This is a genomic window from Halobacillus hunanensis (assembly GCF_900166655.1).
Classification (GTDB): Bacteria; Bacillota; Bacilli; order Bacillales; family Halobacillaceae; genus Halobacillus_A; species Halobacillus_A hunanensis.
The window spans coordinates 891,716-940,014 of the sequence record NZ_FVZB01000005.1; the positions used below are offsets into that span (position 1 = coordinate 891,716).

The 48,299-nt window shown below is 42.1% G+C and carries 49 protein-coding genes, 1 rRNA gene, 1 pseudogene, 1 riboswitch and 1 other annotated feature (1 of these 53 cut by a window edge); of the genes and pseudogenes, 36 read left to right on the forward strand and 15 right to left on the reverse strand.

Going from position 1 to position 48,299, the window contains the following annotated elements; translation table 11 throughout:
* On the reverse strand, positions 1-425 hold the 5' portion of the coding sequence (locus tag B5354_RS05445; protein ID WP_079526625.1) for a peroxiredoxin. The gene continues 241 nt to the left of window position 1, outside the view; the window shows 425 of its 666 coding nt (coding positions 1-425); its start codon is at positions 423-425; its stop codon lies off the left edge, out of view.
* 606 nt (positions 426-1,031) lie between these two features.
* On the opposite strand from B5354_RS05445, the pseudogene B5354_RS05455 reads away from it, so the two are divergent.
* Positions 1,032-1,501: pseudogene (locus B5354_RS05455) on the forward strand (GNAT family N-acetyltransferase).
* Positions 1,502-1,569: 68 nt separating this feature from the next.
* Here the strand turns inward: B5354_RS05455 and B5354_RS05460 are convergent.
* Entirely contained in the window at positions 1,570-3,018 is a 1,449-nt protein-coding gene (locus B5354_RS05460) for a DHA2 family efflux MFS transporter permease subunit (protein WP_079526629.1), read from the reverse strand.
* Positions 3,019-3,274: 256 nt separating this feature from the next.
* Positions 3,275-3,503, forward strand: a binding site (T-box leader).
* A gap of 51 nt (positions 3,504-3,554) precedes the next feature.
* Here B5354_RS05460 and B5354_RS05465 point away from each other — a divergent pair.
* The 8 genes from B5354_RS05465 (at position 3,555) to B5354_RS05500 (ending at position 11,941) form a co-directional block, all read left to right on the forward strand.
* Positions 3,555-4,793 carry an argininosuccinate synthase gene (locus tag B5354_RS05465; RefSeq protein WP_079526630.1) on the forward strand — a complete coding sequence of 413 codons (1,239 nt, stop codon included), beginning with the start codon at positions 3,555-3,557 and terminating at the stop codon, positions 4,791-4,793.
* The gene (argH, locus tag B5354_RS05470) at positions 4,786-6,159 is read left to right on the forward strand and encodes an argininosuccinate lyase (RefSeq protein ID WP_079526632.1); all 1,374 of its coding nucleotides are present in this window, start codon (positions 4,786-4,788) and stop codon (positions 6,157-6,159) included. The genes B5354_RS05465 and argH overlap by 8 nt, the downstream gene beginning before the upstream one ends.
* Positions 6,160-6,247: 88 nt before the next feature.
* A riboswitch (SAM riboswitch) is annotated at positions 6,248-6,348 on the forward strand.
* A gap of 71 nt (positions 6,349-6,419) precedes the next feature.
* Positions 6,420-7,085: a sulfite oxidase-like oxidoreductase gene (locus tag B5354_RS05475; RefSeq protein WP_079526814.1), complete on the forward strand. Its 666-nt coding sequence runs from the start codon at positions 6,420-6,422 to the stop codon at positions 7,083-7,085.
* 12 nt (positions 7,086-7,097) lie between these two features.
* Complete coding sequence (locus B5354_RS05480; protein ID WP_079526634.1) at positions 7,098-8,267, forward strand: acetyl-CoA C-acyltransferase; 1,170 nt, start codon at positions 7,098-7,100, stop codon at positions 8,265-8,267.
* A 111-nt stretch (positions 8,268-8,378) separates the two neighbouring features.
* A complete protein-coding gene (locus B5354_RS05485; protein ID WP_079526636.1) occupies positions 8,379-9,878 on the forward strand; it encodes a sodium:solute symporter family transporter in 1,500 nt (499 codons plus the stop codon).
* 16 nt (positions 9,879-9,894) lie between these two features.
* The gene (locus B5354_RS05490) at positions 9,895-11,058 is read left to right on the forward strand and encodes an acyl-CoA dehydrogenase family protein (protein ID WP_079526816.1); all 1,164 of its coding nucleotides are present in this window, start codon (positions 9,895-9,897) and stop codon (positions 11,056-11,058) included.
* Positions 11,059-11,152: 94 nt separating this feature from the next.
* The gene (locus tag B5354_RS05495) at positions 11,153-11,440 is read left to right on the forward strand and encodes a hypothetical protein (RefSeq protein ID WP_079526638.1); all 288 of its coding nucleotides are present in this window, start codon (positions 11,153-11,155) and stop codon (positions 11,438-11,440) included.
* 15 nt (positions 11,441-11,455) lie between these two features.
* Positions 11,456-11,941: a DinB family protein gene (locus tag B5354_RS05500; RefSeq protein ID WP_079526640.1), complete on the forward strand. Its 486-nt coding sequence runs from the start codon at positions 11,456-11,458 to the stop codon at positions 11,939-11,941.
* Between the two features lie 14 nt (positions 11,942-11,955).
* On the opposite strand, the gene B5354_RS05505 is transcribed toward B5354_RS05500, so the two are convergent.
* A complete protein-coding gene (locus tag B5354_RS05505) occupies positions 11,956-13,143 on the reverse strand; it encodes a M14 family metallopeptidase (RefSeq protein WP_079526642.1) in 1,188 nt (395 codons plus the stop codon).
* Positions 13,144-13,275: 132 nt separating this feature from the next.
* Here B5354_RS05505 and B5354_RS05510 point away from each other — a divergent pair, with 132 nt between their 5' ends.
* The 6 genes from B5354_RS05510 (at position 13,276) to B5354_RS05535 (ending at position 18,738) form a co-directional block, all read left to right on the forward strand.
* Entirely contained in the window at positions 13,276-14,469 is a 1,194-nt protein-coding gene (locus tag B5354_RS05510; protein ID WP_079526644.1) for a DEAD/DEAH box helicase, read from the forward strand.
* A gap of 350 nt (positions 14,470-14,819) precedes the next feature.
* Positions 14,820-15,461, forward strand: coding sequence for a class I SAM-dependent DNA methyltransferase (locus B5354_RS05515; RefSeq protein WP_079526646.1), 642 nt, complete (start codon positions 14,820-14,822; stop codon positions 15,459-15,461).
* Between the two features lie 4 nt (positions 15,462-15,465).
* A complete protein-coding gene (locus B5354_RS05520) occupies positions 15,466-15,921 on the forward strand; it encodes an S-ribosylhomocysteine lyase (RefSeq protein ID WP_079526648.1) in 456 nt (151 codons plus the stop codon).
* 19 nt (positions 15,922-15,940) lie between these two features.
* On the forward strand, positions 15,941-16,858 hold the full coding sequence (locus B5354_RS05525; protein WP_079526650.1) for a PLP-dependent cysteine synthase family protein: 918 nt from the start codon (positions 15,941-15,943) through the stop codon (positions 16,856-16,858).
* 5 nt (positions 16,859-16,863) lie between these two features.
* Complete coding sequence (locus B5354_RS05530; protein ID WP_079526652.1) at positions 16,864-18,000, forward strand: bifunctional cystathionine gamma-lyase/homocysteine desulfhydrase; 1,137 nt, start codon at positions 16,864-16,866, stop codon at positions 17,998-18,000.
* Positions 18,001-18,099: 99 nt separating this feature from the next.
* Positions 18,100-18,738, forward strand: coding sequence for a TraR/DksA C4-type zinc finger protein (locus tag B5354_RS05535; protein WP_079526654.1), 639 nt, complete (start codon positions 18,100-18,102; stop codon positions 18,736-18,738).
* Between the two features lie 41 nt (positions 18,739-18,779).
* Here B5354_RS05535 and B5354_RS05540 read toward each other — a convergent pair whose 3' ends face one another.
* Positions 18,780-19,139 carry a Lin0512 family protein gene (locus B5354_RS05540; protein WP_079526656.1) on the reverse strand — a complete coding sequence of 120 codons (360 nt, stop codon included), beginning with the start codon at positions 19,137-19,139 and terminating at the stop codon, positions 18,780-18,782.
* 344 nt (positions 19,140-19,483) lie between these two features.
* Positions 19,484-20,302 (reverse strand): GNAT family N-acetyltransferase, encoded by an 819-nt coding sequence (locus B5354_RS05550; protein WP_079526660.1) that lies wholly within the window; start codon positions 20,300-20,302, stop codon positions 19,484-19,486.
* Between the two features lie 155 nt (positions 20,303-20,457).
* Between B5354_RS05550 and B5354_RS05555 the strand changes: the two genes are divergently transcribed.
* Positions 20,458-20,730: a hypothetical protein gene (locus B5354_RS05555; protein ID WP_079526661.1), complete on the forward strand. Its 273-nt coding sequence runs from the start codon at positions 20,458-20,460 to the stop codon at positions 20,728-20,730.
* A 66-nt stretch (positions 20,731-20,796) separates the two neighbouring features.
* The gene (locus B5354_RS05560; RefSeq protein WP_079526663.1) at positions 20,797-21,465 is read left to right on the forward strand and encodes a DUF3298 and DUF4163 domain-containing protein; all 669 of its coding nucleotides are present in this window, start codon (positions 20,797-20,799) and stop codon (positions 21,463-21,465) included.
* Positions 21,466-21,485: 20 nt separating this feature from the next.
* On the opposite strand, the gene B5354_RS05565 is transcribed toward B5354_RS05560, so the two are convergent.
* On the reverse strand, positions 21,486-22,043 hold the full coding sequence (locus B5354_RS05565) for a GNAT family N-acetyltransferase (RefSeq protein WP_079526665.1): 558 nt from the start codon (positions 22,041-22,043) through the stop codon (positions 21,486-21,488).
* 377 nt (positions 22,044-22,420) lie between these two features.
* Positions 22,421-23,326 carry a TIGR01777 family oxidoreductase gene (locus tag B5354_RS05570; protein WP_079526667.1) on the reverse strand — a complete coding sequence of 302 codons (906 nt, stop codon included), beginning with the start codon at positions 23,324-23,326 and terminating at the stop codon, positions 22,421-22,423.
* A 98-nt stretch (positions 23,327-23,424) separates the two neighbouring features.
* Between B5354_RS05570 and recX the strand changes: the two genes are divergently transcribed.
* On the forward strand, positions 23,425-24,249 hold the full coding sequence (gene recX, locus B5354_RS05575) for a recombination regulator RecX (protein WP_342742966.1): 825 nt from the start codon (positions 23,425-23,427) through the stop codon (positions 24,247-24,249).
* A gap of 99 nt (positions 24,250-24,348) precedes the next feature.
* On the opposite strand, the gene B5354_RS05580 is transcribed toward recX, so the two are convergent.
* Positions 24,349-25,140: a Cof-type HAD-IIB family hydrolase gene (locus B5354_RS05580; RefSeq protein ID WP_079526671.1), complete on the reverse strand. Its 792-nt coding sequence runs from the start codon at positions 25,138-25,140 to the stop codon at positions 24,349-24,351.
* Between the two features lie 247 nt (positions 25,141-25,387).
* On the opposite strand from B5354_RS05580, the gene glcT reads away from it, so the two are divergent.
* From glcT to B5354_RS05595, 3 genes are all read left to right on the forward strand, one after another.
* On the forward strand, positions 25,388-26,230 hold the full coding sequence (glcT, locus tag B5354_RS05585; protein WP_079526673.1) for a glucose PTS transporter transcription antiterminator GlcT: 843 nt from the start codon (positions 25,388-25,390) through the stop codon (positions 26,228-26,230).
* A 287-nt stretch (positions 26,231-26,517) separates the two neighbouring features.
* Positions 26,518-28,506, forward strand: a complete 1,989-nt coding sequence (ptsG, locus tag B5354_RS05590; protein WP_425432094.1) for a glucose-specific PTS transporter subunit IIBC — start codon at positions 26,518-26,520, stop codon at positions 28,504-28,506.
* Between the two features lie 16 nt (positions 28,507-28,522).
* Positions 28,523-28,789 carry a phosphocarrier protein HPr gene (locus B5354_RS05595; protein WP_079526677.1) on the forward strand — a complete coding sequence of 89 codons (267 nt, stop codon included), beginning with the start codon at positions 28,523-28,525 and terminating at the stop codon, positions 28,787-28,789.
* Between the two features lie 48 nt (positions 28,790-28,837).
* Here B5354_RS05595 and B5354_RS05600 read toward each other — a convergent pair whose 3' ends face one another.
* Complete coding sequence (locus tag B5354_RS05600; RefSeq protein WP_079526679.1) at positions 28,838-29,497, reverse strand: SDR family NAD(P)-dependent oxidoreductase; 660 nt, start codon at positions 29,495-29,497, stop codon at positions 28,838-28,840.
* Between the two features lie 139 nt (positions 29,498-29,636).
* On the opposite strand from B5354_RS05600, the gene B5354_RS05605 reads away from it, so the two are divergent.
* Entirely contained in the window at positions 29,637-29,972 is a 336-nt protein-coding gene (locus B5354_RS05605; protein WP_079526681.1) for a YfhH family protein, read from the forward strand.
* A gap of 50 nt (positions 29,973-30,022) precedes the next feature.
* On the opposite strand, the gene B5354_RS20860 is transcribed toward B5354_RS05605, so the two are convergent.
* Together B5354_RS20860 and sspK are read right to left on the reverse strand one after the other, a co-directional pair.
* Positions 30,023-30,154: a hypothetical protein gene (locus B5354_RS20860; protein ID WP_281252722.1), complete on the reverse strand. Its 132-nt coding sequence runs from the start codon at positions 30,152-30,154 to the stop codon at positions 30,023-30,025.
* A gap of 1 nt (position 30,155) precedes the next feature.
* Complete coding sequence (sspK, locus tag B5354_RS05610; RefSeq protein ID WP_079526682.1) at positions 30,156-30,320, reverse strand: small acid-soluble spore protein K; 165 nt, start codon at positions 30,318-30,320, stop codon at positions 30,156-30,158.
* A gap of 112 nt (positions 30,321-30,432) precedes the next feature.
* On the opposite strand from sspK, the gene B5354_RS05615 reads away from it, so the two are divergent.
* Entirely contained in the window at positions 30,433-30,699 is a 267-nt protein-coding gene (locus tag B5354_RS05615; RefSeq protein ID WP_079526684.1) for a YfhJ family protein, read from the forward strand.
* Positions 30,700-30,742: 43 nt separating this feature from the next.
* Here B5354_RS05615 and B5354_RS05620 read toward each other — a convergent pair whose 3' ends face one another.
* On the reverse strand, positions 30,743-31,750 hold the full coding sequence (locus tag B5354_RS05620; protein WP_079526686.1) for a metal-dependent hydrolase: 1,008 nt from the start codon (positions 31,748-31,750) through the stop codon (positions 30,743-30,745).
* A gap of 62 nt (positions 31,751-31,812) precedes the next feature.
* On the opposite strand from B5354_RS05620, the gene mutY reads away from it, so the two are divergent.
* From mutY to B5354_RS05645, 5 genes are all read left to right on the forward strand, one after another.
* Positions 31,813-32,904, forward strand: a complete 1,092-nt coding sequence (gene mutY, locus B5354_RS05625) for an A/G-specific adenine glycosylase (RefSeq protein WP_079526688.1) — start codon at positions 31,813-31,815, stop codon at positions 32,902-32,904.
* 399 nt (positions 32,905-33,303) lie between these two features.
* Positions 33,304-34,329 carry a C40 family peptidase gene (locus B5354_RS05630; RefSeq protein WP_079526690.1) on the forward strand — a complete coding sequence of 342 codons (1,026 nt, stop codon included), beginning with the start codon at positions 33,304-33,306 and terminating at the stop codon, positions 34,327-34,329.
* A 149-nt stretch (positions 34,330-34,478) separates the two neighbouring features.
* Positions 34,479-34,661, forward strand: a complete 183-nt coding sequence (locus tag B5354_RS05635; RefSeq protein WP_176142412.1) for a gamma-type small acid-soluble spore protein — start codon at positions 34,479-34,481, stop codon at positions 34,659-34,661.
* A gap of 382 nt (positions 34,662-35,043) precedes the next feature.
* Positions 35,044-35,571, forward strand: a complete 528-nt coding sequence (gene ntdP / locus B5354_RS05640; protein WP_079526694.1) for a nucleoside tri-diphosphate phosphatase — start codon at positions 35,044-35,046, stop codon at positions 35,569-35,571.
* A 61-nt stretch (positions 35,572-35,632) separates the two neighbouring features.
* Positions 35,633-37,405, forward strand: coding sequence for an ABC transporter ATP-binding protein (locus B5354_RS05645; protein ID WP_079526695.1), 1,773 nt, complete (start codon positions 35,633-35,635; stop codon positions 37,403-37,405).
* A gap of 35 nt (positions 37,406-37,440) precedes the next feature.
* On the opposite strand, the gene B5354_RS05650 is transcribed toward B5354_RS05645, so the two are convergent.
* Together B5354_RS05650 and B5354_RS05655 are read right to left on the reverse strand one after the other, a co-directional pair.
* Positions 37,441-38,508 carry an FUSC family protein gene (locus B5354_RS05650; RefSeq protein ID WP_079526697.1) on the reverse strand — a complete coding sequence of 356 codons (1,068 nt, stop codon included), beginning with the start codon at positions 38,506-38,508 and terminating at the stop codon, positions 37,441-37,443.
* Positions 38,509-38,723: 215 nt separating this feature from the next.
* Positions 38,724-40,019 (reverse strand): glutamate-1-semialdehyde 2,1-aminomutase, encoded by a 1,296-nt coding sequence (locus B5354_RS05655; RefSeq protein ID WP_079526699.1) that lies wholly within the window; start codon positions 40,017-40,019, stop codon positions 38,724-38,726.
* Positions 40,020-40,413: 394 nt separating this feature from the next.
* Between B5354_RS05655 and B5354_RS05660 the strand changes: the two genes are divergently transcribed.
* The 6 genes from B5354_RS05660 to perR all read left to right on the forward strand — a co-directional run bounded on the left by B5354_RS05660 (position 40,414) and on the right by perR (position 44,774).
* Positions 40,414-40,914 carry a potassium channel family protein gene (locus tag B5354_RS05660; RefSeq protein WP_245804711.1) on the forward strand — a complete coding sequence of 167 codons (501 nt, stop codon included), beginning with the start codon at positions 40,414-40,416 and terminating at the stop codon, positions 40,912-40,914.
* 65 nt (positions 40,915-40,979) lie between these two features.
* Positions 40,980-41,450 carry a thioredoxin-dependent thiol peroxidase gene (gene bcp, locus B5354_RS05665; RefSeq protein WP_079526703.1) on the forward strand — a complete coding sequence of 157 codons (471 nt, stop codon included), beginning with the start codon at positions 40,980-40,982 and terminating at the stop codon, positions 41,448-41,450.
* 102 nt (positions 41,451-41,552) lie between these two features.
* Positions 41,553-42,662, forward strand: a complete 1,110-nt coding sequence (locus B5354_RS05670; protein ID WP_079526705.1) for an aminopeptidase — start codon at positions 41,553-41,555, stop codon at positions 42,660-42,662.
* 31 nt (positions 42,663-42,693) lie between these two features.
* Positions 42,694-43,647 carry a D-2-hydroxyacid dehydrogenase gene (locus B5354_RS05675; protein WP_079526707.1) on the forward strand — a complete coding sequence of 318 codons (954 nt, stop codon included), beginning with the start codon at positions 42,694-42,696 and terminating at the stop codon, positions 43,645-43,647.
* Positions 43,648-43,649: 2 nt separating this feature from the next.
* The gene (locus B5354_RS05680) at positions 43,650-44,204 is read left to right on the forward strand and encodes a cob(I)yrinic acid a,c-diamide adenosyltransferase (RefSeq protein ID WP_079526709.1); all 555 of its coding nucleotides are present in this window, start codon (positions 43,650-43,652) and stop codon (positions 44,202-44,204) included.
* 126 nt (positions 44,205-44,330) lie between these two features.
* Positions 44,331-44,774, forward strand: coding sequence for a peroxide-responsive transcriptional repressor PerR (perR, locus tag B5354_RS05685; protein ID WP_079526818.1), 444 nt, complete (start codon positions 44,331-44,333; stop codon positions 44,772-44,774).
* Positions 44,775-44,854: 80 nt separating this feature from the next.
* Here perR and B5354_RS05690 read toward each other — a convergent pair whose 3' ends face one another.
* Complete coding sequence (locus B5354_RS05690; RefSeq protein ID WP_079526711.1) at positions 44,855-45,232, reverse strand: YgzB family protein; 378 nt, start codon at positions 45,230-45,232, stop codon at positions 44,855-44,857.
* Between the two features lie 133 nt (positions 45,233-45,365).
* On the opposite strand from B5354_RS05690, the gene B5354_RS05695 reads away from it, so the two are divergent.
* Positions 45,366-46,238: a nucleotidyltransferase-like protein gene (locus tag B5354_RS05695; protein WP_079526713.1), complete on the forward strand. Its 873-nt coding sequence runs from the start codon at positions 45,366-45,368 to the stop codon at positions 46,236-46,238.
* 427 nt (positions 46,239-46,665) lie between these two features.
* Positions 46,666-48,232 (forward strand): 16S ribosomal RNA (locus B5354_RS05700).
* Positions 48,233-48,299 lie beyond the last annotated feature (67 nt).

Sequence of the window (48,299 nt, forward strand, 5' to 3'; positions counted from 1 at the left end):
GTTCCTTTATCATCGATGACAAACACAGCGCGGGATGTCTCGGTACCACTGCTTTCAGGCATGATCATGCCAAATTTTGTTGCGACTTTTTTATCCAAGTCTGCGATAACTGGAAATTGAATTTTCGTTTGAAAGTTTTCTTCAATATTCCGAATCCAGGCAATGTGGGACGAAATACTATCAATACTTAAACCGACAAGCTCTGTATCAAGTTCTTGAAGCTGGTCATAAATTCCTTGAAAACCAACAAATTCTGTTGTGCAGACAGGGGTAAAGTCGGCCGGGTGCGAAAATAAGACAAACCATTTCCCTTTATAAGCATCTAGGGAGAGGTCTCCTTGTGTAGATGCGGCTTTAAAGTCAGGTGCTCTTTCACCAATACGAGGCATGCTAATGGTCTGTGTTTGATTTTGATCGTTTTCCATTTTTGTGCGACACTCCCTTTTTAAAAAAATCGATTTAACGTCATCATATATGTAACCGGTTTTATGCTCTATTAAACTAAAATTTAACAAGCAGGAATTTTGATAAATTTATTAGGCTAAGCCAGTATTTTGAAAAACTCGATTCCGAATGTCTGAGGGGTGAAGGGGAGGTGGAGAAGGAGTCGCTTTCCGTGGGAGTACTGTGAGCTTCCTCAGGCTGCCGCCTTGCGGGATCTCACCTTGTACTTTAGTCCCACAGGAGTCTCCCCCTTCCCCATCTCCCTTTCCGTATGTTTTTTTCGGAATCAACTCGAAACCACTTTCCATTAGCTGTTTATTAGTACAATTAGTCCAAAAAATTCCACAAACCACCGTTCCGTATTTTATTAAGATGGTCCCTATGAGTTCATTGTTGAAATAGCGAGGGGGGATGACTGCGAGACCACCTACAGTAAAGAAAAGGCTGTCGAGAACCCGGAGATGGAGGAGGATTGCCGTCTTTCTCGAGGAAGGAGAATAGTATTCGCCCGTACACAAAAATGATAGTAGGGAAAACAAGGGATTTCTCTATAACCTGTTAAAATTACAAAAGGAGGAGGAACATTGATGGAAGTTATTTCAAACCATAAACTAGACAAAAATGTAGTTACGGCTTTTTTTACGGCCCATTGGGGAAGTTCGAAAATGGTCGTATCACGGGGGATATTTCAATGTGATCAGTTAGAGCGGTATTAAATGAAAATGGAGACATCATGGGCTTAATTACATATATCATTGAAGAAGATGAGTGTGAAGTTATTTCGTTAGATAGTGTGGTCGAGAACAAAGGTGTAGGAACGTTACTTTTACAAAAGGTTGAAAAGACAGTGCGTGAAAAAGGTCATCAACATATCCGTTTAGTGACGACAAATGATAATATACACGCGCTAGGATTCTATCAAAAGAAGGGGTATCGACTTGAGGAGATTTATCGTGATGCTGTTGAGAAGGCAAGGAAGATGAAACCCGAAATCCCTTTTCTATCAGACAACGGGATACCCATCACTGACGAAATCCTATTAGTAAAACACTTGTAAAAATTCATACAGGCAGCGAAAAAGGAGAGAGTTTCCGTTCAATGGATGCTCTCTCCTTTATTACTACCTTACATATTTTCTGCTTTTTTCTTACCGTGTTCTGTTTCCACAGCTTCAAACTCTTCTTCAGCTGGCGGGTAGGTCCTTTTAACAAAGATTGATAAGATAATACCGATTAACGATAAAACGGCAATGACCATAAAAGCAACGTTGACTCCGTGGATGCCAGGATTTGAGATGGATGGAGCTTGCTGGGCGCTTTGGGCCGTCATCGTCATGATCGTAACGAGGATGGCGGTTCCGACGGATGCAGCGATTTGCCGCATCGTATTGTTCATAGCCGCTCCATGTGGAATCAATTTTTGCGGCAATTGGTTCAAACCTGCTGTCGTTACCGGCATCATCACCATCGAGAATCCAAACATACGGACAGCATACATGACAATTAAGAAAGTAAGCGTCGTTGATGTACCCAAGAAGCCAAAAGCTAAGGTTGCACCAGTCATAATCGTTAAACCAACTATCCCTAACAAACGAGCTCCAATCCGGTCAAAAATTCGTCCGGTAATCGGGGACATTAATCCGGAAATAAGAGCACCAGGAAGGAGAACGAGTCCGGACTCCATAGCTGTGAAATCTCTCATATTCTGCATATACAGCGGGATTAAGGTTTCTGAGCCGATCAACCCGAGGAATGAGATCATTCCAATTATGGTAGCGATCGTAAATGTGTTGTATTTGAATACCCGGAACTCAAGCATTGGGTGATTCATACGTAACTGCCGCATAATAAAGACGACAAGCGTAAGGGCCCCAATGGCAAGAATGGCGATAGTTCGCCCACTATCCCACCCATAGTTTCCGGCACTTGAGAAACCAAACAGAAGTCCTCCAAAGCCGACGGAAGATAAGATGATCGATGGAATATCGAGTTTCGGATATGTGAGTTCTGTAACATTTTTTAAAATGAAATAAGCAATAAAAATAATTAAAATCGCTAAAGGTAAAACGAGTAGAAAAAGAAATCTCCAAGAATAATGAGATGTGACCCAGCCTGACAAGGTCGGTCCAATCGCTGGAGCAAAGGAGATTACAAGCCCGATATACCCCATTGCTGCTCCTCGTTTATTAACAGGGAAAATTAAAAGAAATACCGTCTGCATGAGCGGCAGCATAATCCCGGCTCCGGCTGATTGAATGATTCTTCCAATTAACAATACACCGAAGTTTGGGGCAAGCCCTCCTACAATTGTCCCCACAGTAAATACACTCATAGCTGTCATAAAGAGCTGTCGAGTCGTAAAGCGTTCAATTAGGAAGGCAGTAATGGGAATCATTACTCCATTCACAAGCATAAAGACCGTAGTCAGCCATTGAGCTGTATTAGCTGATATATTCATTTCATCCATAATTGGAGGAATAGCTGTAATCATAAGTGTCTGATTTAATATCGCGATAAAGGAACCCGCGAGCAATAGACCAGCCATTAACGTTTTGTTATAAGGTTGCATCGTCATTATATTCCTCCTGTTTTCTCAATGGAATAAATCATGTAACTATCAAATTATACTTGGTGTGAGGACAGCTTACAACTATTTAATTTGGCCCATTTTCTAAGCGCCTTGTCACAGAGAAATTTTATCTTTTCTCATATAAAGAGCAATTTATGAAATGAATTCAGCTAAATGGTTATAAATTTTTGTAAAAGAAAAATAGATAACACGTTGACTTCTATAAATGAATATGTATAATTATAAATATTAAATAATAAATATACATTCAACGACGAAGATAAGTAGATCGGTGAACGAACAACAGCGAGCCGGGAGTGGTGGAAGCCTGGTAGTTCATCCCGTATCGAAACGCCCTTCAGAGAAGTTCGAGTGAACATAAGTAGCTCGTAAACCGGGACTCCCCGTTATCAGGATTCAAGCGGGTCTATGCTTAATAGACAATCAGAGTGGTACCGCGGATTAACAAAGATATGAAATCCGTCTCTAACATTAGTTAGAGGCGGATTATTTTAATGGAATTTTACAAGGAGGCATTTACAATGACAAAACCTAAAGTAGTATTGGCCTATTCAGGAGGACTTGATACATCTATTTCGGTCAAATGGATCCAGGAGAAATACGGGTATGATGTAATTGCGCTAGGCTTAGATGTCGGCGAAGGAAAGGATCTTGAAACGATTCGTCAAAAAGCATTGGATGTTGGGGCTATCAAGGCGATCATGGTAGATGCGAAGGAACTCCTTGCTGAGGGATACTTAATGCCAGCCCTAAAAGCGAATGCGTTGTACGAAGGGAAGTATCCTTTATCTTCAGCATTGTCTCGCCCATTGATTTCGAAGCTCTTAGTAGAGATTGCCGAACAGGAAGGAGCAGTTGCGGTCGCTCATGGCTGTACAGGGAAAGGAAATGACCAGGTGAGATTTGAAGTGTCGATTCAGGCACTTAACCCGGACCTCGAGATTATCGCCCCTGTCAGAGAGTGGGGGATGACACGTGATGAACAAATTAAATACGCAGAGGATAAAGGAATTCCGGTTCCTGTTAATTTAGATAATCCATTTTCGATCGATGCTAATATTTGGGGACGTGCCTGCGAAGCTGGAGTGCTTGAAGATCCGTGGGCCGAAGCTCCTGAAGCCGCGTATGCATGGACAAATCCGGTTGAAAAGACACCAGATTCACCAGACGTAATAGATATCGAGTTTAATAGTGGCGTTCCTGTTGCCTTAAATGGCCAGCCGATGGATATTGTGCCCCTAATCGAAAAATTAAATGATTTAGGCGGACTGCACGGTGTCGGACGTATTGACCATACGGAAAATCGCCTCGTTGGGATTAAATCGAGAGAAGTATATGAGAATCCGGGAGCGATGATCTTAATTAACGCACACAAAGAACTAGAATTTCTGACATTAACGCGAGAAGTATCGCAGTATAAAGCAACGGTCGACCAGCAAATGGCCAAGATGATCTATGATGGCTTATGGTATTCACCTTTACAGCCTGCATTGCAAGCATTTGTGGAAGAAACACAAAAAACAGTTACGGGTACGGTGAAAGTGAAGCTGTTTAAAGGGCATCATACAGTTATTGGTAAGAAATCACCGGTTAGCCTTTATAATGACGAATTATCCACATATTCGAAGCATGATGCGTTTGATCACGATGCCGCAGTTGGTTTCATTAAACTGTGGGGACTGCCGACTAAAGTTCATGCAGATGTGCATAAAGGTGAGGATAAAAAGGCTTCCCAACAGCCAGTGAGTGTTTATGAGTAAATTGTGGGGCGGACGTTTTACGAAGCCAACGAACAAACTGGTCGAAGAGTACACCTCTTCGATCGGCTTTGACGTTAAACTGGCTTTACACGATATTCAAGGCAGTTTAGCTCATGTGGAGATGCTAGGGGAGTGCCAAATTATTTCACAAGAGGAAGTCTCTCAAATCAAAGAGGGCTTACACATTATTAAGAAGAAAATAGAAAACGAAGAAGTTGAGTTTTCGGTTGAACAAGAAGATATTCATATGAATATCGAAAAGCTGCTGATTGAAGAGATTGGCCCTGTGGGTGGTAAGCTCCATACCGGGAGAAGCCGAAATGATCAAGTTGCGACTGATATGCATTTATATTTGAAAGAAAAGACACATCATTTAATACAGTTGGTCGAAGCAGTCCAGGCAGCACTTGTCCACCAGGCGGATGCTCATGTGGAAACAGTCATTCCAGGATATACACACTTGCAAAGAGCCCAGCCTGTTTCATTTGCTCACCATTTGCTGGCGTATTTTTGGATGTTTGAGCGGGACAAAGAGCGTCTTCAGGATAGTGTGAAGCGGATTAACTGGTCCCCCCTGGGTGCAGCAGCGCTTGCTGGTACTCCTTATCCAGTCGACCGTCAGATGACAGCTGAGAAACTCGGATTTGATCACGTTTATCCAAACTCATTGGACGCCGTCAGTGATCGGGATTTTATTCTGGAGTTTTTATCTATTTCTTCCATTTTAATCACTCATATATCAAGGTTTTCGGAAGAGTTGATTCTATGGAGCAGTCAGGAGTTTAATTTCGTTGAGCTTGATGATGCGTTTTGTACGGGATCAAGTATTATGCCGCAGAAGAAGAATCCGGATGTGCCTGAACTGCTTCGCGGAAAAACGGGGCGGATTTATGGTAATTTGCTGGGATTGCTGACCCTTCTGAAGGGGCTGCCGCTTGCGTACAATAAGGATATGCAGGAGGACAAGGAAGGCATGTTTGATACGGTGGAGACGCTGGATGGGGCGCTTTCTCTGCTTGCTCCAATGGTGGAGTCGATGGAAGTGAAGAATGCGAATATGCGTCAGGCGGTGAACGAGGATTATTCAAATGCGACGGATATTGCAGATTATTTAGCGTTGAAGGGACTTCCGTTTCGTCAGGCGCATGAGGTGATCGGCAAAATTGTGCTGTATGCGATTCATGAGCAGAAGTTTTTGCTTGATTTGCCGCTTGACGAGTATAAGGGGTTTTCTGAGCTGTTTGAAGAGGATATTTATGAAAAATTAGCGCCTGAACAGGTTGTGGCTGCTCGAAATAGTGAAGGCGGTACTGGATTTGAACAAGTGGCACAGCAGCTTGAGCTAGCTAAACAGCATGTGCAGTAAAGCAGCTTTTTCGTGTAATTTTCTAAATATTATTGACTTTAGCAAAGTTTATTTGTAACATGGCAAGTAACTTAATTACGTTTACTTACTCTTATCTAGAGCAGGCTGAGGGATTTGGCCCTTTGACGCCCGGCAACCGGTCTATAGACACGGTGCTACTTCCAACGGACATAGTCCGGAAGATGAGAGGTCGAAGCAAAATCTTCAGCCTCTTTCATTTTGAAAGGGGCTTTTTATTATTCAAAAAGCGGGTGATTGAAATGAATAAGGCGGAGCGGTTGAAGCGGTCAAAGGATCCACAGGTTACCGAGCGGTTTGACGGACGGCTGCCGCCGGGTCAGGTTTTAACGGAGAAGTTCCCTATTTTAACAGTTGGTGAAGTACCATCCTATGACCTCGAACAATGGGATTTTCAGATTGCCGGGGCTGGGGATGAAACGCTTCGTTTTTCATATCAGGATTTTATGGAGCTGCCACAGTCGAAAGTTGTTTGTGATATTCACTGTGTGACGAGGTGGTCAAAGTTCGATAGTGAGTTTGAAGGAGTCCTGCTGAAAGATTTACTGGATGGGTTTGAGATTCCTAAAGACAATCGTTACGTGATGGTTCATGGGGATTATGATTATACAGCTAATATTGCTCTACAAGATTTGTTAGCGAAAGATGTGATCCTGGCTCATTCCTATAATGGCAAACCGCTGACGGAAAAGCATGGTTTTCCATTCCGGCTCGTTATCCCGCACTTGTACTTCTGGAAGAGTGTAAAGTGGATTAGAGGTTTTGAGTTTAAGGAGTTAGATACGCCTGGTTTTTGGGAACAAAATGGGTTTCATAACGAAGGAGATCCGTTTAAAGAACAGCGCTTTACTGATGAGAGTGAAGTTATGGAAGAGGGTAAATGGAAAGAAAAGGATTTTGATTATTAAGGAGGCTGGACAATGAGTGTTGTCATTTTAGATGGTGTTCGTACACCATTTGGTAAATGGAAAGGCGGATTATCCAAATTAGGAGCGAAGGATCTTGGCATTCAAGCGACTAAGGCGCTGGCGGAGCGTGTGCCGGAGGCCTTGAATGTGGATGGAGTTATTTTGGCACAGGTGCTGCAGGCTGGACAGGGACAGAATCCTGCCAGGTCAGTTGCAGCAGGAGCTGGCATTCCATGGTCGGTACCGGCGATTACGATTAATAATGTATGTTTGGCCGGGGTTGCGTCAGTGGCGGACGCGGCTAGACGTATCAAGCTTGAGGAAGGGGAGTTATACCTTGTCGGCGGATTTGATTCCATGACCAATGCCCCTCATGTAGCGACCATTAGAAACGGGCTGGCTACAGGTCCTGTTGAGTTTACTGACACGTTGATTAACGATGGTCTCTGGTGTTCTTTGACGGATTCTTCCATGGGCGAACTGACAGATACTCAAAACGAAGAACGACATATTACCCGGGAACAACAAGATCAATTTGCCTTGCAGTCTCAGTTAAAGGCAGCGCGGGCGCAGGAAGAAGGCTGGTTAAATGATGAGATTGTACCTGTTCAGGCTGGCAGCAAACAGGTTGTAAGTGACGAAGGAATCAGGCCCCAGTCTACTGCGGAAAAATTAAGCAAGCTGCCTCCTGCCTTTAGAGAAGGCGGCACGATTACGGCAGGAAACGCTTCACAAATGACTGATGGAGCTAGTGTCGGCGTGGTTGCGTCGGAAAGTTATGCAGAAAAGATCGGGCAGACTCCTCTTGCCAGGGTCATCGGCTGGTCGGAAACAGCCGGACCTGATTCAAGTTTACATACGAAACCGGCAGACGCGATTGCAAAACTCCTCAAACGGTATCAGATAACAAAAGAAGAGATTGATTTATTTGAGATAAATGAAGCCTTTGCAAGTGTAGCACTCGCAAGCATTGATGAGCTCGGATTAGATCCTGAAAAAGTTAATGTAAATGGCGGAGCGATTGCAATCGGACATCCACTGGGCGGCACAGGGTTTCGATTAGTGCTTACACTCGTTCATGAGTTAAAACGCCGAGGCGGGGGCCGAGGAATTGCATCACTATGCGGAGGCGGAGGGCAAGGCTTCGCGATTCTCGTGGAAGTACCAAAAGAGTGGTCATAAAAGGAGGAGAAATTCATGTTTGTTACTTATGGAATAGGAATCGTAGTATTCTGGGCGGCAGGATTAGCTCTATGGCAGGGGATGTATAAGCCATCCAAAGGAGGGAAGTAAATGGAGACCTTATCACAGGGAACGGTGTGGTTTATCGGCGGTTTGTTGTTCGTTTACTTTTTATTTGTCACATGGATTGGCCGTAAAGGCTCGAAATACAGTAAGACGATGAGTGGTTTTGCAACAGCTCGAGGAAAGGTGAACCCATGGATCGTTGGAGCCAGCTTCGCAACGACTTATGCAAGTGCAAACTTATTTATTGGAGTGCCAGGGCTCGCCTATGAATATGGTACGGCCGTGCTCTGGTACACATTAGGATGCTTTGGCGTTTCATGGTTAGGGTTATTGTTTTTTGCGAAAACCTTCTTTCGATATGGGAAAAAGTTCGGAGGGGTTTCAACATTGCCTGAGTGGTTAGGAAAAAAATACAACAGTAAAGCCCTGCAGGTGATCGTTGGCTTGCTTATTCTATTTAATGTGTACTATATCGTAGGGCAAAATGTCGGGCTGGCAACGATTTTTGAAACCGTTCTTGGAATTCCCTATATGTGGGGAGTCATTATCGGAGTTGCGATAACCGTCGTATATATTGGTTTAGGAGGCGCCTTTGCGCAAATTATTACTGATGGCATCCAGGGAATTTTTATGGCGTTTACATCTGTTCTCATATTAATTTCTCTCTTATGGACAATCGGGGGCGGATTCGGAGTCTTCGGGGAGCTCTCTAGTCGTTTGGCTGGAATCGATCCCAATCTTGTTGCACCTATTTCGTCAACAGGGCCATACAATAGTGTTCTGGCTATTTTGGCTGTGCAGTTTCTATTATTCAGCTTCGTATTAATGCCGCATTTGTTAAATAAGGTGCTTTCATTAGAAACAGAGGAAGAATTGCGTCCATTTACACTATCAGCTGGCCTTACCTTGTTTTTAATTTCTACATTAATGGTGGTAGGCGGATTGGCGGCTCGTGTGCTTCTTCCTTCCTTAGAAAGCGCTGATAAAGCGATTCCAGCTTATTTGATGGAAGCTTTTCCACCGGTAGTGGTAGCCATTTTAATCGTCGGAATTATATCAGCCATATTGTCCAGTACAGATAGTTTATATCTCGGTGTAACGACTAGTATCGGCAATGATATTTATAAAGTGCTTGCATCCTTTTTTACGAAAGGTGGAGGTGACCCTCAGTTGATTGACCGAAGAAGTGTAAGCGTGGCGAAGGCTTCCCTTCTTATTATTGGGGCGATTACCTTATACATTTCGCTTGACCGGCCAGAGTCGTTATCGATCCTTATTCAGTTTAGTTTCTCCGCGATTATCAGCGGGATCATAGCACCGATTACCTTAGGTTACTTTTGGAAACGAGCGAACCGACTTGGAGCCATTGCAGCAGTGGTCGTAGGGGTAACGCTTTATGTGCTATTTACGAATCAGGCCATTATTGAAAACATTTATTTAGCGATGTTTGCAAGTTCTGTAGCTGGATTTACGGTTATGTTTATAGCAGGAGTGCTGCCTGAGAGAAAGGCAGAAGAGTCCGTTCAGCTTGAAAAAAACGCATGAAAGAGAGGGAACATATATGGCAGATGATCAACAGCAAGGACGTCTTGAGAAAGTCATTCAGCTTCGTGATCAATTTTATAAACGGTCCAAAGAAGTGGATCAATCTGGTGACTTCCCACATGAAAATTTTGCAGATTTAAAAAATGCCGGCTACCTGTCCTGGACTGTACCGAAGCAGTATGGAGGACTCGGTCTGAACTTGTATGAGTATTTACAGCTGCAGGAAGAGTTAGCCAAAGGGGATGGAGCTACTGCCTTATCAGTTGGCTGGCATTTAGGGAGTGTACTCGAGCTGGCTGAAAACCATAGCTGGGAGGAGGCGATATTCCGTGACCTTTGTCAAAGGGTTGTACATGAGCAAGCTTTAATAAATCGGACTGCAACGGAAAAAGGTACGGGCAGCCCGACGAGAGGAGGGATTCCGGAGACGCAAGCATCCCTGCAAGGCGGCCATTGGATTATAAATGGCAGGAAAGCATTTGCATCTATGGCTGAAGCGTTGGATTATTCGTTAGTTACCGCCCGTATTGAACAAACAGACAGGATCGGTATCTTTCTAGTTGATCATAACCAGGAAGGGGTAAAGGTAGACCCTACATGGAATTCTGCTTCAATGAGAGGAACGAGAAGTGATGATCTTATTTTCCAGAATGTAAGTGTCTCATCTGAACACTTTGTCGAAGAGGAAGGCCAGCGAGTGGGTCCTCCTGCACCGAAAGGCTGGCTTCTGCATATCCCGGCCTGTTATCTAGGGATCGCATCAGCTGCTTGTCGATATGCGGTTGATTTTGCCAGTATGTATCAGCCAAACAGTTTGCCTGGTCCTATTAAAGAAGTGCCAGAGGTGCAGCGGAAAATAGGCGAAATGGAGCTTGCCTTATTCCAATCCCGTGAAATTCTCTACTCTGTAGCGAACCGATGGGTGCAGCAGCCCGATCACAGAGCCGATATGGGAGCAGAGTTAGCGGCTGTAAAGCATATTGCAACAAATCAGGCTGTTCATGTCGTTGATTTAGCCATGAAAATTGTTGGGGCACGCAGCTTGTCAAGAGACTGTCCATTAGAACGCTATTATCGGGACGTACGTTCTGGGCTGCATAACCCGCCGATGGATGACGCTGTAATAAAAATGTTCGCCGCAAAGTCATTGCAAGGTTCTCAGCCAACTGTCACTTCTTAAATCGTGCTTTCATATCATAACGCGTGTGCCGTAATGTTTGAGGGGAATGAAAAGGGGTATGATAAGAGTAAAAACACTAAAGGAGTTTGACGAGATGACTAAACATGTAGAGGCTTATTTTGAAACGGAAAATGATGCTGAAAGTGTTAAGGCTTCTTTGCAAAAGCTGGCAATTGAGGATGAATATATCGAGCCTATTCCAGATAACACTCCATTGTTATCACGGTTAATCCCGCTAAATAATTTAGATAAATCAGGCCCTGATAAACAGTTAACTCATTTGCTGCGCTTTGATGTAAAGGATGAGAATTATGAAAGTGCTTTAAACGTGATTAAGGAGCATGAAGGACATATGGATCCATCCGAACTGGAAAGTAAGTAAAGTAGGAGTGGCGTAATGAACGGGCAAGGTTTTTCTGAAAAACAGCAAGTTATAAAGCACCTGGAGGAGTCGATCGATTGGGTGCAATCTCTGAATCAATTGCCTGAGGAGTCGTGGCGGCTCCCTATAGAAGAAGGAAAGTGGAGCATCGCTGAAGTTATCCGCCATCTCGTTCTATGGGATGACTTTATTATCCATAAACGTTTGCCGTATCTGTTTACTTCTCAAGATTTCCCTGGCGCGCCAGATGTGGAGGTTATGAACTCTAAAGCGGCCATCCAGGCTAGAGATGATAGTAAGGAAGAAACAGTCGAGTTATTTAAACAAACAAGAAGCAAACTTTTGGAACAATTAACCGATATTGAAGGCATTCGATATGGAGAATCGCTTTCGTTGAAATCGCGAAAAGAAAGTTTATATGATTATTTGAAAGGAATTATGGAGCACGATGAACACCATTTCAAGCAGATTAAACAGGTTATCAATGAAAAAGATGCCTAGGAACAGGCATCTTTTTACATATACATACTCGCTAGAAAGATTCCGCGGGATTTATTATAAATTTCTTTAAATTGACTGAGCGGCAGTGGATTAACCCCATGCCCCAGTTCAACGGTATAGCCGGGACGACGCCATTCTTTTATAAACCAGTCTTTATAGCCCGTATAACTATCAACGAACCGGACGGGTTCATAGCTGCTTTCCCGAGCAAACTCATCGACAATCTCTTCAGCTTTAGAAGGTTCGAGACCTTCATAACCCCAATAAATGACTTCTCCTTGAGTGTGAAAAGCTAGCACTTTTTCAAATAATCGTTTTTCAGCCAGCTTAGCCATAGCTATGCTTTCTGGTTCTGTCAGCGGTCTATTACCTGGGAAATCTCGAGGGGAAGGCTTCTTCGGTTTACGCGCAGCCTCAAGTTTCCATTTGGCAGGATATTGTTTATTCAAATCAACTCCCCGAATATTAGCTTTCCACCCGCTAAAATCTGAATTGCCGCTGTTAATTCGTAAAGCCAGTTCACCGAAGTCTCCCTCTGGAGGACCATTTAGAACTAGGTTTACTCCATCAGGGTCAACCATTGGAACAATGGACAGAGTAACTTGATCATAAAGTGGATTCGTTAGACGCCCGCGAATGGGTTCCCTGTTTGTGAGGGACAATAGATATTCATTAATAAATTCCATCATTATCGCTGTGGTAATCCATTCATTAGCATGGAAGGATGCATTCCAATGCACAAGTTTTGGGCCACGGCCAATTTGCAGTTCGACTAAATTTTTCCCCATTACGCTATTTCCAATCGTATTTCTTTTTATAAAAGGGTATAATTCATAAAGTTGGTTTAAGTGATCAGTCAGCACTTGAAAGTCATAGTTTTGATTACCGTTTACCAGCGGCGCCGTTATGCGAGTCGGGAATTGAATGATTTGCCCAGCCTGCAGTTTAGTAGGAGCGGTTGATGGGTTGACCAAGTGCAAGAGGTCTACTGGAATTTTATTAGACGCAGCAATTTTATCTAAAGTATCTCCGGCCTTTATTTGATAGCTGGTCGAGCGATAACCAGGGATCTGAACAGCTTGCCCGATAGGCAGTGTAGTAGGAGAGAGGGTAGGGTTGGAATCAATGATCAACGATAAAGGAACATTAAAAGTGGTGGCATAATACCAAAATGAGTCTCCTTGTCTCACTTGAATTTGCATAGGTAACCTCCTCACATACATATTCAGTATAGTATATGGATGACGAGAGACGTACATGAAATTATTTTGTGTAATGATCGTACAGAACTTGGTTTGGAAATACAGATGAACTAAAGAAAGAAGTGAATGCTGATGAAAACATTTGAAGAAATAGGAATAGAAAAACACTTCGTTAAAAAGCTTGGTGATCAAGGAATTGCAGCACCTACCCCCATTCAAGAAAAGGCGATTCCTCAGCTGTTAGCGGGCAAGGATGTCCTCGCGAAAGCCCAGACGGGAACAGGGAAGACGCTCGCTTTTCTATTACCTATTTTACAAAAAATCGAGGTCGATAAAAATGAGGTTCAAGGATTAATCATTACGCCAACGAGGGAACTAGCCATACAAATAACGAACGAGGCAAAAAAGCTGCTCCCGACAGGCTGCAACGTTCTCGCTGTATATGGAGGGCAGGATGTGGCGGCACAGGCTCGCAAATTAAATGGACGAGCCCATCTTGTGGTGGCCACGCCGGGGCGTCTGCTTGATCATGTGCGCAGGGAAACAATCACACTTGTTAATGTTAATCATGTCGTCCTTGATGAAGTAGATCAAATGCTTGAAGCTGGTTTCCTCAGCGATGTAGCTGACATTTTGCTGCAAACACCTGAAAGCAGGCAGACAAGTGCTTATTCGGCAACGATTTCAAACCAGGTTACTTCCCTTTCCAAACAATATTTAAAGACTCCGGAGAAGGTTACGGTGCAGTCGGAGTCGGTGACATTGTCAGAAATTAAACAGCTTGTTTATGAAACGACAGATCGGGCCAAACAAGATACCTTATTAAAAATCATGTGTGAACATCGCCCTTATTTAGCTGTAATTTTTTGCCGTACCAAAAGAAGGGCCAAAAAGTTGAATGAAGCGCTGCTGAGACATGGTTTTGAATCTGATGAACTTCATGGCGACTTGTCTCAAGCAAAACGGGAAAAGGTAATGAAGCGATTCCGTGATGCCAAAATTCAGTATTTAGTTGCAACAGATGTAGCCGCGAGAGGTCTTGATGTCGAAGGAATTACCCATGTGTTCAACTATGATATCCCTCAAGATTCCGAGAGTTATATTCATCGGATTGGCCGCACAGGGCGTGCCGGTGGCAAAGGTCTGGCCATAACATTTATCGCTCCTAAAGATCGTCAAGCTCTTCGTGTTATCGAGAAGGGGATCGGGGAGAAACTCCACAGACGCACATTGGATACGTTGTCCCCAAAGAAGGACAGCGATCGAACGGATTCAACTAAGTCGAAGCGGTCTCCAAAACGGCCGGCGAAACGAAGAAGAACGTAACTGATGCAGCCTTTTATCGAGGCTGTATTTTTTATGGAAAAATTGCGATAGGGAGGGAGTGTTATGTTGGCTAGGGAACAATACCAAGGGGCTAATTTAGAATCATAAGACGTTAGGGAGCAATCTCCCGCAGCAGGTATGAATTCGAACACAATCTTTTCGACAGTAAGGAATGCAGAGGATAAACTCTTCACTCAAATCCCAGATCAGCTGGCCAAGCACTAGACTAATTCATCCGTAAAACTTTTTCAAAAATCAATAACATTGAGTGTGATGATGAAATATGATAAGTTATAAATATAATTCCGAGTAAGTGGATGGGAATTGTTAATTATAAGGGGTGGAAGCAAATGGGAGTAGAATTTGTCGACTTGTTTAATCAATGGGCAAGTTCATATGATGATACAGTTTCGGGGAACGATCCTGAATATAAAGAGGTCTTTGAAGATTATGATGTTATGCTCCAGGAGCTGGCAGATTTAGCGATATCCCCTGTACTTGAATTTGGGGTAGGAACAGCAAATTTGACGAGAAAAATAGTCGCTCAAAATAAAGTGGTGGCAGGTGTTGAGCCTTCAAAGGAAATGCGCCAGATTGCGAATTTGAAATGTCCTGAGGCTGCTGTTTATGAAGGAGATTTTATCAACTTCCCTGCTCTACAACTGCCTGTTCGTTCAATCGTCAGTTCCTTTGCCTTTCATCATTTAAAAGAAGATGAGAAACGATTAGCATTAAGCGTTTATTATGATAAACTTGAAGAAGGTGGAGAGGTGATCTTCATCGATACTATTTTTAAAGATGAGTCACACAAATTGTCTTTAATAAAAGATGCTGAGGAGAAAGGTCATCTTAACTTAGCACAGGATTTACAGGAAGAATATTATCCTTACCTTGGAGACTTAGAGCAAATGTTTTTGCAGCAAGGTTTTGAGGTATCGTTTAAACAAAAGAACAAATTTGCTTGGTTAATACAAGCTAAAAAAGGAGACTAAATCTATGCCTATGAATGTGGAAAGTTTCAACCTTGATCATACAAAAGTAAAAGCACCATATGTGCGTCTTGTCGGTGTAACAGAAGGTGAGCACGGCGATAAAATATATAAATATGATATCCGTCTGAAGCAACCTAATAAAGAGCATATGGATATGCCGGCATTGCATTCTCTAGAACATCTTATGGCAGAGAAAAGCCGTAATCATCACAGCCGTATCATTGATATCGGCCCAATGGGATGTCAGACAGGATTTTATTTAGCAGTGCTGAACGATGATAACTATGAAAATGTACTTCAATTGCTGGAAGATACCTTGAAAGATGTGCTTGAAGCGGATGAAGTTCCAGCTTGTAATGAAGTACAATGCGGGTTTGCAGCAAGTCATAGCTTAGAAGGTGCGAAAAAGCTTGCGCAAGAACTGTTAGATAAACGTGATGAATGGACAGAAGTCTTTTAATTTTGGAGGGTGAGCACGTATGGCTTACGTTAAAAACGTACAATCATTAATCGGCAGCACACCGATGATTGAGCTGACTCACTCATCGATTCCAAATCAGGCACGTATTTTTGCTAAGCTTGAATTCATGAACCCAGGCGGTAGTGTGAAAGACCGTCTGGGTTTAAAGCTGATTGAGGATGCACTGGAACGAGACTTATTAAAGCCTGGCGGAACGATTATTGAACCAACTGCGGGTAATACCGGGATCGGTGTAGCCCTTGCCGCGATAGGCAGAGGGTTCCGTGTTATGTTTGTAACTCCAGAGAAGTTTAGTCAGGAAAAACAAACCTTGATGAGAGCTCTTGGAGCGGAAGTTGTGAATACACCGACTGAAGATGGGATGCGGGGTGCGATCAAACGAGCGGAAGAGCTTTGTGAGGAAATTCCTGATTCTTTCAGTCCGCAGCAGTTCAATAATGGTGCTAACCCAGATACGTACTATGAAACACTAGGTCCAGAAATCTATAATGACGTAAATGGCGAAATAGATGTGTTTATAGCTGGGGCCGGGACAGGTGGCACGTTTATGGGAACGGCCCGCTATCTTAAAAAACAGAACGATTCCATCAAAACGGTCATTGTTGAGCCAGAAGGTTCAATTTTAAATGGCGGTGAGCCTGGGTCCCATCGAACAGAAGGAATAGGAATGGAATTTTTGCCTTTTTATATGGAGAAGGAATATTTTAATGCGATTCACACGATCCCGGACCAGGTAGCGTTTGACCGGGTACGAGAACTTGCTCTTAACGAAGGGCTTCTAGTAGGTAGTTCTTCGGGTTCAGCTTTTGAAGCAGCACTAAAGGAAGCTGAACAAGCGAAACCAGGAATGAAGATTGTTACGATTTTCCCTGACAGCAGCGAACGATATTTAAGTCAAGGGATTTATGAGGAGTGATGTCGATGAGAAAGAAAACACAGCTGATTCACGGCGGAATTACTGGAGACGAGAAAACAGGCGCGGTTTCTGTACCTATTTACCAAGTAAGCACCTATGCTCAAGATGGGGTCGGCCAGCATCGCGGCTATGAATATTCAAGAACGGGCAACCCGACAAGATTTGCCCTTGAAGAATTGATTAAGGAACTCGAAGGCGGACATGCTGGTTTCGCTTTTGGTTCTGGAATGGCTGCTATCACAGCCGTATTAATGACATTCAATCAAGGAGATCATGTGGTTTTCACGGATGATGTGTATGGCGGGACATATCGTCTCGTTTCTAATGTGATCAATCGTTTCGGTTTGGAAGCAAGCTTTGTAGATACAAGTGATGTTGAAAACATTAAGGCTGCTATTACAGATCGCACAAAAGCTATTTACGTTGAAACGCCAACCAACCCGCTTTTGAAAATCACCGACTTGAAAAAAGTGTCTGAGCTTTCCAAGGAGAACGATCTTACGTTTATTGTCGATAATACGTTCAGCACACCTTATTGGCAGAACCCAATTGATTTTGGAGCGGATATCGTGCTTCATAGTGCTACCAAATATCTTGGAGGACACAGTGATGTTGTAGCCGGTTTAGTTGTTGTCAATTCACAAAAATTAGCTGAAGATGTACATTTTGTTTTAAATTCATCAGGAGGTATTTTAGGACCGCAAGACTCCTGGTTACTGATGCGCGGCATCAAAACACTTGGTGTTCGCATGGAAGAGATTGAGGACAACACGCGTCAATTTATTGAATTTCTGCAAGGTCTTCCGGAAGTGACTAACATTTATTATCCTGGACTTGAGGATCATAAAGGATATGATGTTCACAGCCAACAAGCTCGTGGAAGCGGCGGAATGATTTCCTTTGATGTTGGAAGCGGCGAAAAAGCAGACCGAGTTCTCAAAAACACTCGCTTTTTCACATTAGCTGAAAGCCTTGGAGCTGTAGAAAGTTTAATTTCAGTTCCCGCAAAAATGACCCATGCGTCGATTCCTGCAGAGCGCAGAGGCGAATTGGGAATTACGGATGGTTTAGTTAGAGTATCCATCGGGCTGGAGGATATTGAGGATTTAAAAGAAGACTTTTTACAAGCGTTACGTAAATAATTCACAGAGCGGCCTTTTATAGAAAGGGTCGTTCTTTTTTGTTGAATAGGGGAAGTTGAGATAGCCACACTAACAGTAAGAAAGACTGGAGTGTGAAAAATGGATTATACACATTATAAAAAGCAATTAGAAGAACGAAAAAGAGAAATTGAACAGCAATTAATTGATAATAACCATTTTGGACTGGAGCGCGGTATGGCAAGCGGCCGGTCATCTGGTGAATTATCACAGTATGATAACCACCCGGCTGACTCGGGAACAGACCTTTATGAGCGGGAAAAAGATATGGCACTGTTAACTCACTTAGAGGATGAGCTATCAGAAATATCCTATTCCTTAAAGCAAATTGAACAAGGGACGTATGGGATTTGTGAAGTAACTGGAAAAGCGATCCCTCCTGAGAGGCTGGAAGCGATGCCGACTGCCCGTACCATTCAGGCTGCGGGGGATCAGCATGTTGCCGGAGACCGCCCAGTAGAAGAGGATGTCCTTCATGAATTGGAATGGGATGATGGAAATGACAGCTATGAGGAAGTCGCTTCTTTTAATGATAGTGGTATGACCTATGAAGGTTCTTCATTAATGGAAGCTGACGAAAATTCGGGATATGTGGAGGAATTTGAGCCGTTTGTTTCTACAAATATCGAGGGATATACTGGCTCAGACCAAGTGAATTTCCAGAGAAATGAGTATTATGAAAAATATATGGACGAGCAAGACGAGGAACAATCAGAATAAAACTTTGGCCCCAGGTTACTTTGCCTTGGGGCCAATTTTAATCAATATCCGACTTCAACTGCTGCGTTCACAATATACATCATATCATTCTTGTCTTCTTTATCTTCTAAGAAAATCCTGCTGGATGTCAGCATACCGCCTTGTGTTTTTTCCAATGTGACCTGACCGTACGGGATAGCCTGCTTCAATTCTTCTTCGTCAAGCTTATCATGGTCTGTAGGCAAAGCAAGTTTGACATGAATTTTCATTTCATCGAGAGATTGGTTAGGCAATGAGAGTCTAATGCCAGGCATCGAATTAGAATGAATAGCATTTTTGACGGCCCGCACAGAAGCCTTCGTTATATTTTGACCATGAACATCGGTACCTGTTCCGGTTTGAATAAACATGACTTGTTCCATTGGATCTCCTCCTTCATGTTGATGTTCTACTGTTTATATTAACTTTTCGCGGAGATTTTAAACTTAATTATATGATTCCGTATTTTTAATAGGAGAATGGGGATGGGAAACCACTCCCTTTCCACGGCCCCACAGGACGTGGGGGCGTTCGGCGTTAAAATGGCTGTGGAGTGTTTCTGATTGAGAGCCGTTCCTTCCCTCTTTTATAGAAAGGTGGAGAGGAAATGGCGAGACTCCTGTGGGGGGATCGTACAAGGTGAGATCCCGGAAGGCGGCAGCCTGAGGAAGCTCACCGTACGCCCGCGGAAAGCGAGTTATTTGCTCTCCCACCTTATCCTCCTCATTTATATAGTTGAAGGCTTTTTTACTTTTTCAAAAATATGCATCATCCACATGCCGATATCTTCAAACCCAAGTCTTTTATAGATCGATCCTGCTTCGGGGTTATCATAAAAGAGACAGAGCATTCTCCCTTCTGATAATAAATCCTGACATAATTTATGCATGCAGGAACTCGCCAGCCCTTGACGTTTGTAGTGGGGGTGTGTGCATACGCCAACAACCATCGCTGACATTGAGTTTTCTGCAGTTGTAGAGGCACTTGAAATCATTACGTCCTGTTCCTCAATGTAATAACTTCTTGCCGACTTTTGCTGCATTCCTCTCCTGATGCTGTCTTCTCGACTGCTATCCTGCTCAAATTCAGTAATCTGATTTTGTAATGCAACAAGCCGCGGGACATCTTCTATGCATGCTTGTTTAACCCGATTAATATCGAAGTCTGAATTCAACTTTTTGGCATCATCACATTTGGCGTAGTATAATTCGCGGGTTCTCACTTTTCCGTTTTTAATATGGGGAAGGATTTTATCAGTGATTTCCTGAAGCCCGGATAATTGCATGAACTCTGGATCACTGTTAATAATAGCTGCAAACCCCTTGGCATTAAAAGAATCATTTGCATAAGTGATGTAATTATTATGGTATTTTAACAGAACAGCACGTAATTGATCTTTTTCTGTAAAATCGCCCCAAAGTTTTTGAAAATCCTGTTCGTAACCAAAATTTTCAATATCACCTATAATAAATAAATTTTTAGCTGGTTTTGCGGATAAAAGCTGCTGACATTGCAGGTCATCATAAGAGGTAAGCCTGCGAATCATATAATCCCTCCCTTTTTTAGTAAAGTGTTTATCAGTTTACCAAATATTCATAAAAAAGCAATTACTATTTTGAGAATAGTAAAAAAAGAGTTGAATTGTTGGTAGGGAATGGATATAATAGAACAAATGTTCTTGTTGGGAGGGTGAGGGACAAGATGAAAGGCTGTTTGATTGTAAAATCGGCAAAGCTAAAAGTAAATGAAATTGCAGAAGAATTGGGTGAAACTTTTGGTCCCAGCTTAGTTAGTCAAAGATCACTTAACGAGAGTGTTGTTACAGTAGCAGAGATTACGAATAAGCTGGATATTTGGCAGACTGCCTTTAAGTATGAGTGCCTGGGACTTGAAACAGCATATGGATTCGCGGATGTAGAAAACGAAGCGATTTATATTGCGAATGAAAAGATGCTTCGGAGGTTGGAAAAATAAGTTAAGCCCTTTCTCCTTTAGATTTAACTAATTTGGTCACACTAATTCTAAAGGAGGAATGAGCTCTTGAAGAAAATAAGTATATGGTTTTTACTTTTGATCATATTCAGTGCACAAGTAATTGCAGCTGAAAGTTTATATACGATTGAAAACAGAGATAAGGTCATGCAGGATTATGAAATCCATCTTGATTATCCAATTTTTAATGCTCTTCAAAATACAGACCTTCAAGAAAAAGTAAATAAGAAGATCAGCAATCATGTGGAAGATACAATGAAGGAAGTGAAGCAGGTTGCTAAAGCATCATCTGGATTTCCCATTCTCTATTATGGAGAAGAATTTGTAGTGAAGGAAGGTCAGGTTTTTTCTGTTGTTCTAACCTCTAATATTTCGAGAGGGGACAAATATAATTCGGACGTGGCGTCCATAAATTTCGAAGACGGGAAAGATGGCCAACTCTTTACCTTAACAGATATCGTGGATATGAATTTGCTAAATCAACAAGTAAAAAAAGAGTTGGAGAGTGAGCCGGATACTTATTTTCATCAATCATTCAACTCTGTGAGAGAAGATACAGCTTTTTATATTGAAGGTGAACAACTTGTTCTTGTTTTCAATAAATTCGAGGTGGCACCAGGCGTGTACGGTACACCTGAAATTGGTATTCCTTTAGAAAAGGTGAAAAAAGATCCTCCGGCACACGAAACGAACGTTCCTTTTCCACAAATTATCTAACAAAGAAGCATAAGAGCACCTTATGCTTCTAACATTTCTTCTTCATTTTGTTCCGTGCCACCATAGTAATGAAAAAGGTACTGTTTTTTCGTGATTACAAACACATCATAAACTGCCTTTTGCTCACGGTTAATCCTCGATAAAACATCAGGAAAAAGTTCGTTAGCTCTCATTACATATGGGATTTTAATAGCAGCTTTCATCGACCGCATATTCCTACAGCGAATTTTCATAAAAACTGCTTCAATATCGAGTTGGAAAAATAATTCCTCAAAAAATAACTCTTTTGCCATCTGATTGTATCCTTTTCCGAAGTAGGGCTGGCCAATCCATGTTGCCAGGAAGCCCTTGTTATCCTCAATATCAAAAAGGTTAATTGTTCCGATCGGCTGGGCCCATTCATCTAGGATGGTGCGTGAAATTAATTCCCCGCTTTCCTCTGCTTCTAATGTTTGTTTCGTTAAAAAGTAGAATTCATCACTTGAGGCAGCTTTATGACGAACATATGGAAATACATCTGGATGAATCATCAGGTCAAACAGACGTTTAGAATCATGCAAATCACGCTTTTTTAACATTAATAATCCCTCCCTGCGAATAAAAGAGGGCAGTCTGAACGCAGGGAAATAGCGTGCTTAGTTGGTTCGGACCACCCTCGAATTTTTATCAATTGCTCACAAAAATTCGGGGTGGGAATCGAACCCACTAGAACCAGCAACTTAACTGGTGGCGCACCATTTGCCTTCCCTACACCTAAGATCAATATGACTTTCGTAAGGTAATCATAATCGATTTGATTTGAAAAAGGAATAGGCATTTTTACAAATTTAAATAAACTATTTTTTATCAGAATTCACTCATGAAAATATGCCATTTAACCATTAATTATCGCTCAAATTGGAGGTGATTCCATAAGACATAAGGTAAAAAAAGCGAAAATGGAAAGCTATTTCGCTCATCGTTTTAAGATGGATTGTAGTGCTGGTTTTAATTCAGGGTATAAAAATGTATATTCTTGCGATACAGCCTTTTTTGGCAGGACAGATTGGCCGTCTAAGAGTAGTGTACTCATATCACCCAGAATCGTCTTTAAGGCGAATGAAGGTGCTGGAATCCAGTGGGGCCGTCCAAGTACGTTGCCAAGGGTTTTACCAAAGTCCGTGTTTCGCTTTGGATTGGGGGCAGTCCCATTGACAGGGCCTTCAAGAGAAGTCTTCTTCACAGAGTAGGAAATGAGTTCTATGACATCGTCAATGTGAATCCACGACATCCATTGTTCACCTGATCCTACATTTCCACCTATCATAAATTTGTAAGGCATAATCATTTTTGGTAAAGCACCTTCCTCGCCAAGAATCAGACCAAACCGAACGAAGACAGTGCGCACTCCAAAGTGTTGAGCTTTAGCTGCTCTTTTTTCCCATTCAACGACGACATTCGCCAAAAAGTCATTTCCAGGTTCCTCTGTTTCCTCCGTAAACGTTTTAGAGTTTGATTTGCCGTAAAACCCTACAGCAGAAGCATTAACAAGTACCTCTGGCTTACGGTCCATTCGTTCAATAAGATCGATCACACCTTCCGTTGCTGAAATACGACTATTCATAATGCTTTGTTTTCGTTCTTCTGTCCAACGGCCGCTGGCTAAGGATTCTCCGGCCAAGTTGACGATGGCATCTACTGAAGGCAGGTGCTCCCAGGGGGCAAATTCATCCTTTAACCAGCCGATATGGGTAACATTTTCAGTATCATTATGTTTTTGAGGACTTCTTGTCAGTATATAAACGTGATGTCCTTCATGAGTGAGTTTATCTGTGAGTTTTGAGCCTACAAATCCTGTTCCGCCAGTAATAGCAAATTTCAATTGCATCTCCTCCTTTATTTTCGATCTTGTGGAAAGAAAAACAGTGTTTCACAAGATCGCGTTCCATTGTTCCCGTGCTACAATTAATGAGAAAGGGTGTGTTTATTTTGCCAAAAATTACGCGAATTACGACACAAAAAAAATCAAAAAGCCGTTATAATATCTTCTTGGATCATGGGCAGGGCGAGGCCTATGGCTTCAGTGTCGATGAAGATCTCCTCGTAAAATTTCACCTTCATAAATCAATGGAAATTGACAAATCTACAATCAGTGCGTTGATCCAAAAAGATACGATACATAAAACATATACCCTGGCTATTCATTATTTAAGCTATCGAATGCGTTCAGAAAAGGAAATACGTGATTACTTAGTGAAGAAGGAAGCAGACGATGAACAGATCGATGAAGTGATGAACCGTTTAAGAGCGGAGAAGCTTGTGGATGATCAAGAGTTTGCTAATTCTCTAGTTAGGACTCGGGTGCAAACGTCGAGCAAGGGACCGACTTTAGTTAAAAAAGAGTTAATTGAAAAAGGAGTACAAGCTTCTATGGCGGAAGAAGCTCTTGAATTTTTTCCTTTTGATAAACAAGTGGAAAAGGCATTAAAATTTGCCAAAAAGAAGATAGCCAGTGAAAAGAAGAAATCACAGCGGCAACTCATCCAAACCATCCAGCAAAATTTGATGCAAAAAGGATTTCAAAGCGATGCAATAAAAGAAGTATTTGAGCAATTACCAGAAGAGGAGGGGGAAAATACAGAATGGGAAGCCATTGTGTATCAAGGAGAGAAATTACTCCGGAAATTCGAACGGAAAGCGGAAGGGTTCGAACTAAAACAAAAGGTTAAAACCGGGTTGTATCGTAAGGGGTTCAGTTTTGATTTAATTGAAAAATTTATTGAGGAGAAGATCCATGAGGAGTAAAGACCACGTGGGTTTCTCCATTATTAACTGCTGATTTGTTCATCATGAATAAGATGGAAAACCGCTCAGCTATTTAACATAACTGGGCGGTTCTGAATGCTATACGAGGCCTCTGTGTGCTAAGTCATCAACCGCCTCATGCACATGGTTAACCACAGTATGTGCATTGGCTTGCACATCAGGATGAGCAGTTGACATGGCATAACTGTTGGGCGTGACGGCAAACATGGAAAGATCATTGAAAGAATCCCCTATACAGGCAATCTCGTCAGGTTTGACGTTAAGGTGGTCTAATAGAGCTAAAATGCTATTTCCTTTATTAATCGATGGCGGCATGATATCAATGACATTTTTATGAGAAATAAAAATGTCGACCGTTTTTCCAAATTGATGTACAAGCTGCTGATGAACATGTGTGATATCTTCTTCACTGCCATGAAGCGTGAATTTAGAAGGCTGAATGGATTGGCCGAGCTCGTGTGCCATATTAGGATTCACAATGATCTCGTGAAAAAGCTGTTCATTAATGATATCAATCCATTCGTTATATTCAGATGTATAAGTGTCTGTGGCAGTGGAAATCGTAGTGATCATAGGATACTCCTGAATGTTGTGCAAAACGTGGTCAGCGCTAGATTTCGTAAAGGTTTCTGAATGGAGCAACATGTCATTTTGACCATAAATAAACGCACCATTTTGACTGATTCTATGCCCCTTCAGTTTCATTCTCCGAAGTATTTCTGTAATTTCATGTTCCATACGACCTGTAGCAATCGCTAGTTCAACATTGCGGTTAAGTAACCATTGAAAGGAATGAATGTCTTCTTGTTTAATATAATGTTCGTCGCCAAGTAATGTTCCGTCAAGGTCTGAAATGAATAATTTGATCATGAGTGGAACTCCTTCCTATTCCCAATTAAGTCGTTAGATAAAGTGCTTAGCTTTTCCCTAGTTCATGAGGGTGATTTTGTAAACACGCCCTTGCAAATTGTACAACTTCAGCTGATGAGAAACAAAGGAAAAGCCTACTTTCCATTCCTAGCTGTTGTCAAATGGGAACAGGAACTATACGATAAGAACTATAGATAAAAAGAAAGTTAGTAAAAAATGACTAGTACGATGGTGTGGAGGAACAAAAATGGATGAAGGTTTGATGATTGATAAAGTATTGAATAATAATGTGGTGATCGCGAAACATCCCTCTTATGAGGAGGTTGTCCTCATTGGGAAAGGGATAGGTTTTGGCAAGAAAAAAGGAGAGGCTGCTTCCTTTAATAAAGCCGATAAAACGTTTTTACTGCGAAACCAGAAGGAAAAAGAGCAGTATGTGAATCTTCTTCCTCACATTGAGGAAGACTTTATCGATTTTATGAACGATATTCTCTTTCATATTGAAAATAGAATGGGGCAGGAGTTAAATGAGCATATCCATGTGGCTTTAACAGACCACTTAGCTTTTGCAATTAATCGATCACAAAAGAATATGCAATTTAGAAACCCTTTCTTACCTGAGATTGAGTCGCTCTACCCGAAGGAATACCAGGTAGCCATGGAAGTTGTCACGATGATTTTTGATAAAACATCTGTTCAATTCCCTGAAGGTGAAGTAGGCTTCATCGCCTTACATATTCACAGTGCGGTAACGGATAAAACGCTTCGTGAGATCAATCGCCACAATCAATTGATTACAACATTAGTCCAGCTTGTTGAAGAAACAATGGAAGTGACCATTGATCGTCATAGTGTCGATTACCATCGTCTGGTGCAGCACTTACACAGGGCAATAGACAGAGTCTACCAAGAGGAAAATACAGGGGATGAAATTCGGCTCGCTAATATGTTGAAACAAGAGTATCCGATATGCTATAATCTTGCATGGAAGTTGATTAAAGTGATGCAAAAACAGCTGAATAAGCCAGTAGATGAATCAGAAGCTATTTATTTGACGATTCATCTCCAACGGTTAACCTATAAATCTTAACGTTACGTGTTACTGACAAGATCAGGCATGAGTATCGGAGATCCTTGAGGTTATCATTAGGATAAGTATATCCTAATGGACCTTTCAGGAACTCTGTACTCATGCCTTTTTTAATGGTTAACGGTGGCGGTGAAAAGAGATGGGGCGTCAGCTCTTTTATTTCAGCTATTATGAAACCGTTTTATTTTTCTGACGATTCCTGTTTTTCATCACTAATAAAAAAATAGGAGGAGATTCACTTGTTTAAAAATGCATTTGGTACATTGCAAAAAGTGGGTAAAGCATTGATGCTTCCCGTAGCATTGCTGCCTGCTGCTGGTATTCTGCTGGCATTTGGGACAAGTTTTGCCCAAGATGACTTTGTAGACAAAGTACCATTCTTCGGCACGCCATGGGTTCAGACGTTACTTAAAGTCATGGCAGAAGCCGGCGGAATTGTCTTTGATAATTTGCCGTTACTGTTTGCTGTAGGTGTGGCCATTGGTTTGGCAAAAGGAGACGGTGTTGCCGGCTTAGCTGCCATCATCGGTTACTTGATTATGAACGTTGTAATGGGGGTGCTGGGAGAAGTTACTCCTGAGATGACATCAGATCCTGCTTATGCCGAAGTTCTCGGAATTCCTACGTTGCAAACCGGTGTGTTTGGCGGGATTATCGTCGGTATATTAGCGGCCTCGATGTACAATCGATACTACAATATTGAGCTGCCGCAATTCTTAGGTTTTTTTGCGGGAAAACGTTTTGTGCCGATAATCACTGCTTTCATGTCTTTATTTTTAGGGATTATTATGCTTTTCGTATGGCCTTACGCACAATCTGGACTAAACGCATTGTCTTACTTAATGCTTGAAACCAATCAAACCATTTCAGTATTTTTCTTTGGTGTCATTGAACGTGCATTAATTCCATTCGGATTACACCATATCTTCTATTCACCTTTCTGGTTTGAGTTTGGTACGTACACAACGGCTGCTGGAGAAGTTGTCCGTGGTGACCAGGCGATTTTCTTTGCACAGTTGCAAGATGGTGTTGAATTTACGGCGGGTACCTTTATGGTCGGGAAATTCCCGTTCATGATGTTTGGACTTCCTGCTGCCGCACTTGCGATTTACCATACGGCTAAGCCGGAACGTAAAAAAGTGGTCGGCGGTATTATGGCCTCAGCTGCCCTGACTTCATTCTTAACAGGGATTACTGAGCCAATCGAATTTTCATTCTTATTCGTAGCTCCGTTATTATTTGGTATTCACTGTATATTTGCCGGTTTTTCTTTTATGATTATGGAAATTCTAGGGGTCAAAATAGGCCAAACTTTCTCAGGAGGTTTGATTGATTTCATTCTCTTTGGCGTACTGCCTAACCGTACTGAGTGGTGGTGGGTCATCATTGTAGGTCTTTGCTTCTCCGTGATCTATTACTTTGGTTTCCGATGGGCGATTCTTAAGTTCAACCTGGCTACACCTGGCCGTGAAGATGAGGCAGAGGATGCCGATGATGACGGCGAAGTTGGCGATCTTCCATTTGAAATCCTTGAAGCTATGGGTGGTCAGGAAAATATTGATCACTTAGACGCGTGTATTACACGACTTCGTGTATCTGTGAATGATAAAGGTAATGTGAATAAAAACCGTTTGAAAAAACTTGGCGCTTCGGGCGTTATGGAAGTTGGAAATAATATTCAAGCGATTTTTGGCCCCGTATCTGATACACTAAGAGGACAAATGCAGGACATCATTGATGGCAAAACGCCTCGGTCCAGGGAAGACGTGGCTGAGATTGTGAACGAAGCCAAAAGTGCAGAAGCATCCGTTACGGCAGGTGACTTACAATTTATCAGTCCTATCCAAGGCCGTGTACTTCCTATTACAGAAGTACCTGATCAAGTATTTTCTGGTAAAATGATGGGGGATGGTTTTGCAATTGAGCCGAAAGATGGTAAGATTGTTTCGCCTATCAATGGTAAGGTGCTTAATGTTTTCCCGACGAAGCATGCGATCGGCCTTCAAGCTGACAATGGGATGGAAGTTCTGATTCACATTGGAATTGATACCGTTAAACTTAAAGGAGAAGGTTTTACGGCACTTATAGAAGAAGGCGACACTGTTAACCAAGGACAGGCCTTAATGCAAGTGGATCTTGACTATGTGAAGGAACATGCTCCTTCCATTGTGACACCAATCGTCTTCACAAATTTGAGTGAAGATCAGTCTGTGGAGCTGAAAGCAACGGGTGAAGTTAAGCGAAACGAGCCTGATATTATTCAATTAAACAAATAGAAGGAGCGAATTTTTCATGGCAGAACAAACAGTAACAATTACTTCAGGGGACGGGCTTCATGCACGTCCAGCAACAGCTTTAGTGCAAATCGCGGGTCAATATCAATCTGATGTTAACCTTGAGTACAAAGGAAAGTCCGTAAACATGAAGTCCATTATGGGCGTTATGTCCCTAGGGATTCCAAATGGAGCGGAAGTGAAGTTTACAGCTGAAGGTTCAGATGAAGCGGAAGCGATTGAAGCAATTGTCGCTAAAGTAAAAGAAGAAAAACTTGGAGAGTAATATAAAAAAGGCTGGTCACTACCGATCAGCCTTTTTTTATATATCCAATTATTTATCTATAATAATTTCCTTGCGGCCATCATCTTCCTGGAAAATCTGCTGAGCAACGCCTTCAGGGCCTTTTAATCCTTCAGGGTTTGGCACATGTGTGCTTTCATGCCAAAAAGGTGTGTTCATACCGCCCATGTATACCGCTGTAGCTGACATTTCCTCGTCTCCCCATTCTTGCTGAAGACTCTCCGTGAACCCTCGAACTGCAAATTTTGAGGCGCAATAAACACTTTCGTTCGTCTTTCCCCTCAGACCTGCTGTAGAAATAATGTTAAGCACTCGTCCATTCGAAAGCTTTAGCAGGGAAGTAGCTTCCTTAGTCATAAGAATGGTGCCTTTCACGTTTGTATTAAACATTTTGCTAATATCTTCTTCGTCATAGGATTCTACATTTTTAAATATTCCGAGACCAGCATTGTTAATCATGACTTCAAGGTGGCCAAGCTGCTTAATCGCTTCACTCACAGAAGCGGGTTCTGTGACATCGCAAATTAATACTTCGGCACTGCCCCCTGCCTTGGTAATCTCGTTTTTTACAATAAGCAGTTTGCTTTCTGTTCTCCCTGATAAATAGACATGATAGCCGTTATGAGCGTACTGATGGGCAAGAGCTCGTCCAAGACCTGTCCCAGCTCCGGTAATTAATACGTTTTCCATTTTCCAATCCTCCCATATAAATCTCCTCACCATTTCTATTGTGAACAAATCCTGCTAAAATGTAAATAGATGGGCTGAGTTGTTCAAGACTCATGGCCTTAAAGGGATAGCATCACAAGCTGAATGGTTATAAAGGAGAATGGATGTGGAGAGAAGATATAGCGATCTTAGTTACGAAGAATTAAGGTCAGAAATTGCAGAACTAAAAGAGAAAGCATTAAAAGCCGAGCAATTAGGAATGGTGAATGAGTATGCCGTGCATGAACGGAAAATCATCATGGCAAAATCATATATGATGGACCCGGATCAATTTAAACCAAACGAAATTTATCAAATAGATGGAGACCCGGCCCATACATTTTTCATTGAGTATATGAATGGGGTATTTGCCTGGGGATACCGCATGAGTCAACAGGGAGAACGAGTTGGAAACAAGGAAGAGGCGCTTCCTATTTCCATGCTTAAGGAAAAGTAAGTATAAGTGGGGAAACCTGTACACTAAAATAAGTGTACAGGTTTTGTATATTACATTCTTTTACGCATTTGAACTTCTGTGATACGTTCAGATTGCGTTTGTACGGTTTCACCATTTACCCTGTCTCTCAAGTTTTTTGTCCCGCGGTGGGGGAAATGTTTTTTGCCTTTATTGTGAGACATACTAATATTTCCCTCCCTGGTTTACTTCACGTTCTCGTGATTTCAGCGCACGCTCTTGGGGGTTAGAGTTTATGCTGCCATCGGGGCGTAAAGCTAAAAATTCACTTTGATCCTCAGGAGCACTGGTCATTTTCTTATTTGGAAATCCTTTTGCTTTGTTACGCAATGTTCATTCCTCCTTGTCCACCATTCTGTGAACAAACTTAGTATATGTCATATTCCTAATGCTATGTGCTACAATAACAAAGTAAACATTGCCACTTTTTGAGGTGAAAACGATGGAAGATAATTTTCAGCGGTTGGCTGAACATTTGTACGAAAAAAATGGTCATTTAACAATTGATGAAGCAAGAACGTGGGTAGAACTACTTTGGGAAGATTTTGAAACGACCCAGGCTAAGGCAGGGCGTCAATATAAGGGCAAGCAAATGACTGAACAGATCGTGGTAAGATGGATTGAGAATTATGGTCCAAAACTCCATGAGTTTATAGCGACAAATCCTAAATATAAAGAACTTTTAAGGAAAAAAGGGTATCTGCATTAGGAAATCCGTGCTGCAGTCAGCACGGATTTCTTATTGTGAATGGTTATCCTTTCGACTCTGGTGCGATCGATAGTTTGTTTTGCAACTTTTCTTCTGTAAATACCCATCCAGTGTATGAATTCAATATTTTAAGTTCATCGTCTCCATGTTCATCATCAATTTGCGCAAGCGCTACAAACGGATAACGGCCTTTTGACCGATACCGTAAATCGGTGAAGCGTACTTCCGTGAATTCATCAAAATAGTTAATATCGTAACGATATACCGGGGAAAACGACAAAAAAGCTTTGATATTATGATCGGTTAACGCCTTTTGAACAACCGGATCGTCGTAATCAATGACCTTGTTTATAAATTCGTCTTGAATGGTAATGTGTCCATCAACAGCACGCCCGACGTAATAATGAGTTGTGGTAGTAATTGCGATACGCCAAACATTTTGCTTCATCGTCGGCGAAGTTGCTACTTGTTCTACATCGTCAAAGTATTTGTGGACCATTTTTACGAGTTCACGTTTTTCGAAATATCGTTTAACATAGTAGAGGGCGACCACAAAATAGACAATCAGCCACGTATATCCTGGGTCAGCGCCTAAATTCCAGGCGACGATACCTGCTAAATGCATCGTAAAGATATATGGATCAAATGTATTGATGAACCCATAGGCAACCCATCTTTTTGTAAAAGGACGATAAGCCTGGGTTCCATACGCATTAAATACGTCTACAAATACATGAAGGATAACAGCCAGAAATGTCCAAAGCCAAAGGTGGAAAAAGTTCACCTCAGGAGTGAATAAGTGTATAAGAAATGGGATACCAAGCCCCCATAAAATAACAGCTGGGATCGAGTGGGTAATTCCACGGTGATGGCGAATATATACAGCGTTATTTTTTAGTTTAAGGATCGTATCGAAGTCGGGTGCCTGAGACCCTGCGAGTGTCCCTGCTAATACAGCGTTAAATAACATAGGGTCTGTTTGGACCACAGGATCCAGTGTGGCTAATCCACCCAATGCAACACCCATGACTACATGTGTACCAGTGTCCATTAAAGCTACCTCCTTTGGCAAAAACGACATAATCTATAGTGTAACACGAAGGATGATAAATGATGAAAGTTGAAGAAAGAGTTCCTCAGATAATCGAACATTTTGACGAGCAGCATTTTAGGGACCAGTTAATTAACTGGTTTTATAAAGAGCAGCGGATTCTTCCTTGGAGAGAAAATCAAGACCCTTATCGTGTCTGGGTATCAGAAATTATGCTCCAGCAGACACGTGTTGATACAGTTATTCCATATTATAATCATTTTATGACACTTTTCCCAACTCCTAAAGATTTGGCAGATGCGGATGAGCAGACCGTTTTAAAAGCATGGGAGGGTTTAGGGTACTATTCCCGAGCTCGTAATCTTCAAAACGCTGTACGTGAGGTTGTCGAGGATTACGGAGGTATTGTACCTGATGAGAAGTCCCAGCTAAAAAAGTTAAAAGGTGTAGGCCCATATACGCAAGGGGCGATTCTAAGTATTGCCTATGATCAGCCAGAACCGGCAGTCGACGGGAACGTTATGCGGGTGCTGTCACGGATTTTATTTGTTGAAGATGATATTGCTGTACCTAAAACACGGAAACTATTCGAAGCTCTTGTATATGAGCTGATTTCAGAGTCGAATCCCTCTGCATTCAACCAGGGGTTAATGGAGCTGGGGGCGCTCATTTGCACCCCTAAATCTCCTTCCTGTCTGCTCTGTCCTGTTCAGGACCAGTGTCGTGCTTTTGCGGAAGGGATCGAGTCAGAATTGCCTATTAAGTCTTCAAAGAAAAAACAGAAGAAAGTCCCTTATCTCGCTCTGATTATAGAAGATGCAAATGGCAATATACTCATCGAAAAGAGACCGAATGAAGGTCTTTTGGCTTCAATGTGGCAATATCCTATGGTACCAATGGACGACTTGGATAAAGAGAGCGGGATGCATTGGTTTTATGGTGAATATGGACTGAAAATAGAATTACAATCAACCGTAGACCATGTGAAGCATGTCTTTTCTCACCTGATTTGGGAAGTGGAAGTTGTTCGTGCAAACATAGTCGGCGGTGATCTTGATCGACAAAATGCGCAATTTGTAACGAAGGAAAATATCAAAAGTTTTCCTTACCCTGTATCACACCAAAAAATTCATCAGCACACTCTTATACAATAGCTGCAACGTTCTGTATCTAAAGCTATGCAGGTTTTTAGCACTCCTGCATAGCTTTATTTTTTTATGATTTTTTAGTTCAGTTTATAAGCAGCAAAACACAACAATTTTTAAAGGTTATGACAAATTTCGACTGAAGTTATAAGCATCTTTTCATCTTCTTATTATTGTGACTTTTTAAGGCGATTTTATGCAGTAATATAAGGGTTTAAGGGTAAAAAATGACTATAATAGCTAAACATGTAACATAACTGTAACTTAAATGTAACGAAACGTGGTGAAGCTTGTCATATCAAGGAAAATAATAGATTACTAGTCTATTACTCATGTTTCATACTATTTACAACTGAAACTAATTTATGAATAATAGAAAACAGAGTAAATAATAGAGAGGGTTTTACGATGAATAAAAAACAATTGGCTACTGCTGTTGGGGGAACTTTAGTAGGGGCGTCACTTTGGGGAACGACAGTTTTTGCGGATGAATTACATAAAGTAGAATCAGGCGATACTCTTTGGGAATTAAGTAATAGATACGGTTCTTCAGTCTCAGAACTTAAGTCATGGAACGATATAAATAGTCACCTTATTTTCGTCGGTCAGTCCTTAGTCGTAAGTAAAGACGGTTCATCCTCAAATGAATCAGCTTCCAATAACACGTCAACGAGTACATATACAATCAAAAGCGGAGACACTTTATCAGGAATTGCAAGTCAATATAACGTTTCTGTAAGCAACTTGATGGCATGGAACAACTTGAGCTCTTCCTTAATCTTCGCAGGTGATCAGCTGTCCATTGATGGAACAAGCAATTCATCTGAAGGTTCAAGCGAAGTATCACGTCCTTCCAGAGAATCAACTGCTAGTGATAACGTTAAAAAGTACACTGTACAGCCTGGTGATACATTATCAGAAATCGGAAGTCGTTTTGGCGTAGGTGTTTCTTCCCTGAAAAGCTGGAATAACATTTCCGGTCATATCATCTATGTGGGTCAAACGCTTAGCTTAAAAGGATCAGCCCTTACGGATAAGGTTGATACTTCATCTAATACCCCAGAACCAGAGGTTTCAAACTCTGGACTAATTCAAGAAGCTAAACAACATCTTGGCACACCCTATCAGTGGGGCGGGGAATCACCAGCAGGATTTGACTGCAGCGGATTCATCCAATATGTTTTTGAACAAGAAGGAATCAGCCTTCCACGTACTGTTGCTTCTATCTATGCTGACAGCCGCTTAGACAGTGTTTCTAATTTGCAAGTAGGAGACCTTGTTTTCTTTGAAACGTATAAGCCAGGTGCTTCTCACGCAGGAATTTATGTTGGTGGAAATCAGTTCATCCATTCAGGTTCTTCCGATGGTGTTGAAATTAGTTCACTTTCTAACCCATACTGGAGCCCGCGTTACATTGGGGGAAAACGCTTCTAAAAATAATGCTAAAAAAGAACGCTTCTTCGGAGGCGTTCTTTTTATATTGTGCCATGTTCCGTTTGAACTATTTATTATAAAAAAAAGATGAAAAAGTGAGAATGAAATCGGTATATCTGCGCACAATAATTTTTGCGGAGGTGATTATGATGGCTAAACAACCCAAACAAGCGGGTAAACAAGCAGCTGGTACTGATGCACAGCAGGTTCGTAAACAGAACCAAAAAGCTGCCCAAGGTCAGGGCCAATTTGGTACTGAATTTGGTGCAGAACAAACAAATGCACAGCAAGTACAAAAGCAAAATCAAAAATCTCAGGCTAAGAAAAAGTAACCTGAGTTCTGATCTAGCTTTTCAGGCTGCTAGTTAGCCTGGTATCAAACTCCCGGAAGCCGTCCAAATGTGGACGGCTTCTTCTTTTTTTGAGATTGTGACAAAAGCTTTTTTATCAAATGAAAATCCGAACTAAAAAATATAGTTGGGTGCATACAAATCGCTACGACAGCACCGTTCATATTTTCACTTAAGATTGTTAAGACTCGAGCAGGGGAAGTTTGTCTTTAAGGATGTTTGACTAAAACCGGTACGTCCTGTCCCGACTCGAACGACCCTACGCTTTTGGCTTTTAAACCCAATTGTTTTCATTCAGTATCGATTGTCGTTATAATAGATAGAAGGTGTGACTCGGGAAAATAAAAGGGAAGGGGAGATGAGTATGCCCGGCCCCGCCGCTGGAAAGCGAATTGAAATTAAAAGTTATAAACATAATGGACAATTACATCGTGTGTGGGAAAACACAACGATTTTAAAAGGAACGAGAAACGTAATAATTGGAGCGAATGACCGTACTAGGGTAAAAGAAAGTGACGGGCGTACGTGGATTACACGTGAACCAGCTATTTGTTATTTCCATTCAAAATATTGGTTTAATGTAATAGGTATGCTGAGAAATGATGGGGTGTACTATTATTGTAATATCAGTTCCCCTTTTATATATGAGGATGAAACGATTAAATACATTGACTATGACCTGGATGTGAAGATATTTCCAGATATGACGTTTAAACTGCTTGATGAGGACGAGTATGAAATACACAAACGTCAAATGAATTATCCTCATGTTTTGGATCGGATTTTATATAATAATGTAGACACCCTTGTTCGGTGGGTCAGACAGCGAAAAGGTCCGTTTTCGCCGGAATTCATTGATCAATGGTATGAACGTTACTTAACATACCGATAAGATTACTTTTTTGCGCACTGTATGGTGCGCATACTTATGTTGAGGGAAAATAGGTGATAGTTTGAATAGTATTAAGCGCTACTTGGCTTTTGTTAAGCCATATAAAAAAAAGATTGCTCTGACTGTGTTAGTAGGAGTTGTGAAATTTTCAATTCCTTTACTGATGCCGTTGATTATAAAATATGTGATCGACAATATCATTAATGCGGAATCATTAGCACAATCAGAGAAAATTGATCAATTACTGCTGCTTATGGGCGGCGCCTTTTTTGTGTTTCTGATCTTGCGCCCGCCAATTGAGTATATTCGACAATATTTAGCCCAATGGATTGGGAATACAATCTTGTATGATGTGCGAGATAAGCTGTTTGATCATATCCAGAAACTTAGCTTGCGGTTTTATTCCCAAACCAAGACCGGTGAAATCATTTCACGTGTCATTCATGATGTGGAACAGACCAAAACCTTTGTCATAACGGGGTTAATGAATATTTGGCTAGATATGTTTACCATTGTTATTGCTATTATTATCATGCTTACTCTTGATCCTTGGTTAACACTGGTATCTGTTGCACTGTTTCCGTTATACGGGTTTGCTGTGAAGTTTTTCTATGCAAGGTTAAGGAGGCTCACCAGAGATCGTTCTCAGGCACTTGCTGAAGTTCAAGGACACCTCCATGAACGAGTTCAAGGAATGCCGGTTATACGAGGGTTTGCACTTGAGGATTATGAGCACGAACAGTTCGATACACGCAACTCTAACTTTTTAGATAAAGCGATTAAGCATACGAACTGGAATGCTTACACGTATTCCGTTACGAATACCATTACTGACCTGGCACCTTTACTTGTTATCACTTTTGCCGGCTACCAGGTAATTACGGGGGCTTTGACGGTAGGTACAATGGTAGCGTTTGTCGGATATATGGATCGTGTCTATAATCCGTTAAGACGGCTAGTCAATTCCGCTACCGTCTTAACACAATCTATTGCTTCCATGGATCGGGTTTTTGAATTCTTTGATGAAAAATATGACATCGTGGATAAGAAGGATGCCAAACGGTTAGAACACGTTCACGGTGATGTAGTGTTTAAAGATGTATCATTTCGGTATGATGAAGATGAGCCGGATGTGTTAAACGGAGTGAATCTACAGGTCGAAAAAGGGGAGACGATCGCCTTTGTCGGCATGAGTGGGGGCGGAAAGTCAACATTGATTAGTTTAATCCCTCGGTTTTATGATGTAACGAGTGGGCAAATCTTAATCGATGACCAGGACATTCGAGATGTGCAAGCTCGTTCCTTACGAGACAAAGTAGGAATGGTGCTTCAGGATAATATTCTATTTAGTGAATCGATTGCTATGAACATTAAGATGGGCAACCCCGATGCTACGGAAGAAGAAATGATTGAAGCGGCTAAGGCGGCTAATGCCCATGATTTTATTATGAATTTGCAGCATGGTTACGATACATTAGTCGGCGAGCGCGGGGTGAAACTTTCTGGCGGTCAGAAACAACGTGTTGCGATTGCCAGAGTGTTTTTGAAAAATCCTCCTCTGTTAGTGCTTGATGAAGCCACATCGGCGTTAGACTTGGAAAGTGAAAGTCTCATTCAATCAGCGCTTGAACGTCTGGCTTCTGATCGAACGACCTTTATTGTGGCACACCGGTTAGCGACGATCACCCATGCGGATCGTATCGTTCATATTGAAAATGGAGAGATCGTAGAAGTAGGGTCACATGAAGAATTAATGAAGCAAAAAGGTCATTATTATGACTTGTACCAGGTCCAGCAGCTTGATGATCAGAAAACAGAATATTTGGGTACGTAAAAATGATAAAAAGCAGGAGAAAGGCCTCCTGCTTTTTATTTTTCAGTAGTTTGAATGGAGTTACGATGGCGATGCTTCTCGTAACTTTTTAATAAACGCTTAAATTTCTCCAGTTGATAGTGGTACTCCATCAGTTGAGAAGCCAGCGGCAGAAAAATCAGTTTATCCGGATTGTGATTTTCCTCATATACTTTAATTAACTGTTCGACAACCACTGGAATGTTGGGTTCTTCAATTTCTCTCAATGATTGTTTATGGGTTTGTTTAATTCGTCCCTTTAAGCTAAGGACGATTTTTTCATGTGAATTGATTAATTTATCCAGTTCATTCACCAACGAATCTTGAAACTCGCTCGGTATTTGTTCAATTCGGTGATCGAGCCGGTAAAAAGCTTTTAACACATCAAATGATTTCTTCGTTGTCGTAATTAATTGTCTGAATAGGACAAGCTTTCTTCCTTTGGCAAATCGTTTTCCTTTAAAGTACGTTCGTTCCTCAGAATATAACAAATACGTGTGATCGATCCAGCGAAAATTATCCTGAATACGCGTAATTTCGTATTTTAGGGCTGGTTCATCTGATAGCTGTCTTGTCGTAACTCGTAACCACTGAAGAATATCAGTTGTGGTTGTATCAATTTTTGCAAAAAGTCTTGTTTCGTAATGTGGTGGAACGAAGACAAGATTGACCACAAACGCGGCCAGTATTCCTAAAAACAGGGAACTCAGTCGCGAAATCGCGAAATACATAAATGTCAGATCAGTTGAATCCATTAGGGCAACAACAGCTACGGCGGCTAGAGAAATCGTGCTTTCATTCATCTTCAAGTTCATCGTGAGTCCAATCACAACAATGATGGCAAAAGCGACCACAAATGGATCATTTCCTAGTGTGAAAACAGCGATAATAGCAATTCCGGCCCCGATTAAATTCCCCTGAATTTGTTCCACGATCGATTGATAAGACCGGTAGATAGAAGGTTGAATCGAAAACAGAGCCGCAATTGCCGCTAGCAGTGGCGAAACAAAACCTAGTAATTCAGCTACATATAAGGCTACAGCTACGGCCAGCCCCGTTTTCATCATACGTGCGCCTAATTTCATTGAACGATCATCCTTACTTTTTCATTCATTTAGAATAGTATAGCTTATTTCTTCTTTTGCAGGGAAGAGATAGGGTACAGCTTTTACAAAATATCGTACCCGTTCGTGAAATGAATTAATCGAACCTCGATAAGAACTATGCACGGATGGGAGAAAGAATGACGGGACAGAACATATAACCCTTGAGGAAATTCTCAAGGGTTAACAGAGCCGTTTTATTCTTTTGCCATCGTTTCAAAGGTATGCTTGACGGCCTCAAGCGTCGAATTGATATCTTCTTCTGTATGAGCGGTTGTCAGGAACCAGGCTTCATATTTAGAAGGGGCCAGATTAATTCCCTGATCCAGCATGAGCTTGAAAAATCTTGCGAATTGCTCACCATCTGTGTTTTCAGCTTGTTCATAATTCTCGACTTTTTCATTAGTGAAATAAACCGTTAGGGCACCTTTCAGCCGATTGATGGAGATGTGAATATCGTTAGCCTTAGCGTGTTTGTATATGCCTTCCTCAAGAAGAGCACCAAGTCGGTCCATCTCCTCATAAACGCCTTCTGCCTGAAGGACTTCCAGACAAGCAATCCCTGCTGACATCGAAGCGGGATTTCCAGCCATAGTGCCGGCTTGATAGGCTGGACCCAGTGGCGCAACTTGTTCCATAATGTCAGCACGTCCGCCATATGCTCCTATGGGCAAACCGCCGCCGATAATTTTGCCCATAGCCGTCATGTCTGGTTCAATACCGAGGAGCTGCTGTGCGCTTCCATATGTAAAACGGAAGGCTGTGATGACTTCATCATATATAACAAGTGAGCCTGCTTCGTGAGCAAGGTCATTTACTTGTTGCAAAAAGCCCGGATTTGGCTCTACAATACCGAAGTTTCCGACAATCGGTTCTACCAGCACTCCAGCAATTTCATCCCCATAGCGTTTGAGCGCTTCTTTATAAGGTTCAATATCATTAAAGGGGACCGTAATGACATCTTCGGCAATAGAAGCAGGTACGCCTGCTGAATCCGGGGTGCCAAGAGTAGATGGTCCAGAGCCGGCTGCAACTAAGACTAAGTCTGAATGACCGTGATAGCAGCCCGCGAACTTAATAATTTTATTGCGGCCAGTGTAGGCGCGAGCTACACGAATCGTTGTCATAACCGCTTCTGTTCCGGAATTTACGAAACGGACTTTATCTAAAGACGGAATGGCATCTTTTAGTTTTTTGGCAAACGTATTCTCGAGCACGGTCGGTGTGCCATACAATACACCGTTTTGGGCAGCCTTCGTAATCGCTTCGGTTATGTGTGGGTGAGCGTGACCTGTAATAATTGGGCCATATGCACCTAAGTAATCAATATATTTCTGGCCATCGACATCATAAAAGTAGGCGCCTTCCGCCCGGTCCATGTACACCGGTGTGCCGCCTCCAACTCCTTTATAGGCACGTGACGGGGAGTTGACTCCGCCTACAATGTGCTGTTTGGCCTCATCGTATAACTGTTCAGATTTAGTGAAATTCATGAACTTCCCTCCAATAATCAAACTTCCATCACCTATTGTAGCATGCCAAAAACAAAACCATGAAAGGAAAAGAAAGCCACCTCAAGGCTCATCCATTTTATGGATGACCAGAGGTGGAAGTTATTTACATTATTGAATCGATGTTTAGGGTTGTTGACTCCTGAGTAAGCATAAACAAGAAAGTCATTACATAATTAAAAAGTATAGACGCAAGCTTGTCTTTTTTAGAATTATCTCATCCAGACACGTGATATTGTAAGTTAAATTTATCGCCAGTTCCCCTAATCGCTTGCTTATTACCAAGCTCCACTTCCTCACTCGAGTATCATTCCCATGCACTATAGATCATCTACACAATTCTAGTCACCTAAGCGATCCAAGCAGATGAACTTGTGTGAGTAAGCGTCAGGATTTTTCCATAAATGCTTTAAACGAATTAAACTCTGGTAACCTTTCCTTACTTGCTAAAGGGAGTGTATCTACTGTGGTCAGCATAGTTGTAGCTTTCTTCATTCTATTATTAATTGCTGGGAGTCTGCGACAGTTGTTCGCTTCTCTCGAAGTAGAGCATCGAACATTTTCAGTCGAGATTTTCTTTGCTTTGCTTCTATTGTACACGATCGTAATGGTTGGATTTGGGATTATTTACGCGACTCTTTCTTACCAGGGAATTATTATTTTCGCGCATACGTCCGGTATATTTCCAACAGAGTGGATCACAGAGCTTGCCCGTGGTGTTTATTTTAGCGGAGTTACTTTATTCACGGTAGGATATGGAGACTTTATGCCGATTGGATGGGGGCGGTTTGTCGCTGTTATTGAGGCGTTAGTCGGCTACACCTTACCGGCGGCTATTGTCGCAAAGGTATGGCAATCTTCTGCACGCGACTCCTGATAGTGGATGTAGGTTACCAGAACATGATAATCTAAGATTAGACACTCATTAGGAGGGATTAAAGAATGACAGTAGAAGCTGGACAGAAAGCCCCTGAATTTGAATTAAAGGCAAATAACGGGGAAACCGTGAAACTTTCCGATTATCGTGGCAAGAATGTTGTGCTCTATTTTTATCCGAAAGACATGACACCAGGATGTACAACTGAAGCATGTGATTTCCGTGATCAACACGAAAACTTCGCAGAATTAGATGCCGTAATTCTTGGCGTAAGCCCAGATCCAGTCGACAGCCATAAGAAATTCATTGATAAGCATGATTTACCTTTCTTACTGCTTGCTGATGAGGACCATAAAGTAGCCGAAGACTATGGGGTATGGAAGTTGAAGAAAAACTTTGGTAAAGAATATTATGGAATTGAACGTTCTACTTTCATTATTGATAAAGAAGGAAACTTAGCTGAAGACTATCGAAAAGTAAAAGTGGACGGGCATGTTGAATCAGCGCTTCAGTATATTCGTGAAAACCTATCGTAAACCATTAAGCCGTGATAGATTCGTCTATCGCGGTTTTTATTTGTTTTTGAAGGAAAAAAGCAACTTTTACAGAATAATAGGAGAGGGGAGGTCATGATACATATGAGAGATACTAGGTTAAAGGAATTGGCTGACGTTCTATTATCCCATTCACTTGATGTGAAACCAGGAGAAAAGGTGATGGTGCAGGGGCAGACAAACACGAAGCCATTGATTAAAGAATTGATTTCAGGGATTCACGAAAGGGGAGCACTTGCCTTCTATGAGTTGGCTGATGATGAACTTATGAGAACGTGGATAACTCGTGCACCCAAGGAAGTGTTTACCCAAACGAATAAACGGAAGCTTGAAGAGAATAAGGACATCGATGCTTTTGTACAAATTATTGGGGAAGAAAACGATGCCGAACTAAGCGGTGTGCCGGCAGAACAGTTTCAGATGGCTATGAAAGAAATGAAGCCAGCCAATGAATTTGTTGTACAGGAGAAGAAATGGGTGCTGCTTAATTATCCTACGAAAGCGGCCGCGCAAAAAGCCGGGATGCCTTTTGATGACTATGTTGATTATTTATTAGAAGTCTGTACGATTGATTATAAGAAAATGAGCCAGGCACAAACAGAATTATCAACGTTACTAGATAAAACAAAAGAAGTAAGAATAACAGCGGAAGGAACGGATCTTACTTTTTCTATTGAAAACATCCCAAGCGTGATCTGTGCAGGCAAAAGAAATATTCCCGATGGTGAAGTGTACACAGCGCCCATTAAGGATAGCGTGAATGGCACGATTCGCTTTAACACCCCGAGTCCTTATCAAGGTGTGGTGTTTCGCGATATCACGTTAACGTTTGAAAATGGAAAAGTCGTAAGAGCCGCTGCGGATAAAACAGAGGAACTTACTAAAATACTCGATTCCGATGACGGTGCACGATCCATTGGCGAGTTTGCTTTAGGACTTAATCCGGTCATTACCGAGCCAATGGGAGACATCCTTTTTGATGAAAAAATTGCCGGGAGCCTGCACTTGGCTTTAGGCCAATGCTATGATGAAGCCAAAAATGGCAATGATTCCACCGTTCATTGGGACATGGTACTGATTCAGCGTCCTGAGTATGGCGGCGGTCAAGTATACTTTGACGGAGAATTAATTAGAGACAATGGTCTATTCGTGAAAGAAGAACTGCTCGCTTTAAATCCAGAGCAGCTCAACTAAATAGTGATCGATAAAAAGATGAGGTGTACGCATGAAGGTTGTATCGGTTATTAAACGGGTTCCTGAAGAGATAAAAACCAGATTAAGAAATAACTTTGAACAAGTTGAGTTCCACTTTTGTCACGGAATGAAAGAAGGAAGAGCGCTGTTAGCTGAAGCGGATGTCCTGATTACATACGGGGAGGACGTAACTCTTGATGTGATAGGTGAAGCAGTAAAACTCAAGTGGATCATGGTGCTTTCTGCCGGAATGGATAAACTGCCGTTTGAAGAGATCGAGAAGCGGAATATTGTGGTAACAAATGTGCGTGGGATCCACGGAAAACCGATGGCTGAATACGCCCTGTCCATGATTCTGCAAGTGTATCGCCAAGCGAAAGATCTGATTAATTCAGAACACAACCATGAATGGAATCGCAGTGTTACGATCCGAGAAATAAACGGGCAAACGATGGTATTACTTGGAACGGGATCCATTGCCCAAGAAACAGCCCGGATTGCCCAGGCGTTTCAAATTAAGACAATTGGGGTATCTAAATCTGGAAAGGCAAAGGACTATTTTGATGAAACCCTTCCAGTAGACAGGCTGGAAGAAGCTTTGCCACAAGCTGATCTAGTCATTGCGGTATTACCCAGCACCCGCGAAACCGAATATCTTATAAAAGAAGACCATTTTCAGCTTATGCCAGATCATGCAGTTTTCTTAAACATGGGAAGAGGCGATCTAGTTGCTTCGGACGTGATTCTGAAGGCTGTTAGAAACGGCCAAATCAGTCATGCCGTGTTAGATGTATTTGAAGAAGAACCCCTCCCTGAAGATCATCCATTTTGGGAGGAAAAGAATATTACGATGACACCGCATTCATCAGGGAAGTCGCCACAGTATATTCCGCGTGGATTTGACTTGTTTGAGCAAAACTTGCAATCATTTTTAAACCAAGATCGGAACATGAAGAATCTTATTGATCCTAAACGGGGGTATTGAGCATGCGTATTTATACAAGATCAGGGGATAAGGGGAAGACTTCGTTAATTTATGGAGACCGCGTGGCTAAGAGTGATCTAAGAGTAGAAGCGTATGGAACATGTGATGAAGCCAATTCAGCGATAGGTGTTGCTTTAAGCCACCTCATTCGTGAGAAATGGGAAGGAAAGACTGAATTCCTTTCCTCTATGCAAAAAATACAAACGATCCTCTTCCATGTCGGAGCTGAACTGGCCACACCGAAAGGGAAAAAAGTTACATGGGAACTAAAAAAAGAGCATATTGAAGAGCTCGAACAATATATTGATGAATGGGACGAAGATTTGGCAGAGTTAAATAACTTTATTCTACCTTCTGGACATGAAGCGTCAGCCGGCCTGCATATGGCTCGTACGATCGTAAGAAGGGCAGAACGAACAGCCGTTGCACTGGGCGATGAGGTCAATACACTTGTGGTCTCCTATTTAAACCGGTTATCCGACTTGCTTTTCGTCGCAGCGAGGTATGTGAATCAGCACTTAGGAGGAAAAGAATTGCCGCTTCATCCGGATGTTTAATCAAATAGAAGCCATGTCGCTCATGGGTATTTATTGACAATACTAGTACCAACAGGTTAAACTAATTATAAAGATTCTAATTTAATAATTTTCTAATTCAGGAACTAATATATGAAAGCGAGGTGCATGACGGTGTCTGAACAGCGACTGCAAGAAGCGATTGATACACTAAAAAGTTCTGGGGTCCGAATCACACCACAACGTCATGCGGTGCTTGAATACCTGCTGAATGCTATGACTCACCCGACAGCTGATGATATTTATAAAGCATTGGAGAGTAAGTTTCCAAATATGAGTGTCGCAACAGTATATAACAACTTGCGCGTCTTCAGAGAAATTGGACTTGTAAGAGAACTCACCTATGGCGATTCATCAAGCCGCTTTGATTGTAACACTTCTGACCACTACCATATTATTTGTGAAACATGCGGAAAGATCGTTGATTTTCACTATCCTAAGTTAAATGAAGTGGAAGCATTAGCTGAACAGGTGACTGGATTTACTGTAAGTCATCATCGCATGGAAGTTTACGGGACATGTTCACAGTGTCAAGCTAAATCTGCCCATTAGAGCGGAAAGCTATGCTTTTTAGTTTTCTCTCTATATAAAAGGGGCCTGCTATTACAGCAGGCCCCTTTTATTATGAGCAATTATGATTGATGCTCTGCATTTTGTTTTTTATAACGCTTCGAATTATACTTTTCATCAAATTCTTTCCCCTCAAGTGACTTGTCCAACGTAAGAGGCTGTTTACAATGCATACAGGCATCTACACGTCCCAGCATTTTCGTTGGCTTCTCACAGGACGGACAGACAATTTGAATCGTTCTTGTCGAAAGCATACCGATCCAAAAATATACCACTGTACTTAGTCCAATAAATAGCATTCCGAGGATCATAAAGAGCGCCATAGCCCAGGCTGTTTCCTTGAATAATAACCCAATGTACATAACACCAAAACCAGCAAATATAAGCCAGAAAGCAAAAGAACGTATTTTATTAATTTTACTGGTGTACTTTAACTCCATCTAAGGTCCCTCCTAGATTCTCTACAAAGGTAGTATAGCATATTTTCTCTGGCAAAATATAATTCGAAAAAAGGATTTTAGCAAAAAGTATCGAATAAAAAAGTGAAGCGATTAATGATGTGGGGGATAAATCATGGAAGATATATTGCGCCCAATTTATCAAGAGAGGGCGAGCCAAGCTAATACATTGGGAATTCTTCTGTTAGAAAAGAAGAAACCAAACAGTCCGGTTACCGATAATTTTGACGTTATTCTATTTATTATTGTTAAAGATGCTCAGGAACCCTGGTACGTGAAGCACTATGAGTTCGACGACCAGTCTGCTGCGATGCATATTGTAGATGAAACCCTCTTGCAAAAATGGATAGATACAAGCTCTTATCGAAGGGCTGTCGAATGGGTGATCAATGGATCGATTGTTTTTGAGCGAAACGATTATGTGACAAACCTCAAAGAACGGTTAAGAACTTTTCCTACTCATACGAGAGATTTAAAGAAAGCTATTGAGTTTGCGAAATTAATTAGAAGCTATAGTGAATCAAAGGATTTGTTCGAATCCGGACAGTTTCTTGACGCATTTAGCCGGATGGTTCACTCGCTGCATTATTTAGCACGGCTAGCGGTGATTGAAAAAGGATTTCATCCGGAAGTTACAGTATGGAATCAAGTGAGGAGAATTGAACCGGAAGTTTATAAGCTTTATCAAGAGCTTATTGAGAGTAAAGAGGATATTGATAAGCGAGTTCAGCTTATGATCCTTGCTGTAGAGCATGCCGTTAGTGTCAGATCTCGAACTAGTGCGAAACATTTACTTATGCTTATGGGAAAAGAGGGACCGTGGTCTTTCGGTGAGCTTAAAATACATCCGGAAATACAAGAATATGCACTTGATCTGTCTTCAATGGTAGAATATTTGGTAGATAAAGGACTCATAGAGGTTGTCCCCCAAGAAACAAAAGGGGCAAATATATACCATCGAATGTATCAAGCAGCCCCAATTCGTTAAGGATGAATAATGATGCTTGACCCTTTCTTGTTTCTAAGCAGAAAGGGTTTTTATTCTTTTTAAGGAAAAATTATAAAATGCTCATAAAAAGTATTGACTCATTTTTAATAAGCATGGTATAGTATTAAACGTCGCATTAAGCGAACAGAACACATCGCTTTTTGCAGCAAAACATCATGAAAAAAGTTATTGACTTAACTTACTAACCATGATATATTAATTAGGTCGCTGTTTTGAAGCGGCACTCAACATTTTGATCTTTGAAAACTGAACGAACCAACCAGTACGTCAACATATTCTTTCTATTATATAGAGGGAATTCAAACAAGCACATTCGGTGTGCAAAGAGTTAAGGAACTTCAACTAAGTTCGCAACGTCCTGTTGCAACGTTGAAGTCAGTGCATCCATGCACAAGCAAACTTTACTTTTATGGAGAGTTTGATCCTGGCTCAGGACGAACGCTGGCGGCGTGCCTAATACATGCAAGTCGAGCGCAGGAAGCAGGCAGATCCCCTTCGGGGGTGATGCCTGTGGAATGAGCGGCGGACGGGTGAGTAACACGTGGGCAACCTGCCTGTAAGATCGGAATAACTCCGGGAAACCGGGGCTAATGCCGGGTAATCCTTTTTTTCGCATGAGAAAGAGGTAAAAGATGGCCTTTGGCTATCACTTACAGATGGGCCCGCGGCGCATTAGCTAGTTGGTGAGGTAATAGCTCACCAAGGCGACGATGCGTAGCCGACCTGAGAGGGTGATCGGCCACACTGGGACTGAGACACGGCCCAGACTCCTACGGGAGGCAGCAGTAGGGAATCTTCCGCAATGGACGAAAGTCTGACGGAGCAACGCCGCGTGAACGATGAAGGTCTTCGGATCGTAAAGTTCTGTTGTTAGGGAAGAACAAGTACCGTGCGAATAGAGCGGTACCTTGACGGTACCTAACGAGGAAGCCCCGGCTAACTACGTGCCAGCAGCCGCGGTAATACGTAGGGGGCAAGCGTTGTCCGGAATTATTGGGCGTAAAGCGCGCGCAGGCGGTTTCTTAAGTCTGATGTGAAAGCCCACGGCTCAACCGTGGAGGGTCATTGGAAACTGGGGAACTTGAGGACAGAAGAGGAGAGTGGAATTCCACGTGTAGCGGTGAAATGCGTAGATATGTGGAGGAACACCAGTGGCGAAGGCGACTCTCTGGTCTGTTTCTGACGCTGAGGTGCGAAAGCGTGGGTAGCAAACAGGATTAGATACCCTGGTAGTCCACGCCGTAAACGATGAGTGCTAGGTGTTAGGGGGCTTCCACCCCTTAGTGCTGAAGTTAACGCATTAAGCACTCCGCCTGGGGAGTACGGCCGCAAGGCTGAAACTCAAAGGAATTGACGGGGGCCCGCACAAGCGGTGGAGCATGTGGTTTAATTCGAAGCAACGCGAAGAACCTTACCAGGTCTTGACATCCTTGGACCGCCCTAGAGATAGGGTCTTCCCTTCGGGGACCAAGTGACAGGTGGTGCATGGTTGTCGTCAGCTCGTGTCGTGAGATGTTGGGTTAAGTCCCGCAACGAGCGCAACCCCTAATCTTAGTTGCCAGCATTCAGTTGGGCACTCTAAGGTGACTGCCGGTGACAAACCGGAGGAAGGCGGGGATGACGTCAAATCATCATGCCCCTTATGACCTGGGCTACACACGTGCTACAATGGATGGTACAAAGGGCAGCGAAGCCGCAAGGTGTAGCAAATCCCATAAAACCATTCTCAGTTCGGATTGCAGGCTGCAACTCGCCTGCATGAAGCCGGAATCGCTAGTAATCGCGGATCAGCATGCCGCGGTGAATACGTTCCCGGGCCTTGTACACACCGCCCGTCACACCACGAGAGTTGGCAACACCCGAAGTCGGTGAGGTAACCTTTATGGAGCCAGCCGCCGAAGGTGGGGCCAATGATTGGGGTGAAGTCGTAACAAGGTAGCCGTATCGGAAGGTGCGGCTGGATCACCTCCTTTCTAAGGAAATATGCAAGGTGGAAGCACCCTTACGGGTGACGGAAGCTGCCGCATACAGAGGACGTAC

Bases quoted from the DNA above. Each gene is read 5' to 3' on its own strand.
- B5354_RS05490 (WP_079526816.1), top strand. From the start codon at position 9,895: ATGGCAGATGATCAACAGCAAGGACGTCTTGAGAAAGTCATTCAGCTT.
- B5354_RS05530 (WP_079526652.1), top strand. From the start codon at position 16,864: ATGAGAAAGAAAACACAGCTGATTCACGGCGGAATTACTGGAGACGAG.
- B5354_RS05480 (WP_079526634.1), top strand. From the start codon at position 7,098: ATGAGTGTTGTCATTTTAGATGGTGTTCGTACACCATTTGGTAAATGG.
- B5354_RS05650 (WP_079526697.1), bottom strand. From the start codon at position 38,508: ATGAAATTAGGCGCACGTATGATGAAAACGGGGCTGGCCGTAGCTGTA.
- glcT (WP_079526673.1), top strand. From the start codon at position 25,388: ATGGATGAAGGTTTGATGATTGATAAAGTATTGAATAATAATGTGGTG.
- B5354_RS05600 (WP_079526679.1), bottom strand. From the start codon at position 29,497: ATGGAAAACGTATTAATTACCGGAGCTGGGACAGGTCTTGGACGAGCT.
- B5354_RS05620 (WP_079526686.1), bottom strand. From the start codon at position 31,750: ATGGACACTGGTACACATGTAGTCATGGGTGTTGCATTGGGTGGATTA.
- B5354_RS05515 (WP_079526646.1), top strand. From the start codon at position 14,820: ATGGGAGTAGAATTTGTCGACTTGTTTAATCAATGGGCAAGTTCATAT.
- B5354_RS05655 (WP_079526699.1), bottom strand. From the start codon at position 40,019: ATGAATTTCACTAAATCTGAACAGTTATACGATGAGGCCAAACAGCAC.
- B5354_RS05565 (WP_079526665.1), bottom strand. From the start codon at position 22,043: ATGTTAAAAAAGCGTGATTTGCATGATTCTAAACGTCTGTTTGACCTG.
- B5354_RS05550 (WP_079526660.1), bottom strand. From the start codon at position 20,302: ATGATTCGCAGGCTTACCTCTTATGATGACCTGCAATGTCAGCAGCTT.
- ntdP (WP_079526694.1), top strand. From the start codon at position 35,044: ATGCCCGGCCCCGCCGCTGGAAAGCGAATTGAAATTAAAAGTTATAAA.
- B5354_RS05630 (WP_079526690.1), top strand. From the start codon at position 33,304: ATGAATAAAAAACAATTGGCTACTGCTGTTGGGGGAACTTTAGTAGGG.
- bcp (WP_079526703.1), top strand. From the start codon at position 40,980: ATGACAGTAGAAGCTGGACAGAAAGCCCCTGAATTTGAATTAAAGGCA.
- B5354_RS05680 (WP_079526709.1), top strand. From the start codon at position 43,650: ATGCGTATTTATACAAGATCAGGGGATAAGGGGAAGACTTCGTTAATT.
- B5354_RS05695 (WP_079526713.1), top strand. From the start codon at position 45,366: ATGGAAGATATATTGCGCCCAATTTATCAAGAGAGGGCGAGCCAAGCT.
- B5354_RS05615 (WP_079526684.1), top strand. From the start codon at position 30,433: ATGGAAGATAATTTTCAGCGGTTGGCTGAACATTTGTACGAAAAAAAT.
- argH (WP_079526632.1), top strand. From the start codon at position 4,786: ATGAGTAAATTGTGGGGCGGACGTTTTACGAAGCCAACGAACAAACTG.
- B5354_RS05675 (WP_079526707.1), top strand. From the start codon at position 42,694: ATGAAGGTTGTATCGGTTATTAAACGGGTTCCTGAAGAGATAAAAACC.
- B5354_RS05605 (WP_079526681.1), top strand. From the start codon at position 29,637: ATGGATGTGGAGAGAAGATATAGCGATCTTAGTTACGAAGAATTAAGG.
- mutY (WP_079526688.1), top strand. From the start codon at position 31,813: ATGAAAGTTGAAGAAAGAGTTCCTCAGATAATCGAACATTTTGACGAG.
- ptsG (WP_425432094.1), top strand. From the start codon at position 26,518: ATGCTTCCCGTAGCATTGCTGCCTGCTGCTGGTATTCTGCTGGCATTT.
- B5354_RS05510 (WP_079526644.1), top strand. From the start codon at position 13,276: ATGAAAACATTTGAAGAAATAGGAATAGAAAAACACTTCGTTAAAAAG.
- B5354_RS05520 (WP_079526648.1), top strand. From the start codon at position 15,466: ATGCCTATGAATGTGGAAAGTTTCAACCTTGATCATACAAAAGTAAAA.
- B5354_RS05540 (WP_079526656.1), bottom strand. From the start codon at position 19,139: ATGGAACAAGTCATGTTTATTCAAACCGGAACAGGTACCGATGTTCAT.
- B5354_RS05580 (WP_079526671.1), bottom strand. From the start codon at position 25,140: ATGATCAAATTATTCATTTCAGACCTTGACGGAACATTACTTGGCGAC.
- B5354_RS05670 (WP_079526705.1), top strand. From the start codon at position 41,553: ATGAGAGATACTAGGTTAAAGGAATTGGCTGACGTTCTATTATCCCAT.
- B5354_RS05495 (WP_079526638.1), top strand. From the start codon at position 11,153: ATGACTAAACATGTAGAGGCTTATTTTGAAACGGAAAATGATGCTGAA.
- B5354_RS05535 (WP_079526654.1), top strand. From the start codon at position 18,100: ATGGATTATACACATTATAAAAAGCAATTAGAAGAACGAAAAAGAGAA.
- B5354_RS05475 (WP_079526814.1), top strand. From the start codon at position 6,420: ATGAATAAGGCGGAGCGGTTGAAGCGGTCAAAGGATCCACAGGTTACC.
- B5354_RS05460 (WP_079526629.1), bottom strand. From the start codon at position 3,018: ATGACGATGCAACCTTATAACAAAACGTTAATGGCTGGTCTATTGCTC.
- B5354_RS05690 (WP_079526711.1), bottom strand. From the start codon at position 45,232: ATGGAGTTAAAGTACACCAGTAAAATTAATAAAATACGTTCTTTTGCT.
- perR (WP_079526818.1), top strand. From the start codon at position 44,331: ATGACGGTGTCTGAACAGCGACTGCAAGAAGCGATTGATACACTAAAA.
- B5354_RS05525 (WP_079526650.1), top strand. From the start codon at position 15,941: ATGGCTTACGTTAAAAACGTACAATCATTAATCGGCAGCACACCGATG.
- B5354_RS05505 (WP_079526642.1), bottom strand. From the start codon at position 13,143: ATGCAAATTCAAGTGAGACAAGGAGACTCATTTTGGTATTATGCCACC.
- B5354_RS05635 (WP_176142412.1), top strand. From the start codon at position 34,479: ATGGCTAAACAACCCAAACAAGCGGGTAAACAAGCAGCTGGTACTGAT.
- B5354_RS05595 (WP_079526677.1), top strand. From the start codon at position 28,523: ATGGCAGAACAAACAGTAACAATTACTTCAGGGGACGGGCTTCATGCA.
- B5354_RS05555 (WP_079526661.1), top strand. From the start codon at position 20,458: ATGAAAGGCTGTTTGATTGTAAAATCGGCAAAGCTAAAAGTAAATGAA.
- B5354_RS05485 (WP_079526636.1), top strand. From the start codon at position 8,379: ATGGAGACCTTATCACAGGGAACGGTGTGGTTTATCGGCGGTTTGTTG.
- B5354_RS05500 (WP_079526640.1), top strand. From the start codon at position 11,456: ATGAACGGGCAAGGTTTTTCTGAAAAACAGCAAGTTATAAAGCACCTG.
- B5354_RS20860 (WP_281252722.1), bottom strand. From the start codon at position 30,154: ATGTCTCACAATAAAGGCAAAAAACATTTCCCCCACCGCGGGACAAAA.
- B5354_RS05465 (WP_079526630.1), top strand. From the start codon at position 3,555: ATGACAAAACCTAAAGTAGTATTGGCCTATTCAGGAGGACTTGATACA.